This is a genomic window from Xenorhabdus sp. TS4, from assembly GCF_014467265.1.
Taxonomy (GTDB): domain Bacteria; phylum Pseudomonadota; class Gammaproteobacteria; order Enterobacterales; family Enterobacteriaceae; genus Xenorhabdus; species Xenorhabdus ehlersii.
The window spans coordinates 202,067-259,737 of sequence record NZ_NKHQ01000011.1 but is presented as its reverse complement, the minus strand read 5'-3'; the positions used below and the strand labels follow the sequence as shown (position 1 = coordinate 259,737).

Below are 57,671 nucleotides of genomic sequence, written 5' to 3'. Positions count from 1 at the left end.
ATATTGAATTTAAAACGCCCCAATGAATTAGTGGGGCCTGGTGCTTGCCTAATACGATAAGGGAAATTATTCGATGTTATTACGCTCCAGTTAATCGATGAAGGATCGATAACTTTGGCGTCATTGCTCCAACTGGAAAATACCGTATAACCACGCGTACGAAAATAACTTGAGTCACGCATCGCCCTTGGTGCAATATCTTTTCGAGTCATGCTGGTGGGTACATTCCACGGAGGATTAATCACCACATTATTTAATTCACTACTCATAATAGGTGTTTTTCGGCTGGGCCGTCCAACAACGACTTTAGAACTCAATACTTCTTTTCCATCTAAATAATAGAAAAGTGAGTAATTAGGAATATTAACTAAAATACCTGTAGGAATATCCCTGGGAATAATCCGTAATCGTTGGATATTCAATGCCATAATTCGAGCACGGGTTTGTGGGGTCGTATTTAACCATGCTTTAGTGGATTTACCGATAACTCCATCGGCTGACAATCCGTGCTGGGCTTGAAAATTTTTTACAGCCGCTGTTAATTCTTTATCATATATCCTATTACCGGATTTGGCAGCAGATAAATCCAATATCCCTGAAAGAGCCAATATTTTCCTTAATGCAATAACACTTTCACTACTTTGTCCTGGCCTTAAAGTTCCTTTAAATGAAAACTCTGTCCATGGCCGTTGATCAGCTAATTGTGCCAACATCTCCTTACGCATATTTTCATACATAGGATGATTCGGTGATAAACTCGTAATATAAAAAAAAGCACTATCATTATTGATATGCTGTTGCCATGTATCAATTAAATGAGATGAGGGTAATTCAATCTTATAAGGAGATTTACTATATAACCATGAACTCCCTTTCTTATCAACATTATTAATAAAATGGAGATAACCTAACATAGCATCAGATAAGATAATATCACGCCCCATTTCACTTAATTCAGGATTATGAAGTTGTATCAACCATTTTTCAAATTGAGGTTGAAAACCAGCTAGCGACATTTCAACTAATTGATCTTCAAATTGCTTAATAGTTTTTTTATCTGACCACAATGATTGCATTTTATTGTTAGCATATAAATTTGCCAAACGATCAAGGAATATCGGTTTTACTTGTTGTGGCAACCAATTTTGTAACTGTTTTCGATTTTCATCAATAGAATTCACCGGAGAAACAGGAATTATCTTATCAATTAAAATAACAGAACCTTCTTTTTTTTGCTCTGTTAGTAATTGTTGCATACCACTTGATGACAGTCCATTTTGTTGATTTGCAAAAGTTCCTTCTGATACCGCCAATGTGCTACAGATAAAAGAAACTTTCAGTAACCTGACCGTGTTCTTCACCATAAGAGCCCACCTCACCTTATTATGTATGCAGCTATCCAATGACTTATTATAATTATTAACAGACCTATTTTATCAGAAAAGGATACTGCTAATTATATACATAATTACTACTTAAGATAGGGAGCTTACTCAAGCAGATTTTCTCTTACCAGGAAAAATGAAATATTCTTCATAATAATTTAAATTATAATGGCTTAAAAAAAGGAAAAGGCACCTTTAGTGCCTTTAATCAGAGTATATTGTGTTGAATTTTAAGATTAATACTCAGAATTAATGACAACTTCTTCTCCAAACCGACCCGCTTTAGGCAGGGGCTGATAAGAAGAATTTGATGCTCTCAAGATACGAATACCACGGATATTCAATGCACGAGCAGCGGCAATATCAGTATCTGCATCGCCATAATAAATCTTCAATTTATGCTCTCTCATCCAACTGATTTTGTTATTTTTACCTGGTTCATCACCCGCGAAAATAACGGCATTCATTTTATCGGCTGGAATATGTAAATCTTCCTGTAAGTATTTGGTCACCGTTTCTGTTTTAGTTGTTGTACGAGCAGTAATGAAATAAATATCATCGCCCCGCTTCAAATGCATCTGAACCAATTCAATACCGATCTTTTTTGGCATACTGAATTTATCCCATTCATTATTCATTTTTTCCCAAAATGCCGGGTTTTTCAGATAACTATTGTCATTAGGCGAGTACTCCAATTTACCACGATAAAAACCTGGACTTGAAAACAGTACGGTATCATCGATATCAAAACCTACCGCCATTGCGGGTTGGTTTTGCAGACTTCGTTTGATCTGCGCTACAGATACCCAATGCACAGCATGACGTTGAGCCAAATCTGCCGCAGAAACGCCTGAATCAACTTGCTCAGGCATAAACATTTTTGCTTGTGCCATGCTGTTCAAACCAAAAGCGAGCACAATCGCACTGAACATCAGTGTTGCTTTACGCATTGTCATTCCTTATTCACATTAGTAGTAACGGTACGAAATAGTAAACTGTATCATCACATCAAAACGAGACATACCGCACAAGGAGACAAATATCCAAATGGGTTCTATCTCAATTAAGAAAGGGGCATAATGTGCCCCTTTCTTAGAAAAAGATCATTCAATGATGAAGTTATTCTTGCAATATAGGCTGTGCCTGTGTTTGTGACTGCCCAGTCACCGGAATATCTTGCCCAAAACCACGCAGCCCAACAACATGTACATGTTCTTGGTTATTGAAAATCTTACGTACCAGTTTATACGTTGTCCCTTTTTCGGGGCTGATATTTTCCGGCGCAGCAATAATTAACTGCATATGTAAGCGTTCACATAACTCAAACAGCGTTGCAATGGATTTCGCATCTAATCGGGCAGCTTCATCAAGGAACAGCAGTCGGCATGGTGAAATATCTTTACCACGCAGACGACGTGATTCCTCTTCCCAGCTCTGTACAACCATGACCAAAATGGACATCCCCGTACCAATCGCTTCCCCGGTAGAAAGTGCCCCACTTTCCGCTTTTAGCCAGCCATCCGAACCTCGGTTAACTTCAACTTCCAGCTCAAGGTAATTGCGGTAATCCAGCAACTCTTCACCAATGGTTTGAGGCAGACGCTGCCCTATATCGATTTGTGGGTTAAGGCGCTGATAAAGCTTCGCCATCGCTTCTGAGAAGGTCAGGCGCTGGCTGTTGAACAGATCCTGATGCTGTTCCTGCTGCTCAGAAAGCACATCCAACAAGAGGGAATGACTTTCACGCACATTTACATTCAGGCGCACACCACCAACCTGCCCAAAAGAAACTGCCTGCAACCCTTGGTTCAGCATACGAATGCGGTTCTGTTCACGTTGAATGGTTTTGCGAATGATATTCGCCACACTTTTGGAACTGATCGCCAGTTTCTGCTCACGAGCGGTTAATTCTTCCGTCAAGCGCCCCAATTCAATTTCCATCTGTTCAATGGCATCGACCGGATCATCCGTACGAATAATATCCTGCCGGATACGTTCACGCAGATGCTGGTAAACCGCCACGAAAAATTGGATCTTACGCTCAGGACGCTTCGGATCTTCGGATAAACGCAACGCATCGCGTAGGTGTTCATTATCGGCCACAGCCAGACGCAATGCCCCCAGCGCCTTATCCGACATTGAACGCAGCTCATCACCATCCATATAAGCCAGTTCGCGACGATGTAAGCGACGTTCAACACCATTGTCTTTCACCATACGCATAACTGCACACCAGCCTGCCTTAGAAGAGGCTACTTGTTCACGCTTCTGGTAATAATCCCGCTCAGATTTACGCAGTTTTTTCTGGAGGTTTTCCATTTCTGCCTCACAGAACGCGATCTGTTTCTCAAGCTGATTAATGCGGGAACGGTTAGCATTCACAGCGGCGTGAAGCTGATCACGGCGTTCACGGGCACGATTTTCGGCGTTGGCATCTGCCTGGACACCGATATCTTTCAACTCCTGCTCAAGTTCTTTCAACATATCTTGCTTAGTGTCATAAGAACTTTTCAGTGATGCCAATACTTGATTGAATTGTGCACATTGTGCTTGCTGCTGACGCAATTGCTCACGCGCACGGCTACGATCAGATTCTGCGTGTTCAAGGCGTTGGCGCAGTTTGTCGTTCAGGTCGGCATTTTCGTTAAGCATACCGGCAGAGTCGCTATAGCTGAAATGCGCACGACGTTGCACAACTTCCGTCAAGGCAAAGGCTTGTTGTTTAGCCTTATTCTGGCTGTGTTTCGCGGCCTCATAATCCTTCTGCAACTGCTCATATTGCTGTGGATCACTTTGCAAGACCGAAACCAATGGTTCAAGTTTAACCAAAGCATTACCGTGTTGTTGCAGGAAACGCGCAGCTTCCTGAGCCTCACTCATTTCTTCACGGACCGTTTCCACGCGATCAAGCACGGTTTCATCCAACAAAATCGTCATTTGTGGAATCAGGCGATTCAATAGTGACAGGCTCTCTTTCACCTGAACCAGTTTCTGCTGATGCTGCTGAGCCTGGGTTTCAAATTGCGATAACTCACGCTCCAATTCGGTACGACGCTGACTCAGGCGACGAATTTCTGCTTCTGGATCATCATCAAACGCAACAGAAAGGTGTTTACCCACAAAACGGCTGAAAGCCTGGTGCGCACGCTGCACTTTCTGCACATCAAACGAAAGTGTCGCGTAACGCTCTGCCAGCGTATCACGCTCAAGACTGAGTGCTTCCAGACGACTTTCTCTTGCTGCCCGTCCAAATAGCGGAACTTCAGGATAACGGGAATAACGCCATTGGCGATCGGATGATTTCACCAGAACTGCGTTTTCCTGCTCTTCAAAATCGAATACGCTATCGTCAAAAGACTGTGGATCGCCCTCAATTAAATAGAGATCTTCCGGGCAATCTTCCAATGCTTCCAGATGTGGACGAACCAGTGAAAGATCAGGCACGACAATTGCGTGACGCGCGGGGCCATACAGGGCGGAGAAATAAGGCGCGTCATCAATGGTAATGTCGTCATAAATCTCAGACAACAAAACACCACCAAAACGCTCTGCCAATGCAAGCAATCGGCTATCTTCGGCACCACTGGGTTGGTTCAGACGCTCAATCTGTTTTTCCAGTTCACGTTTCTGTGCAGCAATATCATCGCGCTCAACCGTAATTTCACGCTCTTGTTCAAGCAATTGCTGCATATATTCAGTCACATCGTGACTACTTTCGAATGTTTCATTGCATTGTTCACTAAGCTGATCCAAGGCTTCCTGTGCCGCCAACCACACTGGTGCCCGTGCTGTCAGCCCTTGAATTTTTTGCTTGAGTTGTTCAAATTCCTGACGTATTTGAATACGACGTTCACCGCTTTCATTGGCACCCAGGCTCAATTCTTCCAACTGAGCTTCCAGTTCACCCCGTAACGCCTCCAAGTCTTCTGCCTGATATTGCTGGTTATGACGCTTACAGAACTCTTCCAGCAAACGTTCTGCATTTTGCTGACTGTTCAGGCGTTGTTCTAGCTCAGCCAACTGGATACGCAAAGGTTGGACGCGCTCAGCCAGATGACGCTGGGATGACCATTCACGCAATGCTTCACGAGCGACTTGCCATGCTTCACTACGGCTCACTTCACTAACGATGCTTTTTACCAGTTGGTAAGCCTGCTCAAACTGACTATGCGCTGCGTCAGCGACGCTCAATTTCTGTTCCAGTGCCAGCAGCGTCTCTGTCGCTTGTTGCGCTTTGGCCTGATAGTTTTCCTGCCACCCACCGGCATTTTCTATCGACAGATCAGGAAGCTGGCAAAATTCACGGGCACGCGCCAACGCTTGCAATGCTTGCTGATATTGAATAGCGCGAGTTTGCTGTACATCCAAAGCTTGTTGATAGTCAGCAAGCTGGCTTTTCAGTTCATCAACTTCTTGTTCTGCTGCTTCAAATGTGGCTTCATATTCCGTCTGAAGATCTCTCGCCTCTTCGACAACTTCACCCTGTTCTTCCAGTCGGTAGGTCAGCTCTTCAATATCAGATTGGTAGCGATCGATTTTTTCCTGCTGACGCATCGCCGTTTGAACCAGATTCAGGTGATCACTGGCAGCCTGATAATCCATTTCTAAATCAGAAGATGCACCGCTTTGTTCTGCCAGTTCTCTCGCCATTTCAACATGGCGATATTGTTCGGCGATCAGTTGACGACGGCTGCCAAATAGTTCACTGCGCAAAGCCAGTGCTTCATCCAGATGAACGCGGCGTTCGTTGGCATGACGCATATAGTCAGCAGACACATAGGCTGTAGCTTCTGTGATAAGGTGCTTGAAAAGATCACGGTCGGATTGGGTAACACGGATAGCTTCCAGCGTAATGCGGTTTTCACGCAATGCGGCTTCCATATCCTGAAATGCTTTTCTGACGCCACTGTTTTCCGGTAACAAGTAATCACGCAATGAACGGGTAATCGCACTGGAAATTCCGCCATATAATGACGCTTCTATCAGGCGATAAAACTTGCTGCGGTCACTCGCTGAACGCAAACGTTTTGGGATCACGCCCAAATCAAACATCAGGGCGTGGTAATCGGTAATCGAGTTAAATTGTTTGAACTGAACGCCTTCCATCTCATCAAGGCGTTCCTTTAGTTCATTTAACGGCAGAACCCGCGCCTGACGTTCGTTGATATTGTCAGTCAATAACTGCGTTGGCTGAATCGACGCAGGAACTCCCTGAATCATAAATGGTTTAATATCAACTTTTCGATCACGTCCTGCCACTTGTTGTAAACGGACTCCGGTGATGATGCGTTGATGGCGAGAATTAACAACATCCAGCGTAGAATAGCAAACACCTGCCCGCAACTTACCGTGCAACCCTTTATCGCGTGAACCCGAAGTTGCTCCCGCTTCTGTCGTATTACGGAAATGGAGCAATGTTAAATCAGGGATTAATGCGGTCACAAAAGCCGCCATTGTAGTTGATTTACCTGCCCCGTTACCGCCGGATAAGGTCGTCACAAGTTCGTCAAGATCAAACGTTCTGGCAAAAAAACCGTTCCAATTAATTAACGTCAGTGAGCGAAATTTACCACGTTCAATCATGACTGCTCATCCTCCGCACCTTCTGCTGAATGCCCCGATGCTTCTTCATGTTCATTATCTTCCTGCGATGTTTCGCCTTCTACTGGCATGGCCTCCCCATCACGGATCATCCGTAATTGTGCCTCGCGTGGATCATCACCGCTGCGTACATCTGCACCGAAGCGAAATACCGCTTCGGTAATCGTAAATTTATTGCTGTCGTTTTGCAGGAAATAAACCATACCCAGACGGCGTAAACGGTTTAAGGCAGTGCGCGCTTTTTCCTGCAATTTCTGTTTGTCCAGATCTGAACCAGTCGAACGTTGGTTCACTAATTTCACTAGCTTATTTTCATCTGCCAATGACAGTAATTCTTCGTACAATTCCTGAAAGGTAAATATTCCCTGATTGGACAGGCGCTCTGGGCTAAGGTAGAGGTAGCACAAAATTTTACCCACCATCATATCCAATTCAGACAGCACAGAGCGCGGGATCAGTGTCGACGAACGGGGGCGCAGGTAGAAAAAACCTTCTGGTGCACGGATTAACTCGACGTTATAACGCGCATAAAACGTTTCCAATTCTTCCTGAAAGTCCATCAAAAAAGCATGATTATCAAGATCATCCAGACTAATATGACGCCCGGATCGCAGTTGGCTGTCTAATTCAGGGAAAAGTGTATTGGATAATGCCTGAGCCAGTTTCACTGGCATAAATTGTTCAATATGTGTCGATGACATGTGCCTGTACCTTGGCTCCGAAATCATTAATCGCTAACCATTCCGCTGGCAAACCAGAGAAATCCGCTTCTGCAACGCCCAACCTTACTGCTTGATCCACCAAGATACGTGCCACATCAAAATGGCGTTTACGTGGATACTGGACAAGGTAGTCGCGCAGTACAGCCCCCAAATCCAGAGGAAGTTTTGCCTGTTGGTAAACCGCCAGCGCCTGCTCTACCATTTCAGCTAATTGTTCATTGATTTCACTAAACTCTTCGTATTCCATTTCTGGCGGTAATTCTCCCATTACCTCTTCATTGCGCAGAGTCAGTTCTTCGTCACGCATATCCAGAAAACGTTCTGCATTAGCGACAGTCAGTGCCCACGGGCTGTCAAAATAGTGTTGAATGGATTGACGAAGGCGCTGGGCAAAAATGCGATTTTTATCCATATCAATGGCGGTTCGGATAAATTTGTGAACGTGGCGGTCATAACCTATCCACAGATCAATGGTTTGTTGCCCCCAACTAATAATGCGATCCAATTTGCTTTGTAAGTCAAAAACCAGTCTATCCACCAATTCAGAGCCGCCGCCGTCCATATTCGCGGCCTGGATACGTAATAGATTAGCCTGCAATTTATCGCCCGCAGCTTCTAACGTATCCTGAAGTTCTCGTAGTGTGCCGGAGGTTTCAGACAGCAGTTGTTCGCAATTAGCGATAGCGGCCTGCCAATCCTGATTGAGCAGTGCAGCAATATCGGTTTTTACGCTGTTTTGCTGTTCATCCATCAAGCGCTGGGACATATCGATGCTGTCGAAAATTTCAGCTACAGAATATTTGAGAGGGGCAAAAACATTGCGGTGCCAATGTAATTCATCACCACCTTCTTCGGCTGCCTCTGCCGCTCGGTGCAATTCGTTAGCAACGATGGATAACTGCATAGAAAGACGCAACGTGGAGAATTCACGCTGGCGTATATAATAATCACTGATACCAATTCCCAACGGAGTCAGGCGATAAATGGCATTGCCATCCGCCAATTCACTGGTAAAACGGTTAAGTAACTTCTGGCGAACCATATCGTTAATGGCATTATTCGCCCTGACAGATACCGCTTCCGAAGTCTGCTCAAAACCTTTACACACTTCACGAAAGGCATCCACCAGCTCCCCTTCACTCATTTCACCATCAAGCCGTTCACTGTTTAATACGGCAATAGCCAGCAGAAAAGCCAAGCGTTCTGGTGGCAACGAAATTGAAAAATCATTTTTTCTGGCCCAGGACACAAGTTCAGGAACCGTCTGGGAATATTCACTCATAATTCGCTCTTTAAGGTAGGCTTGCGCGCCATCACATGAATATAACGCCCCAGGCTAATATAGGGCTCCTGCCTGCAATAACGCTGTTCAAGTTCAAGCAACGCTGGAAAATCTGTGTCTTGTAATTGACGACTTTGCAGGTAATCGTGAAAAACTCTCACGCCTGTTTTACCTGTTATTTCCATCTTAAGTTCAGCTAGCCATTGATATACCTGTTCCGGTATTAATGGATTTTGTGGCGATAGAGAACGTTTCCGACGACGCTGGATATTAGGTGTCGCCAAATGAAAGTTACCCAAGATGGCGTTACGCATGACCAGCCCATTAGCATTATAAAACATTAATGAAAGTGCACCACCAGGCGTTATTATCTCTTTCAATGTTTCTATTGCCTCTTTTTGGTCGGTGATCCACTCCAATACAGCATGAAATAAAATCAGATCAACGGGCTGTTCAATATGCTGGTGAATTTCCTGTACCGGGCTTTGGATAAATTGCATCTGATCGAGAACACCCCGCTCTTCGGCGTTATGTTCCGCTCTCTGGATCATCTCTTTTGAGAGATCACAAAGTATGATCTGATGTCCCAATTCAGCCAACTGGCAAGCCATATTACCTTCACCTCCCCCCGCATCTAAAATGCGCAAAGGACGTTGAGGTAAATGATTCAGCAATTCGTTAATATCCTGCCAGACAACGGCCTGCCTGATTTTACCTTTGGTTGTGCCGTAAATATTACGCGAAAATTTGTCTGCAATATCATCGAAATTGCGATCCCGCATGAAAAGCCGCCCCACTTATAAGCTAAGTTTAATTTATCTATTGAGTAGTTATGCTATCTACCGCTATTTTTACTACTATTATTTTGGCACAATAACCATTTAATTAACTACTTTTAGCCTTAAATTCGCCATTGCGCGATTGTAATTTAACCAACCCAAGGCCAATCAATGTTATTTTTGCTAAAAAAATATATCGGCTCACTATTAATGCCCTTACCGCTGATTATTATCGTCTCTTTTGTAGCCCTGTTATTACTATGGTTCACCCGCTGGCAAAAAACAGGGAAAACCATTTTATCATTCAGTTGGTTGGCATTACTTTTATTTAGTTTACAGCCTATCGCGGATAAACTCTTACTCCCTGTCGAAGGAAAATATGTTCAGCGCTATGAACCAGACACAACACCTATAACTCCCGTAAAATATATTGTGGTTCTTGGAGGCGGTTTTACTTATAACCCCCAATGGGCTCCCAGCGCTAACCTTATCAATAATAGCTTGCCCAGAGTGACGGAAGGGATTCGGTTATATCATCTCAATCCTGGTGCTAAAATGATTTTTACTGGTGGTAAAGGCGTAAATGCCATTAGTAGTGCCAAAATTGCTGCTATGGTAGCACAATCTCTGGGAATTCCTGTAGAAGATACCATAGCATTAAAAAAACCCTTGGATACAGAAGAAGAAGCGGCTGAAGTTGAAAAAGTCGTCGGACAACAACCTTTCATTCTTGTCACTTCTGCCAATCATATGGAAAGATCTCTCAAGTTTTTTGCACAACGAGGTCTGCATCCAATTGCAGGCCCTGCCAATCAGTTGGCTGTCACAACGCCTTTATATTTGTGGGAAAAATATCTTCCTTCTTCCTACTATCTATCACACACTGAGCGTGCCTGGTATGAGACATTAGGGCGCATCTGGCAGGCTATTAAACCTGTAAGTCAGGATATGAGCATTGAAAGCTCAGAGGAGCTTCAGCAAAAAGCTAATGAGAAATAACACCAGCATTGGAAGTGAAACGTAATGAAAAGAGAATGCGGTATTAACGTTACCGCATTCTCTTTTAAATCATACCCAATAGATCGTCATATCAGACAAGAAAATCAGAGCGTAGCAAAAACTTTTCTGACGGTTTCCAGATCTTCTGGTGTATCAACACCTGCACCAGGCGCTTGCAATGCTTTTGCAACATGAATTTTTTCACCGTACCAAAGCACCCTTAATTGTTCGAGCATTTCGATACTTTCCAATGGACTTGGTTCCCACTGAATATAGCGTCGAATAAACCCTGCCCGATACGCATAAATTCCAATATGGCGCAGGAAGTGGTCCCCAATAGTCTCTGTTGATTGCACAAAACGATCACGCTCCCACGGGATAGTTGCGCGAGAAAAATAGAGGGCATAACCTTGCGAATCCATTACAACTTTGACAGCATTAGGATTAAATGCCTCTTCCGCATCTTGGATCTGCACGGCAAGCGTTGCCATCCCTGCATTACTGCTAGCCAAATTATCAGCCACCTGCTTGATGATCTGTTCAGGGATAAGAGGTTCATCACCCTGAACATTCACAATAATTTCATCATCAGCAAATTGGTATTTATCGATAACCTCAGCCAAACGCTCTGTACCTGAATGGTGACTTTCGCGTGTCATGCAAGCCTCACCGCCTACGGCAGTCACTGCATCAAAAACTTCTTGATTATCTGTCGCCACAATAACCCGATCAGCACCAGAACGGACAGCCCGTTCCATTACACGCAAAACCATCGGTTTACCATGAATATCAGCCAATGGTTTTCCAGGTAAACGGGTTGAGGAAAAACGGGCCGGAATGATAACGGTAAACATGGGTTATTGATTTTCCTCTGTAGGCAAGACACGTGCTTCATTCTCTAACAACACAGGGATGCCATCACGGAAGGGAAAAGCGAGACGATCAAACTTGCAAATCAGTTCAAAGTTTTCTTTATCATAACTGAGCTTGCCGTGACATAGCGGACAAGCAATGATTTCGAGTAAACGGTGATCCATATATCCCCCAAGTAACGGGTCCTAAATTTGATGTGGCTCAGAATACCACAAGCAATGTATCACCGTTAACTTTGTTGCTTTGTTTAATTTCTCTTATTTTTTAGTATGGTGAGAATAGTCCAATATTATTGGCGAGTATTTAATTCTGGAAGTAAGTTACAGATATCATCCAATATCTTTTGCCCTTTTTCCTCTGGAAATTCAGCGTGTACAGGTAAATACCACCAGTTAGGTTGCGCAAATTGGAAACATTTAACCGCATCTTTTTCTGTCATCAATAAATTTTGATCACTATTTGCCAGAGCCAATAATTGAGATTTTTCGTACGCCTGATGATCAGCAAAAGCGTGTGTTTTCTGTAAATTAGCCCCTAATTGCTGCAATGTTGCAAAAAAACGCGGGGGATGACCAATCCCAGCCATCGCAATGCCATTGGGAATATCAGTGACTTTTCGTGTTTCCCCAGTCAGCAAATTAACTACCAAATTGCCTTTGAGGGTCATGGGTAATTCACCGGCTTCTGGTATTCCACCATTAACGATGATGGTATTAACACTATTCAAGCGTCCTGCCAATTCTCTCATAGGACCGGCAGGCAACCAGCAACCATTGCCAAAACGACGAGCTCCATCAATCACTACAATCTCATAATCTCGCTGCAAAGCATAATGCTGGAGGCCATCGTCAGTAATTATGATATCCACTGGAGTATGTGCCAATAATGCCTGAATGGCTTCGGCTCGCTTTGGTGCCACCGCAACAGGTGCACCAGTACGACGACGAATTAAAACAGGTTCGTCTCCCGCTTGTGCCGTCGCCACTTCATCGGTAAGGAGTAGCGGGTAATGTTCCGACTTCCCGCCATAACCACGCGAAACAACACCAACCTGATAGCCTTTTTGCTGCAACTGTTCAACCAGCCAAATGACAACCGGAGTTTTACCATTTCCTCCTGCCGTCAAATTACCAACAACAACAACAGGCACCGGTGCTTTCCAGGAGCGACTCAATCCTAGTTTATAACTTAAACGACGCAAGCTGCTTACCAGCCCATAAAGGGCTGATAATGGTAATAATATGATGTAAAGCCATGAGCGGCCTGACCATATGCGTTCAATCATTGGCCAAATTGCATCCTATGTAGCTGCGCATATGCACCATCATGTTGCAACAGAGTCGCATGATTACCCCTTTCTATGATATTTCCATCTTCAATAACGATAATTTCATCGGCATTTTCAATAGTAGAAAGACGGTGAGCGATGACCAATGAAGTTCTGTTTTTCTGTAATTCATCTAATGCAGCCTGAATTGCACGTTCAGATTCCGTATCCAATGCAGAAGTTGCTTCATCCAAAATTAAGATCGGAGAATCACGCAATAAAGCACGAGCAATTGCAATACGTTGACGCTGTCCCCCAGAGAGCAAGACGCCATTTTCACCAATCATGGTATCAAGTCCGTTATCTAACTTTTTGATAAAGTCCATTGCATAAGCCATTTCTGCCGCCCGTTCTATCTCTTCACGGCTAAAGCATCCTTCGCTGGCGTAAGCAATGTTATTGGCAACCGTATCATTAAATAGATGGACATTTTGCGATACCAACGCGATTTGGTTACGCAGTGAAGCCAGGGTATATTCACGCAGGTCATGACCGTCTAAGACTATCTCACCTTCATTTATGTCATAAAAACGCGTCAGGAGATTGGCAATTGTCGATTTACCTGATCCTGAGCGCCCAACCAATGCAATCGTCTTTCCCGCTGGGATCGTCATTGAAATATTTTTCAATGCCGGATGATCCTTGGTTGGATAACAGAAAGTAACATTACGGAATTCAATGTTGCCTTTTGCTTTTTTGATTTCCAATTTACCTTCGTCTTTTTCCTGCTCCATATCCAGGATAGTAAATAAGGTCTGGCATGCAGCCATACCCCGTTGGAATTGGGCATTAACGTTAGTCAGAGATTTCAATGGACGCATTAAGGCAATCATAGATGAAAACACAACAGTGATTTTCCCTGCGGTTAAGGCGCCCATAATTTCAGGGAAACTGGCCGCATACAGGATAAATGCCAGTGCAAAAGAAGCAATAATCTGGATAATCGGATCTGAAATGGAATCAGCAGAAACCATCTTCATACCCTGCTGGCGCATATGATTGCTGACTTTGTTAAAGCGTTCAGTTTCAACTTTTTGACCACCAAAAATTAAAACTTCTTTATGCCCTTTCAGCATCTGTTCAGCACTGGTTGTCACCATCCCCATGCTGCTCTGCATATTTTTACTGATATTACGAAAACGCACGGAAACAAGACGAATAACCCCCGCAACTATCGGCGCAATTACAATCAAAATAAGGGAGAGTTCCCAACTGTAATAGAACATCAGTATAAACAGGCCAATAATTGATGCCCCTTCCCTAACAACTGTCACTAATGCACCGGAAGAAGAAGAAGCAACCTGTTCTGAATCGTATGTAATACGGGAAAGCAAGGTTCCCGTGGATTGCTGGTCAAAGAAAGAAACAGGCATTCCCATCATATGATTGAACAGACGCCGACGCATCTGCATGACCACTTTGCCTGATACCCAAGAGAGACAATAACTCGATACAAAACCAGATATGCCACGCAACAACATCAATCCGATAACAACCAGTGGCATCCACTTCAATACGCTAATGTCTGCCTTGCCAAAACCCTCATCAAGCAAAGGTTTCAACAAAGAAAGCATCAATGTATCACCGGCAGCATTAAGGACTAACGCAACCGCCGAGACCATCAGGCCGATTTTAAAAGGGGTGATGATCGGCCACAATCGGCGAAAGGTCTGCCAGGTAGAAAGGTCTTTATCATTCATTATTGAGTTACCAAAACCAAAAGAAATAGCGAATCATTCTACTCATGATCGCCACGAATACCAAACCACTGATGATACCATCGTGATACTATTTGTTGTCGATAACCTTTTAATTTAATGTCATCGCGATAAAAATAGCCGGTTATCTGACCAGAAACTGCTGTGCTATGCCACTCAATGTCAGCATTTTTATAGCGTTGTTTCACTTTCACAGAAGGCAGTCTCCACGGGCTATAGCGAGCCACTGAAGCCAAAGCATATTGAGGCATAACTCTGCGTATAAATACCGAAGTAGAAGAGGTGTTACTCCCATGATGAGGTACTTGTAATATTGTTGTATGCAGATGATTCTTTTCAAGCTCCAATAAGCGGTATTCACCCCGCTTTTCCAAATCTCCTGTTAATAATAGACTGTACTTACCGTCATCAATACGGATCACGCAAGATTGATCATTGCCAACTATAGCCGTCTTTTCTGGTGGCCAAAGAACTGCAAAATGTAACCCCTGCCATGTCCACCGCTCACCACGGACACAAGGTAAATGAGCCTGATTCAATGAAGGGCTTCTAATTTGGCTATCGGGATATTTTTCAAGTAGATATTCCATTCCTCCCGTATGATCCAAATGATCATGGCTCAGGATTATTTGCTCTGGTGTTAACCGATGCCAACGTAAATAAGGTCCAATAACTTTTTCTGCCATGCTGCCCGTTTCCCAACGATTGCCTGTATCAAAAACAATCGCTTTTCCTCCCTTATCAATGACCACAGCTAATCCATGCCCCACATCCAGCATTGAAAAACGCCATTGAAAATCATTGGGACGCTTGGAATAACACGCAATAATTCCAATGCAAATTCCCAACAACCATTTATAAGATCTCCACCAACCTAAGCGCCAAATCACAACAAAAAACCAGCCTACTAACGTAGTGACAATAGGATAGTGCCCTGTTTCAAACCATGAATGCGCCAAGATAGGTAAGGGTGCCAAAGCAAATAAAACGCTGTAATCAACAAGCTGCCATAAAAATGGTTGGATAACCGGAAGAAAGATACAAACTATCCCCAACATAACCAGTGGAACAGATAAAAAAGAGATAATCGGAACAGCCCATAAATTAGCCACCAATGATGCAATATTAACGCTCTGAAATAACAAAAGCTGCAACGGCAACAACATTAACAACATGCCCAACTGCATATGCAGCCCGCGCAGCCATGACCATTGCCAACCCTGATGTATTTTTCCTGGCAAAGGCATCCAATAAAACCAAAATAACAGTGCCATCACCGCAGTAAATGAGAGCCAGAAACTGTCAGAAAGTATTGCCAAAGGATCGAAAAATAAAATAAGTGCAGCACTCCATAAAGCCCATTGCCATGAAAAACAAAGCCTGCTTTTACATCGTAAATAAATCCACAAGGTTAGCCCCAATATTGCCCGAACAGCTGGAATTCCCCAACCAGACAACCATCCATACAGCATTGCGGTTAACCAGCCCATGATCAATGGAAAGCGAAACCCAATCCATTTTGCAGGAAAGAAAAATTGCGCCATTCTTGCAAAACTCCAGCCAAATAAACTGGCCATTGCAATATGCAGCCCTGAAATGGCCATCAGATGGGCAATACCTGTCTGCTGCAATAGCAAGCGAGTGGATTTATCCAACCACGCCCTTTCACCAAACGAGAGTGCTAATGCAATACCCGCCTGTTTTAACGGCTGAATGTTTGATAATAACTTATTAATGAAATATTGCCGAAGGTTACAGTTTTTATCGAGTGGTTTTGCCTCAATAATTTTTCCATTCAATGGCTGGCGAATAGAAAGTGAATATCGTTGGCTATCAAAACTACCATGATTTAATTGAGCATGAACAGGCCTGAGTTTCATTTTCACCTGCCATTTCTGACCAGCACATAGCAACTCTTGAGAGTTCCATAATACTGACGCATATAAGGCAGGAATAATATATTTCCCATTACTCTCAATCAACCTAATACGATAACGTGCCTTTTTATCATCCTCCTTCGTATTATTTTCCAATGATACACTATCAATCATAACGATTGCAGTACGGGACGTTTCGCTGAAATAAGTGACTTGTGCCAATATATGATGGCCATGCCAACATCCGAAAATAAACGCCCATAATCCTAATGATATTAGTCGTATAATTTTATTAGGAAAAAATAACAAGCAAAATGCAATGATAACCAGGTATTGAATAACTTTTTGTTGAGGAAGCTCTGCAAGAAATAATAAGGGAAAAACTCCCAATATAATGACTAATGCAGCCAAATTTAGACTGATAAGTGGCGGCGGTTTCCGCCAAATGGTGAATAAATAGGTAAAAAGAGAAAGTATTATAGGCTGCATCCATTATGTCTCTGTGCTGATATTCCATTCACGCAAGAGAGATTATTACACAGTAGTTCTTATCGCTAGTTAGAGAAATGTTATTGTGGAGTCGCTTCGCAAATTAACTTTTAAGCAGAAGAAACGATTCAAAAAAATACGTCTATTCTCACAAAAACCAGAAACACAAAAAACGGCACCCTAGGGCGCCGTTAGTTTAATTAAGTAATAACTGATATCTTAGCTATCGCTATAGATATTCACGCGGTCACGCAATTCTTTACCGGGTTTAAAGTGAGGAACGTATTTACCGTCCAATTCCACTTTATCACCTGTTTTTGGATTACGGCCCACACGCGGAGCCCGGTAGTGAAGAGAAAAGCTGCCGAATCCGCGAACTTCAATACGTTCACCTGCGGCTAGTGTTTCTGCCATATGATCAAGCATTTCTTTCACTGCATCTTCAACGGCTTTGGCCGGCATGTGAGATTGCTGCTCTGCAAGTCTTTCGATTAATTCAGACTTGGTCATGGTACCTCCCTAAACTACCGTATTCGGGTAATATTCTCATTATAGAGAATATTACCCGCCGTTATTGACTTAGATTATTCGCCTTTAGCTGCTTTGAAAGCTTCAGCCATTGCATTGTTAGCGAAGTTTGTGTCTTCTTGTTTGTTCACAGAAGCGATAGCGTCTTTTTCATCAGCTTCGTCTTTTGCACGAACAGACAGGTTGATTACGCGGTTTTTGCGATCAACGCCAACATATTTAGCTTCAACTTCATCGCCAACGTTCAGAACTTGAGTTGCATCTTCAACGCGGTCACGAGAAGCTTCTGATGCACGCAGGTAACCTTCAACGCCGTCAGCTAATTCAACTGTAGCACCTTTTGCGTCAACTGCAGTGACTTTACCAGTAACAATTACACCTTTCTTGTTTACAGACAGGTAATTGTTGAATGGATCTTCTGCCAGTTGCTTGATGCCCAGAGAGATACGCTCACGCTCTGCATCTACTTGCAGAACTACAGCAGCGATTTCGTCGCCTTTCTTGTATTCACGAACTGCTTCTTCACCTGCAACGTTCCAGGAGATGTCAGACAAGTGAACCAGACCGTCGATGCCGCCTTCCAGACCGATGAAGATACCAAAGTCAGTGATAGACTTGATTTTACCTTCAACGCGATCGTTCTTGTTGTGAGTCTCAGCAAATTGCTGCCAAGGGTTAGCTTTGCACTGTTTCAGGCCCAGGGAGATACGACGACGTTCTTCATCGATATCCAGAACCATAACTTCCACAACGTCACCAACGTTAACAACTTTGGATGGGTGGATGTTCTTGTTGGTCCAATCCATTTCTGAAACGTGTACCAGACCTTCAACGCCTTCTTCGATTTCAACGAAGCAGCCGTAATCAGTCAGGTTAGTTACGCGACCAGTCAGTTTAGTACTTTCTGGATAACGTTTAGCGATTGCTACCCATGGATCTTCACCCAGTTGTTTCAGACCCAGAGATACGCGAGTACGCTCACGGTCGAATTTCAGTACCTTAACTGTGATTTCATCGCCCACATTGACGATTTCGCTTGGGTGTTTAACACGTTTCCAAGCCATATCAGTAATGTGCAGCAGGCCATCAACGCCGCCCAGATCAACGAATGCACCGTAGTCAGTCAGGTTCTTAACGATACCTTTAACTTCCATGCCTTCTTGCAAGTTTTCCAGCAGCTGATCACGTTCTGCGCTGTTTTCAGATTCGATAACTGCACGACGAGAAACAACTACGTTGTTGCGTTTCTGATCCAGCTTGATGACTTTGAACTCAAGCTCTTTGCCTTCAAGGTGAGCAGTGTCACGAACTGGGCGAACGTCAACCAGTGAACCTGGCAGGAACGCACGGATACCGTTCAGTTCTACAGTGAAGCCACCTTTTACTTTGCCATTGATAATACCAGTGACAGTTTCAGCTTCTTCGTATGCTTTTTCCAGCATCAGCCATGCTTCGTGACGTTTCGCTTTCTCACGAGACAAGACAGTTTCACCAAAACCATCTTCTACCGCATCCAAAGCTACGTCGATTTCATCGCCAACTTGGATTTCCAGCTCACCTTGAGCATTTTTGAATTGTTCTACAGGAATTGCAGATTCTGATTTCAGGCCTGCGTCAACCAATACAACGTCTTTATCGATAGCAACCACAACACCACGAACGATGGCGCCTGGACGGGTTTCGATAGCCTGTAGGGATTCTTCAAAGAGTTGAGCAAAAGATTCTGTCATGTTTATGATCTTCAAGATTTTTAATTAACGTCCATCTAGCTTCCAGCCGAATGGGGTTGTTTTACATACCTCGCAACTTTTCCCTGTTACAAGGTGTTTTAGTGTACCAGAATATTTCACTACCAATACACCAGAATTCTATATACATCTTCTCGATACACTACTGCAATAGTGTATTTGAGAAAATTAACGATTATGCGGGTATTTCCAGCGCGTTTCTCACATAAGCCAGTGCTTTATCAATCACGTCTTCGATAGACATGCTGGTCGAATCCAGGATCAATGCATCTTTTGCCGGCACTAAAGGCGCAACGGCCCGATTGCGATCGCGGAAGTCCCGTTCTTGTATCTCGGACAAAAGATTTTCAAAGTTAACACTAAAACCTCTCTCCTGCAACTGCAACATACGTCTGCGGGCGCGTTCTTCCGCACTTGCATCAAGAAATATTTTCACTGGCGCGTCAGGAAATACAACGGTTCCCATATCACGACCATCAGCTATCAGTCCAGGGACAATACGGAAAGCTCTCTGCCGACGTAAAAGTGCTTCACGGACACGTGGGAATGTCGCCGCCTGTGAAGCCGTATTTCCAACAGCTTCGGTACGAATTTCATTGCTGACATCTTCGCCTTCCAGAATAACCCGGAGTTTGCCATTTGCAGGCACAAAACGAACATCCAGGTTTGCAGCCAGAGGAACCAGTGCGTCTTCAGACTGGATATCCACCTGATGATGGATGGCAGCCAGTGCCAATACACGATAAATGGCACCTGAATCAAGCAACTGCCAATCTAACGCTTCCGCCAATGCCTGACATAGTGTTCCCTTGCCAGCACCACTTGGCCCATCAACGGTTATTACTGGGGCTATCGCCGCCATCATTATCCTCCTTTTCGCATAACATTCGTATAACAGACAGGTCATTTACCGAATGCAAAAAATTGCTTAATTAGTAAGCAATAAAAACCTGTCTTATTATACGCGCTCAGCAAATGAGAGAAACAGGCAAAACCCATTTATTTCTGTCCCTACCTACTTTTGCCTCTCCGTCTATTTGGCGTACTGGCTGAGCTTTTCAAGCTGATTGAAATAATCTGGGAATGTCTTTGCTGTACAGCCTGGATCAAGGATGGTGACTGGGGTATCCGACAGAGCCACCAACGAGAAACACATCGCAATGCGGTGATCATTATAGGTCTTAATTTCAGCATGATTGAGCTTTTCTGGCGGAGAAATTCGAATATAATCATGTCCCTCTTCCACTTCGGCACCTATTTTTCTCAATTCAGTTGCCATTGCATTTAGCCGATCAGTTTCTTTTACCCGCCAATTGTAGATATTGCGGATAACGGTTTCTCCCTGTGCAAACAACGCGGTCGTCGCAATTGTCATTGCAGCGTCAGGAATAGCATTCATATCCATATCAATGCCTGTCAATGTACCGCGTTCACATTCAACAAAATCATCCCCCCAACGAATAGTTGCCCCCATCTGTTCTAACACATTGGCAAATTTGGTATCCCCTTGCAGGCTATTCCTGCCAATGCCCGTGACACGAACGGTTCCACCTTTAATTGCCGCCGCAGCCAGAAAATAAGATGCCGATGAAGCATCACCTTCCACCAAATATTGTCCCGGAGACAAATATTGCTGCTGACCTTTAATGTGAAACACCTGATATTGTCCATTGTCTACCGTTACACCAAAACTTTTCATCAGTGCCAATGTAATATCAATATAAGGTTTAGAAACCAAATCACCTTGTATGCGAATTTCCGTATCGTTTTTTGCCAATGGAGCTGCCATCAACAAGGCGGTTAGGAACTGACTGGAAACACTACCGTCAACGGTAACTTTTCCGCCTAAAAACCCCCCTTTGATATGTAAAGGTGGGTAATTTTCCTGTTCAAGATAATCAATTTCTGCTCCGCCTTGACGCAATGCATCAACTAAGTGACCAATTGGACGCTCTTTCATACGAGGTTCACCGGTCAATACCACGTCCATACCGCCGTTTCCTAAACATAGAGCCGCGGCCAATGGACGCATTGCTGTACCAGCATTGCCCAAAAACAGTTCGATGCCGCTTTTGCCCGTAATACGGCCTCCAATGCCATCTACTTCACAGTTAGTACGATCAGCAGAGAGACGATAGGAAATACCTAATGCAGTCAGAGCATTAAGCATGTAACGGATATCATCGCTATCCAACAAATTGGTCAATCGGGTTGTTCCCTTAGCGAGAGCAGCAAGTAACAAAGCGCGGTTAGAAACGCTTTTAGAACCAGGCAAGTTAATTGTTCCATTAATATGGGAAATAGGTTGTAACGTCAGGGATTGCATAAAGGGAGGAATCTCCAGATATGATTTTAGTTGTTAGGATAAATCGAGGATTTTAAGATCGGGAGACTTTACCCCTCCCGACGATAAAAAATTATGCATTGCGGCGTTCAAAATCAGCCATAAATTCAACTAATGCTTTCACACCTTCATAAGGCATGGCGTTATAAATCGAAGCACGAGCGCCACCCGCAACTTTGTGCCCTTTCAATGCATGTAACCCGTGTGCATAAGCTTCTTCCAAAAACTGGCTATCTAACGCTGGGTTAGCCAGTTGGAATGGCACATTCATGATAGAACGGTTTTGAGGAGCAACACGGTTGATATACAACTTACTGTTATCAACCGCATGATAAAGGTGTTCGGCTTTAGCATGATTGCGTTTACTGATTTCTTGTAGCCCTCCCTGCTCTTTCAACCATTTGAATACCATGCCAGACAAATACCATGCAAATGTCGGGGGCGTGTTATACATGGAGTCGTATTGAACCTGCACAGTATAATCCAGAATAGATGGCGTATGCTGGTGTGCTTTACCCAGTAGATCTTCACGAATAATGACAACGGTAATCCCTGCTGGCCCAATATTTTTTTGTGCCCCAGCATAAATGACACCATAACGGCTAACATCAATTGGTGCAGAGAGAATGGTTGAAGAGTAATCGGCAATGACAATTTTATCATCACCAAAATTAGGCTCTTCAAAAATGGCAATGCCTTCAATAGTTTCATTAGGACAATAATGGATATAGGCAGCATCACTGCTCAACGCCCATTCACTCATCGGCTTCACACCTTTGACACCGCCCATTTCTGTCCTGATATCAATGATGTTTGGAGTGCAATATTTTTCTGCTTCTTTCGCTGCACATTCAGACCAGTAGCCACTAACGATGTAATCTGCTGTCGGTTTATCACCCAGTAAATTCAGTGGTAACGCCGAAAATTGCCCACGAGCACCGCCATGACAAAACAGTACTTTGTAATTCTCAGGTATTGCTAATAAATCTCGGAGATCTTTTTCTGCTTCTGCCGCAACAGCCACAAACTCTTTGCTACGGTGACTAATTTCCATTACAGATGTCCCCAAGCCGTGCCAGTTGCAAAGTTCCTGCTCTGCACGTCGTAACACTTCTGCTGGCAACATAGCTGGACCAGCGCTGAAATTATATACCTGACTCATTAACTTCACCCTATCAATGGATACAATAAAATCGGACGCATTGGTTTTATCACTCCCGCCTTGCTGCTGCAATAATTATTAAACATTTATTGTAAACTACAATTGTCAACTACAGCATAACTCTCTGATAGATCACCTTATTACAAATAACGCAATAAACTATAATCCGAATAACAAAAAATCAAAAAATCAAAAAATCAAAAAATCAAGCCTGGATAATATCGTCTTTGCTTAACACTCAAAATAAAAACAAACTTAGAATATTAATAATAAAACACACCACTTACCGAAAAGATTTAAATCATAAAATTAAAAAAAACAATTTATTGCATCAAAACCACATTACTTATTCAAATAAATCCTTGACAAAATCAATCGAGACTTTCAAATATACCCTTTTCACGAAACAACAAAAAACGTCTCAACATAAACTCACCTTCATTCTTCAAAACTGAATTATTCATTAATCAAATTAATCAGTAAAATATATCAACAAGTTACGATCATGCTAAAGGAAATAAAAAATGAAAAAAATAAATCAATCTACATTACCCTACCTAATGTTTATTATCTTATTGTTTTTATCTACATTTTCTATTCGTGCACTCAGCTCAACACTTATTAGTATTAAAAATAGCACCGACTCTATTCTGGAATTAGATTCGTCATCCCTAAAAAATGGCACATGGAGTACCAAACCTCCTCAAAAAGTATTAATGGGTGAAAGAGTGAATTTTATGTTTGACAATTCGCGTATGAATAACACCGAAGGCACAGCTGTATACAAAGCCTCAGATGGCGCCAAAATAACTATACATTGGAACATTCCCTTTTTTGGAAAAAATTCATATGATATTACCACGAATAAACAAGATAGCTATTTAACGGGATATTCTTTAATACATGGAGAGAATACCGGAATAAGAGTCACATTCCTTAAAAAACACTTAACCAGAAATTATAAGGTCATTGTAATGTCTGATCCGCAGCCATGGAGATTAGAAACCGGAGATCCAAACGCTTTTGCAAATGAGGAACCTTGGAAAAACAGAAACCGCAATGTTGTAAAAAGCATTAACGAGTTACACCTACAAGGATTAGTAGATTTCGGTATTATCAATGGTGATATGACTGAGTTTGGTCGCCAGAACACCAGAGATGACTTCTATTTAATATACAATAAATTATTATTCCCATTTTATTTTGGCCTTGGTAATCATGACTACCAAAACAATGTAAATGATTGTACGGAATATTGGCATTTTGATTTTAGTAAAAATGCCTGTGCGAGGTGGTCTGTCGATAATATGGCATCAGAGATAAGTGATAACTATCAGAATGAGCAGCTATTAAATTTCAATAGTGATTATAATAATGATAAACATAGCGGTAGCTTAGCCTATTCATGGGATTTCGGTAATATTCATTATGTTCAACTACAGAACTACCCAACTTATTGGGTTACATTGGATCACTATGCCGCCCCAACAATATATATAAAAAATTCGATGGCATGGTTAAAAACCGATTTAACAAAAGCCTATTCCAGAGGAAAAGCAAGTATTCTTAATTTTCATGATGGCACGCAAAGTTTTATTCAAAAAAGTACAGATGAACAGAAAAAAGAATTCAAAAATTTAATTGAAAAATATAACGTTATGGCAGTATTTATTGGTCATACTCATCAGGTTAAAGAATCTAATAAAAATGGAGGAGATCCCATCTTTGGTAATGCCAGGATATATAATAGTGGTGCCTTATTCCAAGGTGATTTTCTGTTGATGAATGTAAGAAATAAGTGTATTGATGTTTCAGTTTATAATGGCCGTGATGGTACACCTAGAAAAATTCAAGATTTTCAAGGCACTTGTGGAAAATTAACACACCAACTGAATCAATAGAATTGAAAGTAAAAATATAAAAAGGCGCATCGAATGCGCCTTTTTATATAGTTAAATCAGGAATTAATACTTACCAAACATTTCCTGAATTTTTTCTACATCAGAAGTTTGCGTCAGAGCCAATTGCAGAAGAACGCGGGCTTTCTGTGGGTTCAAACGCTCTGAAGCCACAAAGCCATATTTGCTGTCGTTAACTTCAGCATTCTGGGTAGTGTAGCCGAAAGGAATACGGCTGGAGCGAACGACAACAACACCATTTTTAGCTGCCTTAGTCAATGTGTCAAAAATGGACTTATAGATGTTACCGTTACCTACACCTGCACTGACAATGCCCTGATAACCATTTTCAACGAAAGCTTTTGCTGGCAGATCAGAAGCGTTGGAGTAGTTATAAACGATGCCAACTTTCGGCAATTTATCCAATTCGCTCACATCAAAAACGGCTTTGCTTGCTTTTACAGGTGCCGCAGAATAGTAGCGTACTTTGCCATCGTGAACGAAGCCCTGTGCACCAGCATTCACAGCCTGAAACGCCTGAACTTCAGTTGTGCTCAGTTTACTGATGTCACGACCATGGATCACGGAGTCATTCATCGCCAGCAGCACACCACGGTTTGCTGAGTTTTTATCAGCCGCAACAACAACAGCGTTGTACAGGTTCAACGGACCGTCAGCACCCAGTGCTGTAGATGGACGCATTGCACCAACCATCACGATAGGCTTCTGGCATTGGGTGGTCAGTTCGAGGAAATAAGCAGTTTCTTCCATGGTGTCAGTACCGTGGGTGATAACAAAACCGTCAGTTTTGTCACATTCCGCATTGATTTTCTTCGCCAGAGTCAGCCATACTTGATCGTTCATGTCCTGAGAACCGATGCTGACAACCTGCTCACCTTTCAAATCAGCAATGTTTTTAATTGCTGGTACAGCATTCAGCAACGAATCAATGCCCACTTTACCTGCAGTATAACTAGATTGAGTTGCCGATTCACCCCCCCCAGCAATTGTACCCCCTGTTGCCAAAACAGTAATATTCGGTAAAGCGAAAGCAGAACCGCTAACTAAAGCCAGAAAACCGGCTATTGCTGTTATTTTAGTCTTTTTCATTATTCAACCTCTTGTAAAAAAAGCTATTTTATTATGTAAACCAAGAATAAATAAACTCTAATTAACAATAATTTTTGGGAACTGATAGAGCGGATAAAAAAAACGCCGTATGATATACGCCTTTAACATACATTGAAGTGAATCACGATGACGCAAACCTATATCCCAGGCAAAGACGCCGCGTTAGAGGACTCCATTAACCGCTTTCAGCACAAACTGAAGTCCCTTGGTTTTAATATTGAAGAAGCCTCATGGCTGAATCCTGTTCCGAATGTTTGGTCAGTACATATTCGCGATCGCGACTGCCCACTGTGCTTTACCAATGGCAAGGGTGCCAGCAAGAAAGCTGCATTGGCCTCCGCATTGGGAGAATATTTTGAGCGTCTATCGACAAATTATTTCTTTGCTGATTTTTATCTGGGTGATACCGTTGCTAATAGTGAGTTTGTTCATTACCCAAATGAAAAATGGTTCCCGTTGCCAGAAGATGACTCTCTGCCAGAAGGTATCTTAGACGAACGTCTGCATCGTTTTTACAATCCAGATAATGCGCTTTGTGCTAGCCAATTAGTGGATCTGCAATCTGGTAATGAAGAGCGGGGGATCTGCGCCCTGCCATTTAATCGTCAGTCAGATAATCAAACGATTTATATTCCAATGAATATTGTCGGAAATCTGTATGTTTCAAACGGTATGTCAGCTGGCAATACCATGAACGAAGCGCGTGTACAGGGATTATCTGAAGTATTTGAGCGCTATGTGAAGAACCGCATTATCGCAGAATGCATCAGCCTGCCTGAAATTCCACAAGATATTATGAACCGCTACCCAAGCGTCATTGAATCAGTCAATAAATTGCAGGAAGAAGGCTTTCCTATCTATTGTTACGACGCTTCACTTGGTGGGCAGTTCCCGGTCATTTGCGTCGTACTGTTCAATCCTAATAATGGCACTTGTTTTGCTTCCTTTGGCGCTCATCCTGATTTTGGTGTTGCACTGGAGCGCACAGTCACAGAACTGCTGCAAGGCCGGAGCCTGAAAGATCTGGATGTTTTCACCCCACCAAGCTTTGATAATGAAGAAGTTTCTGAGCATACCAATCTGGAAACTCACTTTATTGATTCCAGCGGTGTAATCAGTTGGGATCTATTCAAGCAAGATGCTGACTATGAGTTTGTTGACTGGAATTTCAGCGGAACAACAGAAGAAGAGTTCACCACCTTGATGGGGATTTTCAATAAACTGGATGCTGAAGTCTATATCGCTGATTATGAGCACCTTGGCATTTACGCCTGCCGCATTCTGGTTCCCGGTATGTCAGATATTTATCCGGTCGAAGATTTGCACATTGCTAATAACACCATGGGAACTCATCTGCGTGATACCATTCTGGCTTTGCCGGAAAGTCAATGGCAACCAGGAGAGTATCTGGCTTTTCTCGAACAGCTAGATGATGAAGGTTTAGATGACTTCACCCGTGTCCGTGAGTTACTGGGAGTTGCGGTAGGTAAAGATAACGGTTGGAGCAACCTGCGTATCGGTGAATTAAAATCCATGCTGGCACTGGCAGGCAATGATTTGGAACAAGCACTGATTTGGGTTGAATGGACACAGGATTTCAATGCTTCTGTTTTCACCGCTGAGCGAGCTAACTATTATCGCTGCCTGCAAACGTTGTTACTGTTAACCCAAGAAGAAGATCGCCAACCAGAGCAATATTATCAGGCATTTGTAAAAATGTACGGCCAAGACACTGTTGATGCTGCTTCAGCGGCCATTGCCGGAGAAAACTGCTTCTATGGTCTATGGCCTATTGATTCAGAATTAAAAGCACTGCCCGCTCATCAAGCATTATTAAATGCTTATGATAAACTGCAAAAAGCTAAGCGTGAATTTTGGACCAATAAATAAACTGTTGCATTAACGTTTATTTATCATAAAAAGTAAAATGCAGGTTAAATATAATTTATTTTGAAATAACAAATAAATGACAATTTAACCTGTTGTTTTACTTTTAATATCTAAAAGGCCAAAACTGCTTATATAAAAAATTTTTATAAATTTTAAAAAATATTTTTCTTTATAAATCATAGTATTAATTCTATCTCACCACATTTAAACTGCCATATTTCATTAGACTTTCGGTCTAATATGATCCATATCAAATTCAGGTCAATCCCCGTTTGTTACTATCAATGCGTGCTATGATTAATTAAGGATAAAGAGAGTGTTAGGATGAAAACTGACAACCCTTTCAATTTATTTTCACCTGCTGTAATGGCACAAATCGCTGATGACATTGGTGTATATAAAGTCAATAAACATCCCACAGTGACTTATTTATCGGCAATCATGGCAGGTGTATTTATTTCCATTGCTTTTGTTTTTTATATTACGGCAACAACAGGAACCTCTTCCATTCCTTATGGATTAGCTAAATTAACGGGTGGGATCTGTTTTTCCCTTGGTTTGATGCTGGTGGTTATATGCGGCGTCGATCTTTTCACTTCCACTGTGTTGACGATTATTTCAAAAGCGACGGGGCGTATTACCTGGTCTCAAATGATCAAAAACTGGATTAACGTTTACATCGGTAATCTGATTGGCGCCCTGTTTTTCGTGGCCTTGGTTTGGTACTCCGGCCAATATGCCGTTGCCAATGGAACCTGGGGACTGAATGTATTACAGACAGCAGATCATAAAATGCACCATTCCTTTATCGAGGCGATATGCCTGGGTATTTTAGCCAATCTGATGGTATGTCTTGCGGTCTGGATGAGTTATGCCGGACGCAGTTTGATCGATAAATTATTCGCACTGATCCTGCCAATTGGCATGTTTGTCGCCAGCGGTTTTGAACACAGTATCGCCAACATGTTTTTAATTCCGTTTGGGATCATTATCAAAAACTTCGCCCCAGATGAATTTTGGTTGAAAGTAGGAACAACCCCTGAACGATTTCCTCAACTTAATGTTGCAAGTTTTATTACCGATAACCTGATCCCTGTCACGATCGGTAACATCATTGGTGGTGCGGTATTGGTTGGATTGACTTATTGGTTGATTTATTTACGTGGCGGCAAAAATCATTAATTCGCCTCTACATCAGATTTCTTAAAAGTTCCACTGTTAAAAGGTAGAAGTATCATGTCCGAGTTAAACGAAAAATTCTCAGTAGCATGGCAAGGCTTTAACGAGGGTAGCTGGCAGAATGAAGTCAATGTCCGTGATTTCATCCAGAAAAACTATACCCCGTATGAAGGTGATGAATCATTCCTCGCGGGCGCCACAGAAGCAACAAATGCTTTGTGGGAAAAAGTCATGGAAGGTATCAAAATCGAAAACCGCACCCATGCACCGATAGATTTTGATACTGACATTGCGTCTACAATTACCTCTCATGATGCGGGTTATATTGAAAAAGATCTGGAACAAATTGTTGGCCTGCAAACCGAAGCACCACTAAAACGTGCCATTATTCCATTTGGCGGCATTAAAATGGTTGAAGGTTCCTGTAAAGCTTACAATCGTGACCTGGACCCAAAACTGAAACAAATTTTCACTGAATATCGTAAGACGCATAATCAGGGCGTATTTGATGTTTACACCCCCGATATTCTGAAATGCCGTAAATCTGGTGTATTGACTGGCTTGCCTGACGCCTATGGCCGTGGTCGCATTATCGGTGATTACCGTCGCGTTGCATTGTACGGAATCGACTTCCTGCGTGACGAAAAGTTTGCCCAATTCACTTCCCTACAGGAAAAATTGGAAAACGGCGAAAACCTGGAAGCTACCATTCGTTTGCGCGAAGAACTCGCCGAACAGCATCGTGCTCTTGGTCAAATCAAAGAGATGGCTGCTAAACATGGCTATGATATTTCCAATCCTGCTACCAATGCCAAAGAAGCCGTGCAATGGACTTATTTTGCCTATCTGGCAGCCGTTAAATCCCAAAACGGGGCTGCAATGTCCTTTGGTCGTGTTTCGACCTTCCTGGATATCTATATCGAACGTGATATTCAGGCAGGTAAATTAACTGAACAACAAGCTCAAGAGCTGATCGATCATTTGGTCATGAAACTGCGCATGGTACGTTTCCTGCGTACTCCGGAGTATGATGAGCTGTTTTCTGGCGACCCAATTTGGGCAACCGAATCACTGGCTGGTATGGGTTTAGATGGACGCACCCTTGTAACCAAAAACAGTTTCCGTTTCCTGCATACGCTATATACCATGGGGCCATCCCCAGAACCTAACATGACCATCCTATGGTCTGAAAAACTGCCTGTTAACTTTAAAAAGTTTGCAGCAAAAGTCTCTATCGACACCTCATCCCTGCAATATGAAAATGATGACCTGATGCGCCCTGACTTCAACAGCGATGATTACGCTATCGCATGCTGCGTCAGCCCAATGGTTGTTGGTAAACAAATGCAGTTCTTCGGCGCCCGTGCAAACCTTGCAAAAACCATGTTGTATGCCATCAACGGCGGCGTGGATGAAAAAATGAAAATGCAAGTTGGCCCGAAAGAAGAGCCAATGAAAGATGCGGTGCTAGATTATGACAAGGTTATGGCGCGTATGGATCACTTCATGGATTGGCTGGCAAAACAATATGTCACTGCCCTGAATATTATCCACTACATGCATGACAAATACAGCTATGAAGCTTCATTAATGGCACTGCACGATCGTGATGTATACCGTACTATGGCATGTGGTATCGCAGGCCTATCCGTTGCCGCTGACTCATTGTCTGCCATTAAATACGCGAAAGTTTCCCCAATCCGCGATGAAGATGGCTTAGCAATTGATTTCAACATTGAAGGTGAATACCCACAATTCGGTAACAACGATCCACGTGTCGATGATATCGCTTGTGATCTGGTTGAACGCTTCATGAGGAAAATTCAGAAACTGCAAACATACCGTAATGCTGTTCCAACACAGTCTGTACTGACTATTACCTCAAACGTGGTTTATGGTAAGAAAACGGGGAATACTCCTGATGGACGTCGTGCTGGCGCACCATTCGGACCAGGCGCTAATCCAATGCACGGACGTGATCAAAAAGGTGCAGTTGCTTCATTGACTTCGGTCGCTAAACTGCCGTTTGCCTATGCCAAAGATGGTATTTCATACACATTCTCTATTGTACCTAATGCACTGGGTAAAGATGATGAAGTACGTAAAGCAAATCTGGCGGGCCTGATGGACGGTTATTTCCATCACGAAGCAGATATCGAAGGTGGTCAGCACCTGAACATTAACGTGATGAACCGCGAAATGCTGTTGGATGCCATGGAAAATCCTGAGAAATACCCGCAATTGACTATTCGCGTATCTGGTTACGCTGTGCGGTTTAATTCTTTGACTAAAGAACAGCAACGGGACGTTATCACCCGTACATTTACTCAAACCATGTAATGATTAAAATATAGTGTAATGACGTGAAATAGAGTCAATGAGAATCGCGTTAACGTAAAATGTCATTATTTCTATTGAAATAACTTACAATAAAGGCTCCTTAATCCTTGGGGCCTTTATTAGCTTGCTAGTTTTGGAGAAGTCCTTTCATGTCCGTACTTGGCCGTATCCACTCTTTTGAATCTTGCGGAACCGTAGATGGTCCCGGTATCCGCTTTATCGCGTTTTTCCAAGGTTGCCTTATGCGCTGCCTCTATTGCCATAACCGCGATACTTGGGATACCCATGGCGGAAAAACTGTAACAGTCGAAGAATTAATAAAAGAAGCAACAACCTATCGCCATTTTATGAATGCTTCCGGTGGTGGAGTCACGGCTTCCGGTGGTGAAGCAATTCTTCAAGCCGAATTTGTTCGTGACTGGTTCAGAGCTTGCCATGAAGAAGGCATTCATACCTGTCTCGATACGAATGGCTTTGTTCGCCGTTATGATCCGGTGATCGATGAACTATTGGATGCTACCGATTTGGTTATGCTGGATTTAAAACAACTTAATGATGATATTCACCAAAAATTAATTGGCGTATCCAATCATCGGACTCTCGAATTTGCACGTTATCTGACAAAACGCAATCAAAAAACCTGGATCCGTTATGTTGTTGTTCCCGGTTGGTCGGATGATGATCAATCAGTTCATTTACTTGGTGAATTCACCAAAGACATGAAAAATATTGAAAAAATAGAACTATTACCTTATCACGAACTCGGTAAACATAAATGGATTGCCATGGGGGAGGAATATAAATTGGAAGGTGTTAAGCCCCCATCAAAAGAGACAATGGAGAGAGTAAAAGAAATTTTAAGTGGCTATGGGCATCACGTTATCTATTAGATTTACTCCTGCCACTTCATAATTAACTATATAATTAATAAAGCAATCTATAATGCTTAATAGAAACTGGCTTTCAAACATTGAAGTCAGTTTCTTTGTTAATGACTTATGATCCAATCTCCTCCTTACCGTTATTATATTGAATAAATTTTTAACTTCCTTTACATTCTACAATGTCATTGCGACTATTATTTTTTAAGAAAATTTACTTCATATCTAATACATTTCAAATTGCAATACAACAAAAGAGAGAATCACTTTCCATTATCATTTTGAGGATATCATTATGAAAAATCTATTTCTTTCTCTTTTTATGCCTTGTTTTCTATTAATTTCATTCAATATACGAGCTAATAATACAGAGTTACCTTCAAAAAATTCAGCACCTGAAAAACAAAACACCCCATTACTAAATAAAGAAAAATCATCTGGAGAAAATAAAACCCCAGTTAAAATAAATGAAAAAAATTACATATTTACAGTACTTTCATTAGATATTTGGATGGAAGGTGCTCAAGTTAAAAAAGGTTATCAAGGAATCGTCAATACTATCGTTTATACTCATCCTGACCTTATAGCTCTTAGTGAAGTAGAAAATTATAATCATACTGCTTTTACTGGAAAATTAGTAAAATCTCTGCATAACAAAGGTTTCAATTACTACTCTTACAAATCAAAAAACGATGTTGGTATTCTTTCCCGTTACCCTATAATTCATCATAATAGTTTCGATAGATTCACTAAAGCATTAGTCAAGGTAAATAATATTTATATAGACTTTTATTCCGGTCATTTAGATTATAAAAATGCGGCTAATTATCTTCCAAGAGGTTATGATGGCAACACCTGGAAAGAATTACCCAATGGTCCAGACACTAATGTTGATGATATCTTAAAAGAAAATAATAAATCCTATCGCCCAAAATCGATTAATTCATTTATAAGTAATGCTAAAAATGAAGTAAATAAAAACCACGTTATTATATTGGCCGGTGATTTTAATGAACCATCTTGGATGGATTGGTCAGAGAAAACCAAAGATCTTTTTGACCATCACGGTGCTGTTGTTCCTTGGACATCAACCACATTATTAGCAAATGCAGATTATCTTGATAGCTATCGGGTAAAATATACCGATCCAGTAGCATATCCTGGTTTTACCTGGGCGGCAGATAACCCATATGCTGACATCAACAAGCTTGTATGGGCACCTAAAGCAGATGAACGTGATCGCATTGATTTTATTTTTACCATTCTGATCCACGCCTAACAGTACAAGATGCCGTTATCATCGGCCCTTCTGGTAGTATTGTAAGAGGCGGGCGAGTTAAAGAAACCTCTCATGATAAATTTAAACAGCCTACAGGAGTTTGGCCAACTGATCATAAAGGTGTATTGATTACCTTTAATTTAAGTTCCTAGCCAACTGATACGAAGTATGTACGTATCCTAAATATTAAGCTCAGGTAACAACTCTTTTTTCCCTGTTAATTATTACTAACTAGATCATATCAGGCCGGATATAGCCTGATATGATCAAAATAAAGCAAAAATCAGCATAACCTACTAACAATGTGTATAATATTTTATTCTAAAAACACACAATAAATGACACCAAAAATAAAATCATTTACTTTATGTAGATATAAATTAGAAAATTAAGCCAAAATTATCTCAGAATAATTAATAAAAGAAATCACATACATTCATTATTACCTATAAAAACACCTTTTTTTCCGCTGATAAGGATTAAAATTAATACTTGTTGATTAATAATTTTTATATGATAATCCCTCCGTTTTCTATAACGAATCGTGTTAATGAAATAGAGAAAAATCAATTCAGTAATTGCCATTCAATATAAAATAAATCGGAAAAATATGGATACTCAAGATATGAACCTCAATTCAGGAGAGAACAGTGTCTCTCTGAGCAAGGAAAAAGATACATTCATTCCAGGTGGTCGTGCTGTAGGAGCTGGAGCTGCAACAGAGTGGATTGGTAATGCATGGGAAATGTTTAAAGCAAAGCCACCGAAATGGATATTGCTAACCTTAGTCTATTTCCTTATAGTAATAGCTTTGCAATTCATTCCTATCGTTAGTATTGTCGCGGCCCTGTTCGGTTCAGTCTTTATTGCTGGATTTATCGCTGCCAGTGAAAAACAGCGAACAACTGGTGATTTTGAAATAGAATTACTTTTCTATGGGTTTAAAAATAAGTTCGGCTCATTAGTTGCTGTTGGTGCGCTTGTCTTCGGCATATATATACTTGGTGTCATTGCTGCTATTATACTTGGGGGAACAAGCATAATTCAAATATTATTGGCAGGACAGGATTCAGATCCAATGCTATTAATGGGTAGTTTTTCTACTTTAATGCTGGCAATGTTGGTTATATTGTTCTTTAGCATCGTTGCCCTTGCATTTAGTTGGTTTGCTCCTGCTCTGATTATCATTAATGATTTAAAATTTGGTGAAGCAATATCGATGAGCTTAAGTGCAGTAAGAAAAAACCTATTCAGTGGTTTCCTGTTCTTCTTGCTGATGGGTATTCTGGTGTTTATTTCGGCAATTCCACTTGGTTTAGGTTTGCTTGCTACTTTTCCTATGTATATGGCAACCTATTATACAACTTATCGCAGCATTTTTTATGCTACAGAAACCCAAGAAACAAAATCTCACTTAGTCAATTAAATATTTTCCAATAGGTACTTATATGTAAAAAGCGCTATTTTTAGCGCTTTCTTATGACTATCCAATGACATTTTTTTCTTGGGATGAATGCATAAATTGAGTAAGCTCTCTTATCAATATAAGAGAAAAAAATGGATAACAAAAGTATTCCTCCAAATATAGAAAGATCACACAATAACTCAGATAATGAACACGCTATCTTTATTTCCAATGGCCAAGCCATTGGGGCAAATGCTGCCATTGCCTGGATAGGTGATGCATAGGATTTTATTTCTCCCAAACTTGGTATGTGGGTGTTAATGGGGATTATCTATGGCGCTATTAATTTAAGCCTTTTCATTTCTGATTTTGGTTTTCTCCTGTGTCATTTACTGGATCCGTTATTCTCAGCTGGAATTATTGCCATTTGTGAAACACAAATAATGACGGGTAAATTTAAGTTCGGAACATTATTCTATGGCCTTCACTATAAATGTAGTGCTTTATTGGCAATCGGTATCATTGTTTGTGGAATAAAAATATAGGGAAATCTTATTTCTGTTCTGATAAATGGACACGACCTTTCTCAAGTCATTTTCGATAATTTTTCCTTATATAGCAATTATGATGCAATGATCACTAGTGATGATTCACAAGCATTATTTTTACCTTTTTGTGTGTTTCTAATTACCTTGTTCTTATCCACTGCATGTTCCTGGTTTGCCCCAGCCTTGATTATATTGAAAGATTTTAGCGTAGGAAAATCTCTTTCAATTAGCCTCAGTGCTATATGGAAAAACCTCTTAGGAGTTCTATTCACAATTCCATTGAATCTGGCAACATCTTACATCTCCTATTGCAGTGTTTTTTATAAAAAAGAAACTCAGAAAGATGATGTAACTGTGACAAGTTAATTTATGAGAGTTGCTCGTAAAAAAAGCGCCATATTCGGCGCTTTTTTATTAAGAAAATATGATATTATCCAATGTATTCCAATCCATTCATATAAGGACGCAATACTTCTGGGATTTCAATGCGGCCATCTGCCTGCTGATAGTTTTCCATCACAGCAACCAAGGTACGGCCTACCGCAAGACCAGAACCATTCAATGTATGTACCAACTGAGTTTTCTTGTCATCTTTACCGCGGAAACGCGCTTGCATACGACGAGCCTGAAAATCCCACGTGTTAGAACAAGAGGAAATTTCACGATAAGTATTTTGTGCTGGTAACCAAACTTCCAAATCGTAAGTTTTTCTTGCGCTTGCTCCCATGTCACCTGTGCACAGTAGCATCTTACGGTAAGGAAGATTCAGTAACTGTAATACCTTCTCAGCGTGCCCAGTCAGTTCTTCCAAGGCTTCCATGGATTTTTCCGGATGAACAATCTGAATCAATTCAACCTTATCAAACTGATGCATACGGATAAGGCCACGGGTATCACGACCATAAGAACCCGCTTCAGAACGGAAGCAAGGGGTATGCGCCGTCATCTTCAATGGCAACACACTTTCATCCAAAATTTCATCACGAACTAAGTTAGTGACCGGGACTTCCGCTGTTGGAATCAAAGCATAATGACTGCCGGATTCTTCTTCCAAAGGTCTGGTATGGAACAGATCTTCACCAAACTTAGGTAACTGACCCGTACCATATAAAGAATCATGGTTAACCAAATAAGGGACGTAAGTTTCCAGATAACCATGCTGCTCTGTATGCAGATCCAGCATGAACTGGGTGATAGCACGGTGCAGACGAGCGATCTGCCCTTTCATTACTACGAAACGCGAGCCAGTCAGTTTAACCGCAGCCGCAAAATCAAGGCCGCCAGTCAGTTCACCCAGTGATACATGGTCTTTGATTTCAAAGTCATATTGGCGTGGTTCACCCCAACGACTAATTTCCAGATTATCACTGTCATCTTTTCCGTCCGGAGAAGAATCATCTGGGATATTCGGCATGCTTAATACAAGATTACGGATCTCAGCCTGCAAGGTTTCCAGTTCAGCTTTTGCTGAATCCAGCTTTTCTCCCAACTGATTCACTTCCTGACGCAGTGGTTCAATATCTTCACCACGGGCTTTCGCTGCACCAATAGCCTTCGATCGGGAATTACGTTCTGCTTGCAGGGTTTCAGTTTCAACTTGTAAAACTTTGCGGCGCTCTTCTAGTTTGCGCAGCGTCTCCACATCAAGGGTATAACCCCTGCGAGCCAGTTTTTCGGCGACTGCGTCTAGCTCATTACGCAGTATATTTGGATCGAGCATGCTAGTCCTGTGCTTGTTGTTATTGAAAATATGGTTATTGAAAAATCGTCAAAAACTACAGCTTTTAGCTGTAATTTGGCATTGTTGGATATAAACCTTACCGTATCAAGAAAATTAACGATAGCGTTTTATTAGGCTATTTTGATCCTGTTCCATTAGCCAGTTTAACTTTTCACCTATCTTACCTTCCAGCCCTCTGGCAGTCGGATAATAATAACGTGTTTGTTGCATTTCTGGCGGAAAATAGACTTCACCGGCGGCATATGCATTCGCTTCATCATGGGCGTAGCGATACTCTTCACCAAACCCAATTTCCTTCATCAGCTTAGTCGGAGCATTACGCAAATGGGCAGGAACGTCATAATCCGGTTTGTTTTGTGCATCCGCCATAGCTGCCTTGAATGCGGTATAAACAGCATTACTTTTCGGTGCACATGCAAGATAGACAATGGCCTGTGCGATCGCTCTCTCTCCTTCAGCCGCTCCGACACGCGTAAAACAATCCCATGCAGCAATAGCTATCTGCATTCCGCGTGGATCAGCATTACCCACATCTTCAGAAGCAATTGCCAGTAACCGACGGGCAACATAAAGGGGATCACCGCCTGCGGTAATAATTCGGGCGTACCAGTAAAGTGCGGCATCAGGTGCTGAACCACGAATTGATTTATGCAGAGCAGAAATTAAATCGTAATATCGATCACCTTTATTATCAAACCTGGCACTTCTTTCCCCGCTTACTTCTTTCAGTAATTCTGGCGTCAAAACCCGCTGCCCTTGCGCATTCGTTTCTGCCATGTCCGACATCATTTCCAGCAAATTCAGTGAGCGGCGTGCATCTCCCGCCACAAGCTCTGCTATCATTTGGCGAGTATTATCCGGTAATACGATATTTTGCCCGCCAATGCCACGCTCTGTATCATTAATGGCCTGAATAAGCACCTGTTCAATTTCTACCGGCGAAAGTGATTTCAATAAATAGACACGAGCCCGTGACAACAAAGCTGAATTTAATTCGAAGGAGGGATTTTCGGTGGTTGCACCAATAAATGTGATCGTACCGTCTTCAATATGTGGTAAGAACGCATCCTGCTGACTTTTATTAAATCGATGAACTTCATCAACAAATAAGATGGTTCTACGCCCTGAATTACGATTTTGTCGTGCTCTTTCTATGGATTCACGAATTTCTTTTATGCCAGAAGTGACTGCCGAAATGCGTTCAATATCAGCTTGCGCGTAATAACCAATAATTTCAGCCAGTGTTGTTTTTCCTGTTCCAGGCGGTCCCCATAAAATCATAGAATGAAGATGACCTGCTCGGATTGCTCGCGGCAAAGGTTTTCCTTCCGCCAGTAAGTGTTGCTGGCCGATATATTGATCTAATGTGACTGGCCGCATTCTTGCGGCCAGTGGCTGAAATTCATTTTGTGAAAAATCGAGAGAAAGATTGTTCACTTAAACCTCACTGGCGTTGATCATCCAGCGTGACACCTTCCGGTACGGTAAATTTGAATTTTTCCGCACCCACGTTTACATTTTGCTGCCCTTTCAATTGGTAAGCACTTTTTTGCCCATCCTGTTCAACGGCAGTAAATTTTTGGATTGTTCCTTCTGGTGTCACGGTAATTGAAAAATGTTTTAAATTACCATTGGCATTATGAGGCGTCAGCTCAAAGCTATTACCGTTTTGCATAACCTTGTACTGTTTCCAGTCGGCAGGATCATTGCGTGCAATCAGCATAAATGGCGTATTTCCCGTTGCTTCCTTTAACCAATTCGCAGTCACCTGTTCAACAAAAGGATTATAAAACCACAGTGTCTTACCATCAGAAACCAAAACACTCTCATCAGGTGATGTCATATGCCAGTTAAACAAATTAGGGCGTTTAATCCAAAGCTCTCCCTCTCCTTGTTGGACTGTTGAACCATCATTGCTAGTTACTGTTTGAGTAAAACTGGCATGAAAACTATTCACCTTTCCCAAACGCCCTTGCAGATCCTGCGTCGCATCAGCCCAAGCAGAACCTATGCTCATACCCATCATCAGACAACCAATCAACATCAGTTTTTTCATGTGCAAGATACCTTCAATTCGTTTTATTATCAGCCATCAATTGTCGATACTGTTTACATTTCACAGCGATAATTAATGTTCATGGGGCGGAGGTGCCAAAACTTCACGATTGCCATTATGCCCAGGCGCACTCACTATCTGTTGTGCTTCCATTTGTTCGACAATCCGAGCCGCTCGGTTATATCCAATCCTGAATTGACGTTGCACACCCGAAATAGAGACACGACGTTTTTCGACCACAAATTCAACCGCTTGATCAAACAGGGGATCTAGCTCCTCATCGCTATCAAATCCCATACTGCCTTCACCGTCTTCTCCCCCTTTGACAATACTGTCTATATATTGAGGGCGGCCACGGGCTTTCCAGTCATTCACTACTTCATGTACTTCTTGATCGCGCACGAATGCACCATGAACACGTACAGGAATGGAGGAGTTTGGCGCCAAATAAAGCATATCTCCCATGCCAAGCAATGATTCTGCACCACCTTGATCAAGAATGGTACGGGAATCTATTTTACTGGATACTGTAAATGCAATACGTGTCGGAATATTTGCCTTAATCAGTCCGGTGATAATATCAACAGAAGGGCGCTGAGTTGCCAATACTAAGTGGATACCTGCCGCTCGTGCTTTCTGAGCCAAGCGTGCAATTAATTCTTCCACCTTTTTCCCGACTGTCATCATTAAGTCGGCAAATTCATCAACCATGACAACAATATAAGGCTCTTTTTTCAGCATAGGATGCGTCGCATCCATGCTGTCACCTGGTTTCCAGAACGGATCAGGGATCGGCCGCCCCATATTTTCGGCTTGCTTGATCTTATCGTTATAGCCCGCAAGGTTACGCACACCTAAAGCTGACATCAGCTTATAACGTCGCTCCATTTCATTTACACACCAACGCAATGCATTGGCTGCATCTTTCATATCGGTGACAACTTCAGTCAATAAATGTGGAATGCCCTCATAAACCGATAACTCAAGCATTTTCGGATCAATCATAATAAAGCGAACATCCTCCGGTTTCGCTTTATACAGAATACTGAGGATCATCGCATTGACCCCTACCGATTTACCCGAACCTGTCGTTCCTGCTACCAGTAAGTGAGGCATCTTACCCAAGTCAGCCACAACCGGCTGCCCTGCAATGTCTTTTCCTAAGACGATGGTTAACGGTGAAGGGTTATCACGGAATTTCTCACAGTCCAAAACTTCCCGCAGATAAACTGTTTGGCGTTTTTTATTGGGTAATTCCAAACCAACATAAGGTCTCCCCGGAATAACTTCCACGATACGGACAGCTACCGCTGAAAGCGAACGAGCAAGGTCACGCGCTAAGTTAGAAATACGCGAAGCTTTCACCCCAGGAGCTAAATCCAATTCAAATCGTGTGATGACAGGCCCCGGAGAGAATCCAACAACATCCGCTTTAACACGATAATCATTCAAACGCGCTTCAATTAAACGCGAGGTTTGCTCAAGCGCAAACATATCAACCGGTTCTTCTTCCGCCGGGGGTTCAGCCAAAAGATCCAAAGAAGGCATCGGCGTCGTTGGTTTTGGCAATGGCTGATCATTACGTATCAAAAATGGATGGAACAAACTATCTTGCTGCGGTTGCTGCGCAAAAGTATGCTGATTTCTCGATGCGTGAGAATCAAGAACAATCGCTGTATTTTTTTCCTGAATTTGTTGAGCCGGTGGCTCTGTTGACATAAATACAAACTCAGTAGGCTCAGATTGATTCAGTTGGTAACGTTCGCGTTGCTGTTGCTCAAACGCTATCCGCAACGCTTCTTCCTGCGCTTTTTGTTCATCTACTGGCTGTTCGTCTATAGTCTGTCCAGCTATGCTATTTTTCGTCAACTCATCAGCTACCGTTGGTTGTTTATCGATCGGCGTACTTGCTTCACGAGACTCTGACTCTCTGTTTCTTTCCTCAAAATCAGCACCATAGCGCTCGCGTTGCTGCTCAAGGAATTGCTGACGCAACATGTCTTGCTGTTGGGCATCCATTCGCTGTTCATTAGCTTCTGCAACCAGCTCATTCTGTCTCTCTTTTTCTTTCCGTTGCATGTGTTCTGCCAAACGGTGAGAAGGCACTTTGATACCATACAATTCGCGACGTGTCGGTATCCTAACAGGATTAGGGCGCGGCATTTCAGGACCAATACCTTGTTTAACCTGTGGATTTCTCGTCACAACAGCAGAGCTGGCAATATCCGCTGCCGCATTTTTCAAATTGACATTATCATTTGCAGGAAGAGTAAACGTCTCTGTGACATCATCTTGTGAATGCGTATTCGTGCCAGCAGAACTGTTTGTGGATAGATTTGAAATAGCCTGAGAAAAGTCATCGGATTGTGGATTTGTACCTGATTGGTCATTATCCGGCAATTCAAAAGAATAGTGAGCAGGTTCTTGTTCCTGAGGTTGATCCAATGCTGGAGCGGTTGGAGAAGCTGATGCAGGCGGTAACGCTGGATCTGTATTAGCTAATTCGGCTAACGTTGGAGCTGTCAGTAATGCATCATCTTCATCTAGTGTTTCAGTAAATATAACCATTTCATGTTTATCTGCATGCTCCGCGTGTTTTTGTTCACTGGCTGAGTGTTCGGAAACTAACGTATTTTCTAAATCATTTTCGTCATATTCAGCATTATTGCGGCCACGATTGACGACAAAACTCAGTGAATCCAGAATAACTGCACCAATTTTTTCTGCAATCGTGAGCCATGACCATCCTGTAAACAATGTGAGTCCAACAGCCCAAATGCCAAGCAAAGCCAATGTTGCCCCCAGAATGTTAAACCAAGGCAGAATCGCATTGCTGAACAAATTCCCAATGACTCCGCCAGCAGCAAAATCATTTAAATCATCAATATTGAGGGCAGCCAAACCACATGATGTCAGTATCAGGGCCAAAGCACCAATGACGCGTAATGCAAGTGTGAAGAAATCAATGTACTCTTGCCTATCTTTCTGACGGAAAGCATTCCAGCAACCTAACAACATAAATGGCGGGACTGCATAGGCAAGAATACCAAATGCCGAGAATAGCGTGTCAGATAACCAAGCACCAACACTGCCACCCCAATTGTGGACGGGTTCATGCCATGACGTCTGTGACCAGCTGGGATCAGATGGATTGAAGCTGATAAGTGCTACCATCAAGTACACAGCACAGATAGCAATAACCAACAGAACGGCTTCCAGAAGCCGGCGGCCACTGCTTATCTTCTTTAACTTAACACGTTTGTCTTCTGTATATTCCTGGTTCAAGAAAGACTCTCCAGGTTTTTCTGTTGATTAAACGGAACAACGCTGAGGATAGCTCAGCGTTGAAACTGTATGCATAAACAGGAGTGTACCTAAATTTTTCCTGTTTTGCATCTGTACATTTTAGATGAAAGCTTAACGAGTCTTAATCACTAAACGATTGCTCTGCTTCACTTCTTCCATTACAACATAAGTACGGGTGTCATTAACACCAGGAAGACGTAACAGAGTTTCTCCGAGCAATTTACGATATGCAGACATATCTGGCACGCGTGTTTTCAGCAAGTAGTCAAAATCACCAGAAACTAAATGACATTCTTGAATTTCTTCTAGTTTCTGAACAGCAGTATTGAATTGTTCAAATACATCTGCTGCACCGCGGTTCAGCGTAATTTCAACAAATACCAGCAATGATGCATCCAAATAATGAGGATTCAACAAAGCCGTGTAGCCAGAGATAAAGCCCTGACGCTCTAAACGACGCACACGCTCCAGGCAAGGTGTTGGTGACAAACCAACTCTCTTGGATAACTCCACGTTAGAAATACGGCCATCTTTTTGCAACTCGTTAAGGATATTACGATCTATACGATCAAGATCTTTTCCTGGACGCTTCTTATTATCTATCATCTTATTGCTCTCTCTTTAATATTCCTACACCTAAAACATTTTCCCTATCTCTTTCAAGCGCTTGAGCTGGAAAAGATGTCTTCAAAGGTTAACGCTTAATCTGTAACCAAGGTTTAAGGACTACTACAACTCTAGAAACAATCTCCCAGAATACAATTTCCCAGACCACAATCTCCCAGAATTCGATCAATTATCCCTTTTGCTTTCCAAGTTGCTGCTATGTTAGCTGTGCTCACTCACCCCAATCACTCAGTTACTCATATATCAGCCACTCATCACTCATATTAGTTTCTATGCGCTTGAGGTTTTGTTCCCTTGCCGCCGCACTACAACTTGAAATCCATTAGGAATACGACACGATTTACCAGAACATTGTCTCTCAGAAACACCATTTCCCAGAACACTATCTCTCAAGATACTAGCTCCCAAAACACTAGGTTTTTCAGAAACAGCTTAACGGCAATTTTTATATTCTATGAGAAAATCACCCACACTAGTTTGTCTATTTTATAGAAACAATTGATTAGCAAGAGAGATAATTATCTCTTACACAGATGTTTTCGCAAATGCACAGCCGATTGTCAAAGTAAATGAACAAAAATCAGAACAACCTGCCAAATAAATTTTCAGTAAATCGTTTCGATAGCTTGTTTTATGTCTCATATGTATAAATGACGTTCAATTCAGAAAGTTAAACAATCGTCTCTTACAATACGATTACATCATAGTTACTATCTATCGGTAAAATCGTTAATAACATGAATATTTTATCTGATAATCGCTTTTTTTAACTTATTATTTCTCCTACAATCCCCAAATCTGCAATATGCGATAATGGAAATGAGGTATTCATGAGCACAGCCAAACACAGTAAACTTATCATTCTTGGCTCAGGTCCTGCTGGTTATACCGCTGCTGTGTATGCAGCCCGCGCTAATCTAAATCCGGTCCTCATTACTGGGGTTGAAAAAGGCGGCCAATTAACCACCACGACTGAAGTTGAGAACTGGCCCGGAGATCCTGAAGGGCTGACTGGCCCTGGCTTGATGGAGCGCATGTTCCAACACGCCGAAAAATTTCAAACAGAAATCATTTCTGACCATATTCAGAACGTTGATTTCTCAAACAGACCATTCCGTTTATTTGGTGATGATCAGGAATATACCTGCGATGCTTTAATCATCGCGACAGGAGCTTCAGCCCGTTATCTCGGATTGCCTTCCGAGGAGGCTTTCAAAGGTCGTGGTGTATCTGCCTGTGCAACATGTGATGGATTTTTCTATCGCAAACAAAAGGTTGCTGTAGTCGGTGGGGGCAATACTGCCGTTGAAGAAGCACTGTATTTGGCAAACATTGCCTCTGAAGTACATTTGATTCACCGTCGTGATACTTTCCGTTCAGAGAAAATCCTGATTGACCGTATGATGGAAAAAGTGAAGAACGGCAACATTATTCTGCATACTGATCGTACGTTGGATGAAGTTCTGGGTGATGATATGGGTGTTACTGGCATCCGCATTCGTGATACGAAAAATGACAATACCGAAGAACTGGATGTTACCGGCGTTTTCATCGCCATCGGCCATAGTCCAAACACTGGCATTTTTGATGGTCAACTGGAACTGGAAAACGGATATATCAAAGTCCAATCTGGCTTGCATGGTAATGCCACCCAGACTTCTATTCCAGGTATCTTTGCCGCTGGAGATGTGATGGATCATGTGTATCGCCAAGCTATCACCTCAGCTGGTACAGGCTGTATGGCTGCACTGGATGCTGAACGTTTCCTTGACGGGCTGGCAACCAAATAATCTATCTTTCCCCAAAGCGCTATTCCGATAGCGCTTTTTAACAGGTAACATACAGCTTGTTTTGATATTCCGTATCATCACCCGCTAATCAGAAATTTTTCTTATGGACAAAACAAGACAATCTGAACTTGTTCGATGGCTGAAACAGCAAACTGCCCCCGCCCGTCGATGGCTTCGTTTATCAATGCTACTTGGCTTAATCAGTGGATTGCTGATTATTTCCCAGGCCTGGCTCTTGGCGACAATCCTGCAAGCCCTGATTATGGATAATGTTCCCCGTGAAAACCTTATCGACCAATTTCTAATGTTGGCTGTTACTTTTACATTACGGGCGATTGTCAATGCCGTTCGGGAACGTGTCGGATTTATTTGTGGCAAAGTTGTACGCCAACAAATTCGCAATATGGTACTGGATAAACTTGAACAACTAGGTCCAATGTGGGTTAAGGGGAAACCCGCAGGAAGCTGGGCAACCATTATCCTGGAGCAGATAGAAGACATGCAGGATTTCTACTCTCGCTATCTACCTCAAATTGCTCTTGCTACGATGATCCCTATCTTAATCCTGGTTACTGTATTTCCAATTAATTGGGCCGCAGGATTGATTTTATTTGTAACCGCGCCATTGATTCCACTGTTTATGGCATTGGTGGGCTTAGGGGCCGCAGATGCCAATCGGCGCAATTTTGTTGCTCTCAGCCGATTAAGCGGTAATTTTCTCGATCGTTTACGGGGTTTGGAAACTTTGCGCCTGTTCCATCGAGGGGAAGCAGAAATTGAACAAATCGCTGAATCAACAGAAAACTTTCGCCGCAGAACAATGGAAGTTCTACGCATGGCATTTTTATCTTCAGCAGTTTTAGAATTTTTTGCCGCAATTTCTATTGCCGTTGTTGCTGTTTATTTTGGTTTTTCCTATTTGGGAGAATTGCACTTTGGTAGCTATGGCGTGGGTGTTACGTTGTTTACAGGTTTCCTCGCGTTAATCCTCGCACCCGAGTTTTTTCAACCACTGCGCGATTTAGGTACGTTTTATCACGCCAAAGCCCAGGCAGTCGGAGCGGCAGAATCGCTCTTCACCTTACTTAGCAGCGATGGAGAACAGGCCGCAAGTAGCGGTGAGAAAACACTATCAGATAAAGAACCCGTTACCATTGAGGCCTGCGGACTGGAAATTATGTCCCACGATGGACATCGTCTTGCTGGTCCTTTGAATTTTACCATTGATAAATGCCAGCGGATTGCTCTGGTTGGAAAAAGTGGTGCGGGCAAAAGTTCGTTGATCAATGTATTGCTGGGATTCTTACCTTATCATGGTTCCTTGAAAATCAATGGAATTGAGTTGCGTGAACTCAGTCTCACCAAATGGCGTGAACGCTTAAGTTGGATTGGGCAAAACCCACACCTGCCAGAACAGACACTGCTTGATAATATCCGTCTTGGTCAATATGACGCAACGCAAGAGCAAATCAATGATGTGATGGAACGGGCTTATGTCAGTGAGTTTATTAACGACCTTCCAGATGGAATAAATACGGTGATAGGTGACAACGCTGCTCGTCTGTCTGTCGGACAAGCCCAGCGGATTGCGGTAGCACGAGCGTTGTTAAATCATTGCCAATTATTGCTCTTAGATGAACCCGCCGCTAGCCTTGATGCCCATAGCGAACAACGTGTGATGATGACCTTAAATCAGGCTTCGCATCAACAAACCACATTATTGGTCACTCACTTGCTAGAAGAAACGCTATCATATGACCAGATTTGGGTAATGGAAAATGGATTGCTTATTGAACAAGGTGATTATCAAACTTTAAGCCAGTCTCAAGGTGTATTTTCTCGTTTGTTATCTCACCGTAGTGTGGAGCTTTAATCATGCGTGTATTACTCCCATTTCTCGTGCTTTACCGTCGCCATTGGTTCCTCATCAGCTTAGGTATGCTATTGGCGATTGTGACGCTGCTAGCCAGTATTGGATTGCTAACACTCTCTGGTTGGTTCCTTGCTGGCACAGCCCTGGCGGGGTTCGCAGGGTTATATACGTTTAACTATATGCTGCCTGCTGCCGGTGTTCGCGGCGCGGCCATTTTTCGCACTGCTGGTCGTTATGGTGAGCGGCTTGTCAGCCATGATGCAACATTCCGGGTATTAGCGCATTTACGTGTTTTCGCGTTTCAAAAAATACTCCCTCTTTCTCCTGGAGGCATTGCTCGTTTTCGTCAAGGTGAGTTATTAAATAGGCTTGTTGCAGATGTCGAAACACTGGATCACCTGTATCTGCGCGTTATTTCCCCTGTCCTCGCCGCATTCGTCGTCATTCTCGCTCTAACATTCGGCTTGAGCTTCCTTGATATCACCCTCGCCTATACTATTGGCGGTATTATGTTAGGGTTGCTACTGATATTACCTTGCGTGTTTTACCACGCAGGAAAACCCTATGGCAGAAACATTACTCAACAACGCGGTCAGTATCGTACATTACTTACCAGCGCTTTGCAGGGGCAAGCTGAATTAAGCGTGTTTGGCGCACTCAGACGCTTTCGTCAATCCATGACAGAGATTGAAAATGATTGGTTGAAAAGCCAGCAAAAACAAGCCAATTTGACCGGACTTTCACAAGCTATCATGATTTTTTCCACCGGAATGACAGTGACGCTGATACTATGGCTAGCAGCGGCAGGTATGGGAGAAAATAGTCAGGCGGGCGCATTAATCGCACTGTTTACATTTTGCACCCTTGCTGCGTTCGAAGCACTTGGGCCAGTCACAGTGGCATTCCAGCACATGGGGCAAGTCATTGCATCTGCGACGCGTGTTTCTCAGTTGATGCACCAAAAACCGGAAGTCACCTTTCCTTCTCATGGACCGCAAGCAAATAGCGGGTTCAGCCTTGAAATAAAAGATGTTGATTTCATCTACCCGGGCCAGCCACAGCCAGTATTGAAAAATATATCGCTATCCCTGACATCAGGCGAACATATTGCTTTACTGGGAAAAACAGGATGTGGTAAGTCCACGCTTTTGCAATTATTGACGCGTGCCTGGGATGTCAATAGCGGTGAGATTCAACTCAATCAGCACCCTATCTCCCACTATGATGAGTTAACATTGCGTTCAATGATGTCTATCGTTCCCCAGCGGATACATGTCTTTAGCCATACTTTGCGTGAAAATCTTTTATTGGCAAAACCAGGTGCTGGTGACGATGAATTAACAACCGTACTGCAACAAGTAGGTTTAGGATACTTGCTAGACACTGATAAAAAGCTAAACTGTTGGATGGGTGAGGGTGGGCGTCAGCTTTCCGGTGGGGAACAACGGCGCTTAGGTATTGCCAGAGCATTATTGCATAATGCCCCTTTAATGCTGCTGGATGAGCCAACTGAAGGACTCGATGCTGATACAGAACAGCAAATTCTGTCGCTACTACACCGTAGTTGTCAGCATAAGACTTTGATTATCGTTACCCATCGACTCACAGGCTTGCAATTCATGGATCAAATCTGCGTTATGGATGGAGGGCGTATTATCGAGCAAGGTAAGCATAATGCGCTACTGGCTCAACAAGGACGTTACTATCAATTTTATCAGCGGCAACAATTTTATCAGCTACAGAGCTATCCTGAGCAAAGGTGATTCAACTTATGTCGATAGCTCAACTGGGTAACTCATATGAATTCCCCCATCCCACTCATGCGCTGGTTGAACCCAATGGTTTATTGGCATTTGGAGGAGATCTAAGTGCAGAACGTTTACGAGTAGCGTATCATGGGGGGATTTTTCCCTGGTATTCGCCTGATGAGCCGCCTTTATGGTGGTCTCCCGATCCCAGGGCCGTGTTGATTCCAGGAGAATTGCATATTGGCCGAACACTACGTCGATTTATTCACAAACATACTTACCAAATTACGGTAAACTATGCTTTTGATGAAGTGATATATAATTGTGCTCAACGACAAGAAGGCACCTGGATTGGGTCAGATGTTCAAAAAGGTTATCAAACCTTACATAAAGAAGGATTAGCTCATTCAATTGAAGTCTGGCATGACCATCAACTTGTGGGTGGTTTATACGGCGTTTGTGTCGGTGCACTATTTTGCGGTGAATCGATGTTTAGCAAAATGGAGAATGCTTCCAAGTGTGCTTTTGTCGCATTCTATCACCATTTTTTACGTCATGGCGGCCAACTATTTGATTGTCAGGTATTAAATCACCATACAGAATCATTGGGTGCTAAAAATATTCCGAGAGAAAAGTTTCTCCAGCATCTTTATCAATTAAGAAAGCAGTCATTGCAATCAGGATGCTGGTCTGTACAAAAGCTGGATTTATAATCATCTCTTAGAAATAAATGCTGTTCATGGTGGGAATGTCATTAGCCATCATATTATCGTATGTAAAATGATGGCTTAAAATACGACATTCCTTTACATAGTGATGGTTTTTCGGCATTATCTTGCCGGTTAAAAACTATGGTTGTTACATTTAGAGGATTAGATGGCCAAAGAAGACACTAATTTTGAAATGCAAGGTACTGTTTTAGAAACACTGCCAAATACTGTGTTTCGCGTTGAATTAGACAACGGACACATTGTCACTGCTCATATCTCAGGAAAAATGCGCAAGAACTATATCCGCATCCTGACAGGAGACAAGGTTACAGTTGAGCTAACTACATATGATCCGGAAAAAGGACGCATTACTTTCCGTAGCCGCTGATTAAGATACCTTAGCACCACAGGTGATCGTACTTTTCAAAATTCACCTGTGGTGTAGCTGCTAATTTTTACTTTTTATCACCAGTCAGTTATCAGTTTCTATCACGGATACTACTTATGCTTATTCCATTTATATCTATATAACATGTTACAATACTGCATCTTCTGATCTCTTTTTATTCGATTTTTGGGCACTCTTAAAATCGTATACCAATGTCTGTTTAGCTTTATCAAGTTTAATCTTGACTGAGCCTCCATGCACCAAAGAGCCAAATAGCAACTCATTCGCCAGTGGTTTTTTAAGATTGTCCTGAATGACACGGGCCATAGGTCGTGCTCCCATCGCCTTATCGTAACCTTTGTCACATAACCATTGGCGGGCTGCTGCACTGACTTCCAAAGAGACGCCTTTTTCATCCAGTTGGGCTTGTAACTCGACGATAAATTTATCAACAACTTGCTGAATAATTTCAGGAGAGAGCGCATCAAACCAGATTATGCTATCAAGACGATTGCGGAATTCAGGTGTGAAAATCCGTTTTATCTCTTCCATACCATCCGGGCTGTTATCCTGTTCAGTGAATCCAATGGATTTACGCTGTATTTCACGTACCCCTGCATTGGTTGTCATCACCAAAATAACATTGCGGAAATCCGCCTTGCGGCCATTATTGTCAGTCAATGTACCATTATCCATAACCTGTAACAGCAGGTTAAAGACATCAGGATGGGCTTTTTCAATCTCATCCAGTAACAGAACAGAATGAGGATGTTTGATGATTGCATCGGTCAATAAGCCTCCCTGATCATACCCAACATAACCCGGAGGAGCACCGATTAACCGACTGACAGTATGGCGTTCCATATACTCTGACATATCAAATCGCAATAATTTGACATTCAAAACCTTGGCAAGTTGGACTGTAACTTCTGTTTTCCCCACTCCCGTTGGCCCTGCAAACAAGAAAGATCCTACTGGCTTATGATCCTGTCCCAATCCAGCACGGCTCATCCTAATGGCTTCCGTCAAAGCAACAATCGATTTTTCTTGACCAAAGACCAACATTTTCAAACGTTCATCCAGTGACTTCAATACATCTTTATCACTGGCTGACACTGTTTTTTCTGGAATACGGGCTATGCGAGCAACAACAGTTTCAATATCGGCAACATTGATCGTCTTCTTACGGCGGCTAGCTGGCACTAATCTGGTCCTTGCACCAGCCTCATCAATAACATCAATGGCTTTATCCGGTAAATGGCGATCGGTAATATATTTCACAGATAACTCAACTGCTGCCCGAATGGCCTTCGCTGTATAACGAACATCATGGTGTGCTTCATATTTAGCACGCAGCCCATTGATAATTTGTACCGTTTCTTCAGAAGAAGGCTCAAGAATGTCAATTTTTTGGAATCGGCGAGCCAAAGCCCGATCTTTTTCAAAAATATTGCTGAATTCGTGGTAAGTCGTTGAGCCAATTACCCGTATACGCCCACTGGACAACAGCGGTTTAATGAGATTAGCTGCGTCCACCTGCCCACCCGATGCGGCACCTGCTCCAATAATAGTATGGATTTCGTCGATAAAGAGAATGCTTTTACTGTCCTGCTCCAATGTTTTTAACAAAGACTTGAAGCGCTTCTCAAAATCACCGCGATACTTTGTTCCCGCCAACAATGAGCCAATATCAAGAGAATAGATGGTACAATCCTGCATCACTTCAGGAACATTCTTTTGTACGATACACCATGCAAGCCCCTCAGCAATGGCCGTCTTACCAACACCCGATTCTCCAACAAACAGAGGATTATTTTTGCGGCGACGGCAGAGTACCTGAATAGTTCTCTCCAATTCATTCTGACGGCCAACAAGCGGATCAATTTGGCCTTTCTGTGCCAGTTGATTCAGATTGGTCGTGAAATTTTCCAATCGATCTTCACTAATTACCGGCTCTTCCTGAACTGGATTGATACTGTGGTGAACATCATTATCTGATTCATCTTTGCGCGTTCCATGAGAGATAAAGTTTACAACATCCAAACGACTGACGTCATACTTACGCAGTAAATAAGCAGCCTGGGATTCCTGTTCACTAAAAATGGCAACTAAGACGTTCGCCCCAGAGACCTCCGAACGCCCCGAAGATTGAACATGAAATACCGCACGTTGCAAAACACGCTGAAAACTTAATGTAGGTTGTGTATCCCTGTCATCATTTTCAGATAACAAGGGGGTGGTTTGTGCAATAAAACTTTCTAATTCTTGGCGTAACATCGCCAAATCGACTTTACAAGCCTCCAGTGCTTCTCGCGCTGATGTGTTACTTAACAACGCCAGCAACAGGTGCTCTACAGTCATAAATTCATGTCTGTTATCCCTTGCTTTGGCAAAAGCAATATTGAGACTAAGCTCCAGTTCTTGATTGAGCATAAGCACCTCCTCCTAAATTTCAGTAAGCCAGATCAAACCTTTTCCAGCGTGCAAAGTAACGGATGCTCGTGCTCCTTAGCATACATGTTCACTTGCGCAGCTTTAGTTTCTGCGACCTCTGCCGTATAAATTCCGCAAACTGCTTTCCCTTTGTAATGGACATCCAGCATTAGTTGCGTTGCTCGTTCAACATCATAAGAAAAGAACTTTTGCAATACGTCAACCACAAACTCCATAGGGGTATAATCGTCATTGTTAAGAATAACCTTATACATTGATGGTGGTTGTAGTTCTTGTTTTACATCATCCTCAATAAATTCTTCAACTTTCAAATCGTTATAAAACTCAGTCATTATTCTTCCGCTGGGTATTAACTGTCCGCTGGATTTTAGTATGAACTTATTCATTCTACTGCTATATATTTTATCACTTCATAAAGCACTCTGCTTACCCCTCCCTTGATTAGCAGATCAGGATTTTGCCTAAAAATCGGATACCGTTATCTATATCAAACTTTAGCCATTTGAGACAGCCTGACGTTGTTTATATGCTTGACGACGTAATGAATTTCACTACAGTATATTTTATGAACACCGCTTTCTATCTGGGCGTTTGTTCATATTTTAAAATTTTTAGTGACTCCTAAACCCGAAATCGTGATACGAGGGATAGAGAAGTATGGAAACAGGTACTGTTAAATGGTTCAATAATGCAAAGGGCTTTGGATTTATTTGCCCAGCCAGCGGGGGCGAGGATATATTTGCTCACTATTCAACCATTCAGATGGATGGTTATAGGACGCTGAAAGCAGGGCAAAAAGTGAACTTTAGCGTTCATCAAGGCCCCAAAGGTAACCATGCCAGCCTTATTGTACCTCTGGAAAATGGTTCAAAATCAAAAAAATAGTGACCCGATAAATTTGTAATTTCCACGCCACAAATAAGCTTATTTGTGGCGTGCTATTTTATTCCCTTGCCAGTGCTTCTATAGGATCGAGGTGAGCTGCATTTCTTGCAGGTAGGAAACCAAAGATTATCCCTATTGCCGTTGAACAACCAAATGCAATGATAAATGCAATGAAGTTATAAACGAAATCCCAGTTCGGTAACATCAATTGCACCATAAAAGAAACGCTGTATGACAGAATAATCCCCAGTATCCCCCCTATTAAACAAACCAAAACAGCTTCAATAAGGAATTGCTGCATAATATCACTGGTTCTGGCCCCTACTGCCATACGAATACCAATCTCCCTTGTACGCTCGGTAACGGATACCAACATGATATTCATGACACCAATTCCCCCGACAACCAAGGATATTACCGCAACTAATGTTAAAAACATTTGCATCGTCCGGGTTGTTTTATCCATTATTTTAATGGTCTTATTCACGTTATAAGTGTGAAAGTCTTTTTTACCGTGACGGAATATCAGCAATTGATTAAGTTTTTCTTCTACTTCGTTGGACACATAGCCATCTTTTAACCTGACAACAATCGAATTCAAGTAATTTTGATTCATCAAACGGCTATTCATCGTACTGTAAGGCACCCAAACTTGTAATGTATTACTGCTATAAAGACTTTGCCCGTTAGCAATTACACCAATCACTGTCAAGGGCATATTTGTTAACAGTAACTCTTTGCCTACCACATTATCCTGGTAAGGAAAGAACTTCTTACGTGTATTATCATCAATGATAACCACTTGAGACTGACGTTCAATCATGTCTGAAGTAAAAGGAATGCCTTGAGAAAACCTCATTGCATATACCTGAAAAAAATCACTTCCTACCCCCGATATTTGTGCTTTAGCATCTATATTGCCTTGACGCAAACGCCCGCTATTCATAAATTCGGGAGAAGCTGCCTGAACATAGGGCTGAGATTTTATTGCCGGAATATCAGTAAGTTTCAGTGCCTGCATATCCAAAGCGTTATCACTGCCAAAATCTTTTCCTGGATAAATTGATATCGAGTTAGTGGCAATAGATTTAATATGTGATAACACCATCGATTTTGCCGCATCACCAATCACTACGATCGTGACGACAGAAGCAATGCCTATTATAATTCCAAGCATTGTCAGTAGCGTCCGTAGCTTATTCACATTCATAGCACGCCATGCCATCAATAAAGCTTCATTAAAACGTCCCCAGATTTGTTGCACTGAAGAGGTTTTTACATTGACAGTTTTTGTCTCTACAGAAGAAGGAATATGAGGTAATTTGTGGTGTTCAGAAGAGAGTATCTCACTCATGATACGCCCATCTTTAATCTCAATCACCCTTTGAGCCTGTGCAGCAATCTTAGGATCGTGGGTAACAATAACAACCGTATGTCCTCGTTGACAGAGTTTCTTCAAGATATCCATCATTTCCTGACCGGAAGTACTATCCAACGCTCCGGTTGGTTCGTCAGCAAGGATGACCTGACCACCATTCATAAGTGCCCTGGCAATACTGACTCGTTGTTGCTGTCCACCTGAAAGCTGGCTTGGTCGATAATCAATCCGATTTCCCAATCCAAGTCTTTTTAGCAATTCAATCGCCCGCTCACGACGTTGTATTTTGGAAACACCAGAATAAATTGCCGGAATTTCAACATTTTGTTCGGCGGTTAAATGAGTCAATAAATGGTAGCGCTGAAAAATGAACCCAAAATATTCCCTGCGTAACTCTGCCAATTCATCACTATCCAAATCAACAATATTTCTTCCCGCAACCCAATATTCTCCACTGCTAGGTTTATCCAAACAGCCAAGTATATTCATTAAAGTAGACTTACCTGAACCGGAAGCGCCAACAATAGCCACCATTTCTCCGGCCTGTATAGATAACGAAATATTATCCAGAACAGTGATTTGCCCTTCTCCAGCGGGATAATTACGACTAACGCCTTTTAGTTCCAGTAATGTACCCATTATTACTCCTCTATGCTGCTATCACTGCGACTGGTGATCACTCGTTCGTTTTCCTTCAACCCAGAGAGCACCTGGACATTCGCGTTATCAAAGGCTCCTATTGTGATTTTACGTTTTTCTGCTTTGCCATTATGCAAAACACTCACTTCATATTGCGTAGAAAGTACATGCTGAGTTGAAGACGTATATTGGTGAGAAGCTATTTCCAAAGCTGAAATTGGGATCATCAACACATTATGCAAAGTCTGAAGCGCTATTTTTACTTGCGCAGTCATCTGCAAACGTAAAATATGTTCGGGATTAGGTACTTCAAAGCGGGCATAGTAGAAAATAGCGTTATTCTCAACTTGTGGTGTTGGCAGGGTATCTTTCAGGACGCTGTGAAATTGCCTCCCTGGCGCTCCTAAGATGGTAAATGAGACTTTCTGTCCAGACTCTAAATTGATGACATCGGCCTCTGATACTTCTGCATTAACAATCATAGTATCAAGATTTGCGAGTGTCAGGATGGTCGGTGCTTGCTGTGCAGCAATCACGGTTTGTCCCTGGAATGTTTTAATATCTGTCACAATGCCCTCGATTGGGGCAGTAATTCTGGTATATTGCAAATTCGTTTTTGCCGTATCAAGTTTGGCCTTATTTTGCTTAATTTGCGCCGCCAAGTCGTCAATTCTGGCGGATTTAGACTGCATATCTGTTATGCTGGAGTCCAATTCTTGCTGGGAAATTAAATATAATTTAAACAAATGCTTCACGCGATTGACTTTGAGCTGCGCAAGTTTTAGTTCAGCCTGCGCTCCACGGAGATTAGCCTCCAGTGATTTTGCTGTTTCCTGAATTTCAGCCACAGTGTTTTTTGCTGTCTGTGGATCAATCAATGCCAATAATTGGCCTTGCTTAACCTTATCTCCCAATTTCACATAGAGTTCTTTCAACTGACCACTAACCTGAGCCCCTACATCAACTTTACTGACCGCATCCAATTTACCCACCGCCAGGACACTTCTTTCGAAATCTCCCTTTATCACTGCACTCGTCTGATATGTGATAGGCTTCGGCAGATAGAAGAAATAGAACCACACAGAAGCAATAGCTATGAGAATAAGCCCAGCTCCAATCCAGCGATACTTGGCAAAAAGAAGTTTCATCAACAAATACCTACCATTAAAATATGCAATCTAATGACTTCACTTGAACTTTACTGTATAGGACATAAACAAACTCTATCAACGGGATATTTCTGATATGTATTCTTTAAAAAAACAAAATAGGTAGCCAAAATTACGTTCAATTGACTTTCCCTCCCGCCAGCCAAAACAGGCTTAGAAGAACGTTGTAATGCTTGTTTTGGCATCTCCCAGCATATTTGCTATTTTGTGATATGCATCACTAAAACCAACTCGGTACAAAAAATTCTCCATATCCAATGCAGGTAAAGCAGTTAATCGATTCCTATCGGTATCGCAGATTTGTTCCGCGAAACTTCTGGCCGTGGTGGCCGCATACTTTTTACCAGATCATCTTGTAGCGCGACTGAGTCAAACTGTTTAGCCTCGGGTATTTTCGAGACTTTTTCGCGCCAGCAAACAGGGCTTTAAGTCCTTTTTAAGATCCAACGTAACATTATGCTTGCGGTACATATGAGATTTAATATGCAGCGCCTTGTTATTTATACGCAAAACGGACTGCACCAAACTGAGCGATTAAAAAACCAGCTTATAAAATGACAGGGTATTAGTAAAGATGGCTAAAAGGCTGGATTTATCCCACGCATTTTCACCAATCAGAATCGTATTCTCGTCAAGTACCCGTGGTAATCGGTTTATCCCCCTAAAACCAGAAATTTCTACCCGTCCCAGAAACATACATTCCTCTCTTTTCCATACCGGATTTACTTAATTTTATTTATAACACCCGTTCTATTAGAGATTAAAAAATGCTTTGAGTTTCAGTATGTTTCCCTTTATCCTACTTGTTATTTTAGTGTGATTTTTTTGTTTCTGTATGTTTGCTGGCTTTTGTGCCTTGTTTTCGTTATTAAGATTAGATAAAAAGACGTTTTTTTATTGGATAAGGATGTGGATCATGTATTCAGGATTAATCATTATTCTCCTGCCTTTGGCTCTGGGCTACCTTATTCATCTGAATAATAAATCGATGCTAACTCTCGTGCATCAGCTACTCAATGTCATGGTCTATATCATTCTCATTCTGATGGGTATCCGCCTTGCTACGCTGGAAAACCTGGGCAATCATTTACTTTCTATCTTGCTGTATGCAACAACATTTTTCCTGTGCACCTTTATAATTAATATGCTAGCGCTGTTCCTCTTGGATAAACGAGATCCGTGGATTATTAATGCACATAAACAGGAAAAACCCCCTTCCCGATTACATATGGCTCTGGACTCCGTCAAATTATGTGGTGCATTAGTATTGGGATTTCTGATTGGATTAACAGGCTGGTCAGTGTTTCATTTTTCCAGCCGAGCCAGCGAAATTGCCTTGATTTTTTTACTCTTTCTAGTTGGAATTCAACTGCGCAATAACGGTATGAGCTTAAAACAAACACTGTTGAATCGCCGTGGTACGATTATCGCTATCGTGGTTGCCATTAGTTCTCTGTTAGGTGGTGTACTGGCTGCATTTTTACTGGGATTACCGACCAAAACCGGCCTTGCCATTGCATCA

42 protein-coding genes and 2 pseudogenes (2 of these 44 running past the window's edge) are annotated in these 57,671 nt (G+C 42.2%); 16 read left to right on the top strand and 28 right to left on the bottom strand.

The window, feature by feature from the left end; all coding sequences use genetic code 11:
• The 6 genes from ldtD to cmoM all read right to left on the bottom strand — a co-directional run.
• On the bottom strand, window positions 1-1,364 hold the 5' portion of the coding sequence (gene ldtD, locus Xets_RS07820) for a L,D-transpeptidase (protein WP_187651401.1). It extends 355 nt beyond the left edge of the window; 1,364 of the gene's 1,719 nt are visible here — the first part of the coding sequence; its start codon is at window positions 1,362-1,364; its stop codon lies off the left edge, out of view.
• A gap of 257 nt (window positions 1,365-1,621) precedes the next feature.
• Window positions 1,622-2,335: an acid phosphatase AphA gene (gene aphA, locus Xets_RS07815; RefSeq protein ID WP_187651400.1), complete on the bottom strand. Its 714-nt coding sequence runs from the start codon at window positions 2,333-2,335 to the stop codon at window positions 1,622-1,624.
• A 169-nt stretch (window positions 2,336-2,504) separates the two neighbouring features.
• Complete coding sequence (gene mukB / locus Xets_RS07810; RefSeq protein ID WP_187651399.1) at window positions 2,505-6,968, bottom strand: chromosome partition protein MukB; 4,464 nt, start codon at window positions 6,966-6,968, stop codon at window positions 2,505-2,507.
• The gene (gene mukE, locus Xets_RS07805; RefSeq protein ID WP_099133275.1) at window positions 6,965-7,687 is read right to left on the bottom strand and encodes a chromosome partition protein MukE; all 723 of its coding nucleotides are present in this window, start codon (window positions 7,685-7,687) and stop codon (window positions 6,965-6,967) included. The genes mukB and mukE overlap by 4 nt, the downstream gene beginning before the upstream one ends.
• Window positions 7,668-8,990 (bottom strand): chromosome partition protein MukF, encoded by a 1,323-nt coding sequence (mukF, locus tag Xets_RS07800; protein ID WP_187651398.1) that lies wholly within the window; start codon window positions 8,988-8,990, stop codon window positions 7,668-7,670. Before mukF ends, mukE begins: the two co-directional genes overlap by 20 nt.
• Window positions 8,987-9,772: a tRNA uridine 5-oxyacetic acid(34) methyltransferase CmoM gene (gene cmoM / locus Xets_RS07795; RefSeq protein ID WP_099133272.1), complete on the bottom strand. Its 786-nt coding sequence runs from the start codon at window positions 9,770-9,772 to the stop codon at window positions 8,987-8,989. Before cmoM ends, mukF begins: the two co-directional genes overlap by 4 nt.
• 168 nt (window positions 9,773-9,940) lie before the next feature.
• Here cmoM and elyC point away from each other — a divergent pair, with 168 nt between their 5' ends.
• The gene (gene elyC, locus Xets_RS07790; protein ID WP_099133270.1) at window positions 9,941-10,768 is read left to right on the top strand and encodes an envelope biogenesis factor ElyC; all 828 of its coding nucleotides are present in this window, start codon (window positions 9,941-9,943) and stop codon (window positions 10,766-10,768) included.
• A gap of 104 nt (window positions 10,769-10,872) precedes the next feature.
• On the opposite strand, the gene kdsB is transcribed toward elyC, so the two are convergent.
• From kdsB to serC, 10 genes are all read right to left on the bottom strand, one after another.
• A complete protein-coding gene (gene kdsB / locus Xets_RS07785; RefSeq protein WP_099133268.1) occupies window positions 10,873-11,622 on the bottom strand; it encodes a 3-deoxy-manno-octulosonate cytidylyltransferase in 750 nt (249 codons plus the stop codon).
• A gap of 3 nt (window positions 11,623-11,625) precedes the next feature.
• Complete coding sequence (locus Xets_RS07780) at window positions 11,626-11,805, bottom strand: Trm112 family protein (protein ID WP_099133267.1); 180 nt, start codon at window positions 11,803-11,805, stop codon at window positions 11,626-11,628.
• Window positions 11,806-11,930: 125 nt separating this feature from the next.
• Entirely contained in the window at window positions 11,931-12,926 is a 996-nt protein-coding gene (gene lpxK / locus Xets_RS07775) for a tetraacyldisaccharide 4'-kinase (protein WP_187651397.1), read from the bottom strand.
• Entirely contained in the window at window positions 12,923-14,671 is a 1,749-nt protein-coding gene (gene msbA / locus Xets_RS07770; protein WP_099133263.1) for a lipid A ABC transporter ATP-binding protein/permease MsbA, read from the bottom strand. The genes lpxK and msbA overlap by 4 nt, the downstream gene beginning before the upstream one ends.
• 35 nt (window positions 14,672-14,706) lie before the next feature.
• On the bottom strand, window positions 14,707-17,052 hold the full coding sequence (locus Xets_RS07765; RefSeq protein ID WP_187651396.1) for a ComEC family protein: 2,346 nt from the start codon (window positions 17,050-17,052) through the stop codon (window positions 14,707-14,709).
• 219 nt (window positions 17,053-17,271) lie between these two features.
• The gene (gene ihfB, locus Xets_RS07760) at window positions 17,272-17,562 is read right to left on the bottom strand and encodes an integration host factor subunit beta (RefSeq protein WP_045969974.1); all 291 of its coding nucleotides are present in this window, start codon (window positions 17,560-17,562) and stop codon (window positions 17,272-17,274) included.
• A gap of 74 nt (window positions 17,563-17,636) precedes the next feature.
• Window positions 17,637-19,310, bottom strand: a complete 1,674-nt coding sequence (rpsA, locus tag Xets_RS07755; RefSeq protein WP_099133860.1) for a 30S ribosomal protein S1 — start codon at window positions 19,308-19,310, stop codon at window positions 17,637-17,639.
• A 193-nt stretch (window positions 19,311-19,503) separates the two neighbouring features.
• A complete protein-coding gene (gene cmk, locus Xets_RS07750; RefSeq protein ID WP_099133861.1) occupies window positions 19,504-20,190 on the bottom strand; it encodes a (d)CMP kinase in 687 nt (228 codons plus the stop codon).
• 171 nt (window positions 20,191-20,361) lie between these two features.
• Complete coding sequence (aroA, locus tag Xets_RS07745) at window positions 20,362-21,654, bottom strand: 3-phosphoshikimate 1-carboxyvinyltransferase (RefSeq protein WP_099133862.1); 1,293 nt, start codon at window positions 21,652-21,654, stop codon at window positions 20,362-20,364.
• 91 nt (window positions 21,655-21,745) lie between these two features.
• Entirely contained in the window at window positions 21,746-22,834 is a 1,089-nt protein-coding gene (serC, locus tag Xets_RS07740) for a 3-phosphoserine/phosphohydroxythreonine transaminase (RefSeq protein ID WP_099133863.1), read from the bottom strand.
• Between the two features lie 524 nt (window positions 22,835-23,358).
• On the opposite strand from serC, the gene Xets_RS07735 reads away from it, so the two are divergent.
• Window positions 23,359-24,735 (top strand): metallophosphoesterase, encoded by a 1,377-nt coding sequence (locus Xets_RS07735; protein ID WP_099133864.1) that lies wholly within the window; start codon window positions 23,359-23,361, stop codon window positions 24,733-24,735.
• A gap of 63 nt (window positions 24,736-24,798) precedes the next feature.
• Here the strand turns inward: Xets_RS07735 and ansB are convergent, their stop codons facing one another.
• Window positions 24,799-25,842, bottom strand: coding sequence for an L-asparaginase 2 (gene ansB / locus Xets_RS07730; protein WP_099133865.1), 1,044 nt, complete (start codon window positions 25,840-25,842; stop codon window positions 24,799-24,801).
• 147 nt (window positions 25,843-25,989) lie between these two features.
• Between ansB and ycaO the strand changes: the two genes are divergently transcribed.
• The 7 genes from ycaO (at window position 25,990) to Xets_RS24290 (ending at window position 35,121) form a co-directional block, all read left to right on the top strand.
• Window positions 25,990-27,753 (top strand): 30S ribosomal protein S12 methylthiotransferase accessory factor YcaO, encoded by a 1,764-nt coding sequence (ycaO, locus tag Xets_RS07725; RefSeq protein ID WP_187651395.1) that lies wholly within the window; start codon window positions 25,990-25,992, stop codon window positions 27,751-27,753.
• A 324-nt stretch (window positions 27,754-28,077) separates the two neighbouring features.
• A complete protein-coding gene (focA, locus tag Xets_RS07720; RefSeq protein ID WP_099133867.1) occupies window positions 28,078-28,935 on the top strand; it encodes a formate transporter FocA in 858 nt (285 codons plus the stop codon).
• Between the two features lie 54 nt (window positions 28,936-28,989).
• Complete coding sequence (gene pflB / locus Xets_RS07715; RefSeq protein ID WP_099133868.1) at window positions 28,990-31,272, top strand: formate C-acetyltransferase; 2,283 nt, start codon at window positions 28,990-28,992, stop codon at window positions 31,270-31,272.
• A 149-nt stretch (window positions 31,273-31,421) separates the two neighbouring features.
• Window positions 31,422-32,162, top strand: a complete 741-nt coding sequence (gene pflA, locus Xets_RS07710; RefSeq protein WP_099133869.1) for a pyruvate formate lyase 1-activating protein — start codon at window positions 31,422-31,424, stop codon at window positions 32,160-32,162.
• A gap of 286 nt (window positions 32,163-32,448) precedes the next feature.
• A complete protein-coding gene (locus Xets_RS07705) occupies window positions 32,449-33,432 on the top strand; it encodes an endonuclease/exonuclease/phosphatase family protein (protein ID WP_222941535.1) in 984 nt (327 codons plus the stop codon).
• A gap of 610 nt (window positions 33,433-34,042) precedes the next feature.
• Window positions 34,043-34,858, top strand: a complete 816-nt coding sequence (locus Xets_RS07700) for a BPSS1780 family membrane protein (RefSeq protein WP_099131976.1) — start codon at window positions 34,043-34,045, stop codon at window positions 34,856-34,858.
• Between the two features lie 131 nt (window positions 34,859-34,989).
• The gene (locus tag Xets_RS24290) at window positions 34,990-35,121 is read left to right on the top strand and encodes a hypothetical protein (RefSeq protein ID WP_255430577.1); all 132 of its coding nucleotides are present in this window, start codon (window positions 34,990-34,992) and stop codon (window positions 35,119-35,121) included.
• Window positions 35,122-35,815: 694 nt separating this feature from the next.
• Here Xets_RS24290 and serS read toward each other — a convergent pair.
• The 5 genes from serS to lrp all read right to left on the bottom strand — a co-directional run bounded on the left by serS (window position 35,816) and on the right by lrp (window position 43,094).
• Window positions 35,816-37,105, bottom strand: a complete 1,290-nt coding sequence (gene serS, locus Xets_RS07695) for a serine--tRNA ligase (RefSeq protein ID WP_099131974.1) — start codon at window positions 37,103-37,105, stop codon at window positions 35,816-35,818.
• A gap of 114 nt (window positions 37,106-37,219) precedes the next feature.
• On the bottom strand, window positions 37,220-38,563 hold the full coding sequence (locus Xets_RS07690; protein ID WP_187651394.1) for a replication-associated recombination protein A: 1,344 nt from the start codon (window positions 38,561-38,563) through the stop codon (window positions 37,220-37,222).
• 7 nt (window positions 38,564-38,570) lie between these two features.
• The gene (gene lolA, locus Xets_RS07685) at window positions 38,571-39,182 is read right to left on the bottom strand and encodes an outer membrane lipoprotein chaperone LolA (RefSeq protein ID WP_099131972.1); all 612 of its coding nucleotides are present in this window, start codon (window positions 39,180-39,182) and stop codon (window positions 38,571-38,573) included.
• Window positions 39,183-39,254: 72 nt separating this feature from the next.
• A complete protein-coding gene (locus Xets_RS07680) occupies window positions 39,255-42,467 on the bottom strand; it encodes a DNA translocase FtsK 4TM domain-containing protein (protein ID WP_187651393.1) in 3,213 nt (1,070 codons plus the stop codon).
• 132 nt (window positions 42,468-42,599) lie between these two features.
• Window positions 42,600-43,094 (bottom strand): leucine-responsive transcriptional regulator Lrp, encoded by a 495-nt coding sequence (lrp, locus tag Xets_RS07675; RefSeq protein ID WP_004256338.1) that lies wholly within the window; start codon window positions 43,092-43,094, stop codon window positions 42,600-42,602.
• A gap of 851 nt (window positions 43,095-43,945) precedes the next feature.
• Between lrp and trxB the strand changes: the two genes are divergently transcribed.
• The 5 genes from trxB (at window position 43,946) to infA (ending at window position 49,624) form a co-directional block, all read left to right on the top strand.
• Complete coding sequence (gene trxB / locus Xets_RS07670; RefSeq protein WP_099131970.1) at window positions 43,946-44,905, top strand: thioredoxin-disulfide reductase; 960 nt, start codon at window positions 43,946-43,948, stop codon at window positions 44,903-44,905.
• Between the two features lie 103 nt (window positions 44,906-45,008).
• Window positions 45,009-46,778: a cysteine/glutathione ABC transporter permease/ATP-binding protein CydD gene (cydD, locus tag Xets_RS07665; RefSeq protein WP_187651392.1), complete on the top strand. Its 1,770-nt coding sequence runs from the start codon at window positions 45,009-45,011 to the stop codon at window positions 46,776-46,778.
• Window positions 46,779-46,780: 2 nt separating this feature from the next.
• Entirely contained in the window at window positions 46,781-48,541 is a 1,761-nt protein-coding gene (gene cydC / locus Xets_RS07660) for a cysteine/glutathione ABC transporter ATP-binding protein/permease CydC (RefSeq protein ID WP_099131968.1), read from the top strand.
• Window positions 48,542-48,549: 8 nt separating this feature from the next.
• Entirely contained in the window at window positions 48,550-49,239 is a 690-nt protein-coding gene (gene aat, locus Xets_RS07655; RefSeq protein ID WP_099131967.1) for a leucyl/phenylalanyl-tRNA--protein transferase, read from the top strand.
• 163 nt (window positions 49,240-49,402) lie between these two features.
• Window positions 49,403-49,624, top strand: coding sequence for a translation initiation factor IF-1 (gene infA / locus Xets_RS07650; RefSeq protein WP_047767507.1), 222 nt, complete (start codon window positions 49,403-49,405; stop codon window positions 49,622-49,624).
• Window positions 49,625-49,771: 147 nt separating this feature from the next.
• Here the strand turns inward: infA and clpA are convergent, their stop codons facing one another.
• Together clpA and clpS are read right to left on the bottom strand one after the other, a co-directional pair.
• The gene (gene clpA, locus Xets_RS07645; RefSeq protein WP_099131966.1) at window positions 49,772-52,057 is read right to left on the bottom strand and encodes an ATP-dependent Clp protease ATP-binding subunit ClpA; all 2,286 of its coding nucleotides are present in this window, start codon (window positions 52,055-52,057) and stop codon (window positions 49,772-49,774) included.
• 32 nt (window positions 52,058-52,089) lie between these two features.
• A complete protein-coding gene (gene clpS, locus Xets_RS07640) occupies window positions 52,090-52,410 on the bottom strand; it encodes an ATP-dependent Clp protease adapter ClpS (protein ID WP_099131965.1) in 321 nt (106 codons plus the stop codon).
• A gap of 325 nt (window positions 52,411-52,735) precedes the next feature.
• Between clpS and cspD the strand changes: the two genes are divergently transcribed.
• Window positions 52,736-52,963: a cold shock-like protein CspD gene (gene cspD, locus Xets_RS07635; RefSeq protein ID WP_074018308.1), complete on the top strand. Its 228-nt coding sequence runs from the start codon at window positions 52,736-52,738 to the stop codon at window positions 52,961-52,963.
• A gap of 58 nt (window positions 52,964-53,021) precedes the next feature.
• Here cspD and macB read toward each other — a convergent pair whose 3' ends face one another.
• From macB to Xets_RS07620, 4 genes and pseudogenes are all read right to left on the bottom strand, one after another.
• Window positions 53,022-54,980 carry a macrolide ABC transporter ATP-binding protein/permease MacB gene (gene macB, locus Xets_RS07630; protein ID WP_187651391.1) on the bottom strand — a complete coding sequence of 653 codons (1,959 nt, stop codon included), beginning with the start codon at window positions 54,978-54,980 and terminating at the stop codon, window positions 53,022-53,024.
• A gap of 2 nt (window positions 54,981-54,982) precedes the next feature.
• Window positions 54,983-56,128, bottom strand: a complete 1,146-nt coding sequence (gene macA, locus Xets_RS07625) for a macrolide transporter subunit MacA (RefSeq protein WP_187651390.1) — start codon at window positions 56,126-56,128, stop codon at window positions 54,983-54,985.
• A gap of 362 nt (window positions 56,129-56,490) precedes the next feature.
• Window positions 56,491-56,684, bottom strand: a pseudogene (locus tag Xets_RS24285) (RNA-guided endonuclease TnpB family protein); the annotation flags it as partial.
• A 20-nt stretch (window positions 56,685-56,704) separates the two neighbouring features.
• Window positions 56,705-56,845 (bottom strand): annotated as a pseudogene (locus Xets_RS07620) (DUF2813 domain-containing protein); the annotation flags it as partial.
• A gap of 220 nt (window positions 56,846-57,065) precedes the next feature.
• Between Xets_RS07620 and Xets_RS07615 the strand changes: the two are divergent.
• A protein-coding gene (locus Xets_RS07615; protein ID WP_187651389.1) for a lysine exporter LysO family protein crosses the window boundary here: on the top strand, window positions 57,066-57,671 show its 5' portion. 297 nt of this gene lie beyond the right edge of the window; 606 of the gene's 903 nt are visible here — the first part of the coding sequence; its start codon is at window positions 57,066-57,068; its stop codon lies beyond the right edge, outside the window.

Bases quoted from the DNA above. Each gene is read 5' to 3' on its own strand.
- aphA (WP_187651400.1), bottom strand. From the start codon at position 2,335: ATGCGTAAAGCAACACTGATGTTCAGTGCGATTGTGCTCGCTTTTGGT.
- mukB (WP_187651399.1), bottom strand. From the start codon at position 6,968: ATGATTGAACGTGGTAAATTTCGCTCACTGACGTTAATTAATTGGAAC.
- mukE (WP_099133275.1), bottom strand. From the start codon at position 7,687: ATGTCATCGACACATATTGAACAATTTATGCCAGTGAAACTGGCTCAG.
- mukF (WP_187651398.1), bottom strand. From the start codon at position 8,990: ATGAGTGAATATTCCCAGACGGTTCCTGAACTTGTGTCCTGGGCCAGA.
- cmoM (WP_099133272.1), bottom strand. From the start codon at position 9,772: ATGCGGGATCGCAATTTCGATGATATTGCAGACAAATTTTCGCGTAAT.
- elyC (WP_099133270.1), top strand. From the start codon at position 9,941: ATGTTATTTTTGCTAAAAAAATATATCGGCTCACTATTAATGCCCTTA.
- kdsB (WP_099133268.1), bottom strand. From the start codon at position 11,622: ATGTTTACCGTTATCATTCCGGCCCGTTTTTCCTCAACCCGTTTACCT.
- Xets_RS07780 (WP_099133267.1), bottom strand. From the start codon at position 11,805: ATGGATCACCGTTTACTCGAAATCATTGCTTGTCCGCTATGTCACGGC.
- lpxK (WP_187651397.1), bottom strand. From the start codon at position 12,926: ATGATTGAACGCATATGGTCAGGCCGCTCATGGCTTTACATCATATTA.
- Xets_RS07765 (WP_187651396.1), bottom strand. From the start codon at position 17,052: ATGCAGCCTATAATACTTTCTCTTTTTACCTATTTATTCACCATTTGG.
- ihfB (WP_045969974.1), bottom strand. From the start codon at position 17,562: ATGACCAAGTCTGAATTAATCGAAAGACTTGCAGAGCAGCAATCTCAC.
- rpsA (WP_099133860.1), bottom strand. From the start codon at position 19,310: ATGACAGAATCTTTTGCTCAACTCTTTGAAGAATCCCTACAGGCTATC.
- cmk (WP_099133861.1), bottom strand. From the start codon at position 20,190: ATGGCGGCGATAGCCCCAGTAATAACCGTTGATGGGCCAAGTGGTGCT.
- aroA (WP_099133862.1), bottom strand. From the start codon at position 21,654: ATGCAATCCCTGACGTTACAACCTATTTCCCATATTAATGGAACAATT.
- serC (WP_099133863.1), bottom strand. From the start codon at position 22,834: ATGAGTCAGGTATATAATTTCAGCGCTGGTCCAGCTATGTTGCCAGCA.
- Xets_RS07735 (WP_099133864.1), top strand. From the start codon at position 23,359: ATGAAAAAAATAAATCAATCTACATTACCCTACCTAATGTTTATTATC.
- ansB (WP_099133865.1), bottom strand. From the start codon at position 25,842: ATGAAAAAGACTAAAATAACAGCAATAGCCGGTTTTCTGGCTTTAGTT.
- ycaO (WP_187651395.1), top strand. From the start codon at position 25,990: ATGACGCAAACCTATATCCCAGGCAAAGACGCCGCGTTAGAGGACTCC.
- focA (WP_099133867.1), top strand. From the start codon at position 28,078: ATGAAAACTGACAACCCTTTCAATTTATTTTCACCTGCTGTAATGGCA.
- pflB (WP_099133868.1), top strand. From the start codon at position 28,990: ATGTCCGAGTTAAACGAAAAATTCTCAGTAGCATGGCAAGGCTTTAAC.
- pflA (WP_099133869.1), top strand. From the start codon at position 31,422: ATGTCCGTACTTGGCCGTATCCACTCTTTTGAATCTTGCGGAACCGTA.
- Xets_RS07705 (WP_222941535.1), top strand. From the start codon at position 32,449: ATGAAAAATCTATTTCTTTCTCTTTTTATGCCTTGTTTTCTATTAATT.
- Xets_RS07700 (WP_099131976.1), top strand. From the start codon at position 34,043: ATGGATACTCAAGATATGAACCTCAATTCAGGAGAGAACAGTGTCTCT.
- Xets_RS24290 (WP_255430577.1), top strand. From the start codon at position 34,990: ATGGATAACAAAAGTATTCCTCCAAATATAGAAAGATCACACAATAAC.
- serS (WP_099131974.1), bottom strand. From the start codon at position 37,105: ATGCTCGATCCAAATATACTGCGTAATGAGCTAGACGCAGTCGCCGAA.
- lolA (WP_099131972.1), bottom strand. From the start codon at position 39,182: ATGAAAAAACTGATGTTGATTGGTTGTCTGATGATGGGTATGAGCATA.
- lrp (WP_004256338.1), bottom strand. From the start codon at position 43,094: ATGATAGATAATAAGAAGCGTCCAGGAAAAGATCTTGATCGTATAGAT.
- trxB (WP_099131970.1), top strand. From the start codon at position 43,946: ATGAGCACAGCCAAACACAGTAAACTTATCATTCTTGGCTCAGGTCCT.
- cydD (WP_187651392.1), top strand. From the start codon at position 45,009: ATGGACAAAACAAGACAATCTGAACTTGTTCGATGGCTGAAACAGCAA.
- cydC (WP_099131968.1), top strand. From the start codon at position 46,781: ATGCGTGTATTACTCCCATTTCTCGTGCTTTACCGTCGCCATTGGTTC.
- aat (WP_099131967.1), top strand. From the start codon at position 48,550: ATGTCGATAGCTCAACTGGGTAACTCATATGAATTCCCCCATCCCACT.
- infA (WP_047767507.1), top strand. From the start codon at position 49,403: ATGGCCAAAGAAGACACTAATTTTGAAATGCAAGGTACTGTTTTAGAA.
- clpA (WP_099131966.1), bottom strand. From the start codon at position 52,057: ATGCTCAATCAAGAACTGGAGCTTAGTCTCAATATTGCTTTTGCCAAA.
- clpS (WP_099131965.1), bottom strand. From the start codon at position 52,410: ATGACTGAGTTTTATAACGATTTGAAAGTTGAAGAATTTATTGAGGAT.
- cspD (WP_074018308.1), top strand. From the start codon at position 52,736: ATGGAAACAGGTACTGTTAAATGGTTCAATAATGCAAAGGGCTTTGGA.
- macB (WP_187651391.1), bottom strand. From the start codon at position 54,980: ATGGGTACATTACTGGAACTAAAAGGCGTTAGTCGTAATTATCCCGCT.
- macA (WP_187651390.1), bottom strand. From the start codon at position 56,128: ATGAAACTTCTTTTTGCCAAGTATCGCTGGATTGGAGCTGGGCTTATT.